The organism is Citrobacter sp. wls615, from assembly GCF_005281355.1.
GTDB classification, from domain to species: Bacteria; Pseudomonadota; Gammaproteobacteria; order Enterobacterales; family Enterobacteriaceae; genus Citrobacter; species Citrobacter werkmanii.
This window is the reverse complement of sequence record NZ_SZXM01000067.1, coordinates 1-57,264: the sequence shown is the minus strand read 5'-3', so window position 1 is coordinate 57,264 and position 57,264 is coordinate 1. Positions and strand designations below refer to the sequence as shown.

Annotated in this window: 56 protein-coding genes, 1 tRNA gene and 1 pseudogene; 37 read left to right on the top strand and 21 right to left on the bottom strand. The window is 51.9% G+C overall.

What is annotated here, in order from left to right:
* The first annotated feature begins 113 nt into the window (after positions 1–113).
* The 4 genes from FDX04_RS18770 to FDX04_RS18755 all read left to right on the top strand — a co-directional run bounded on the left by FDX04_RS18770 (position 114) and on the right by FDX04_RS18755 (position 3,154).
* Complete coding sequence (locus FDX04_RS18770; RefSeq protein WP_137361459.1) at positions 114–1,775, top strand: putative transporter; 1,662 nt, start codon at positions 114–116, stop codon at positions 1,773–1,775.
* Positions 1,776–1,927: 152 nt separating this feature from the next.
* Positions 1,928–2,275, top strand: coding sequence for a YidH family protein (locus tag FDX04_RS18765; RefSeq protein WP_061380863.1), 348 nt, complete (start codon positions 1,928–1,930; stop codon positions 2,273–2,275).
* Positions 2,265–2,627: a DUF202 domain-containing protein gene (locus FDX04_RS18760; protein WP_061380864.1), complete on the top strand. Its 363-nt coding sequence runs from the start codon at positions 2,265–2,267 to the stop codon at positions 2,625–2,627. Before FDX04_RS18765 ends, FDX04_RS18760 begins: the two co-directional genes overlap by 11 nt.
* Positions 2,628–2,641: 14 nt before the next feature.
* Positions 2,642–3,154: a radical SAM protein gene (locus FDX04_RS18755; RefSeq protein WP_137361458.1), complete on the top strand. Its 513-nt coding sequence runs from the start codon at positions 2,642–2,644 to the stop codon at positions 3,152–3,154.
* 11 nt (positions 3,155–3,165) lie between these two features.
* On the opposite strand, the gene dsdA is transcribed toward FDX04_RS18755, so the two are convergent.
* Together dsdA and dsdX are read right to left on the bottom strand one after the other, a co-directional pair.
* Positions 3,166–4,488 carry a D-serine ammonia-lyase gene (gene dsdA / locus FDX04_RS18750; RefSeq protein WP_137361457.1) on the bottom strand — a complete coding sequence of 441 codons (1,323 nt, stop codon included), beginning with the start codon at positions 4,486–4,488 and terminating at the stop codon, positions 3,166–3,168.
* A 17-nt stretch (positions 4,489–4,505) separates the two neighbouring features.
* Complete coding sequence (dsdX, locus tag FDX04_RS18745) at positions 4,506–5,843, bottom strand: D-serine transporter DsdX (protein WP_137371333.1); 1,338 nt, start codon at positions 5,841–5,843, stop codon at positions 4,506–4,508.
* Between the two features lie 229 nt (positions 5,844–6,072).
* Between dsdX and dsdC the strand changes: the two genes are divergently transcribed.
* Together dsdC and FDX04_RS18735 are read left to right on the top strand one after the other, a co-directional pair.
* The gene (dsdC, locus tag FDX04_RS18740) at positions 6,073–6,999 is read left to right on the top strand and encodes a DNA-binding transcriptional regulator DsdC (protein ID WP_069323826.1); all 927 of its coding nucleotides are present in this window, start codon (positions 6,073–6,075) and stop codon (positions 6,997–6,999) included.
* Between the two features lie 78 nt (positions 7,000–7,077).
* Complete coding sequence (locus FDX04_RS18735; RefSeq protein ID WP_137371332.1) at positions 7,078–8,160, top strand: cellulase family glycosylhydrolase; 1,083 nt, start codon at positions 7,078–7,080, stop codon at positions 8,158–8,160.
* On the opposite strand, the gene emrD is transcribed toward FDX04_RS18735, so the two are convergent.
* From emrD to tisB, 3 genes are all read right to left on the bottom strand, one after another.
* Positions 8,087–9,271, bottom strand: coding sequence for a multidrug efflux MFS transporter EmrD (gene emrD / locus FDX04_RS18730; RefSeq protein WP_137371331.1), 1,185 nt, complete (start codon positions 9,269–9,271; stop codon positions 8,087–8,089). The genes FDX04_RS18735 and emrD overlap by 74 nt on opposite strands.
* 193 nt (positions 9,272–9,464) lie before the next feature.
* Positions 9,465–10,298: a DMT family transporter gene (locus tag FDX04_RS18725; protein WP_137371330.1), complete on the bottom strand. Its 834-nt coding sequence runs from the start codon at positions 10,296–10,298 to the stop codon at positions 9,465–9,467.
* Between the two features lie 123 nt (positions 10,299–10,421).
* Positions 10,422–10,511 (bottom strand): type I toxin-antitoxin system toxin TisB, encoded by a 90-nt coding sequence (gene tisB, locus FDX04_RS18720; protein WP_003023909.1) that lies wholly within the window; start codon positions 10,509–10,511, stop codon positions 10,422–10,424.
* Between the two features lie 522 nt (positions 10,512–11,033).
* Between tisB and ivbL the strand changes: the two genes are divergently transcribed.
* The 3 genes from ivbL (at position 11,034) to ilvN (ending at position 13,222) form a co-directional block, all read left to right on the top strand.
* Positions 11,034–11,132: an ilvB operon leader peptide IvbL gene (gene ivbL / locus FDX04_RS18710; RefSeq protein WP_003827118.1), complete on the top strand. Its 99-nt coding sequence runs from the start codon at positions 11,034–11,036 to the stop codon at positions 11,130–11,132.
* 107 nt (positions 11,133–11,239) lie between these two features.
* Positions 11,240–12,928, top strand: a complete 1,689-nt coding sequence (gene ilvB, locus FDX04_RS18705; protein WP_137371328.1) for an acetolactate synthase large subunit — start codon at positions 11,240–11,242, stop codon at positions 12,926–12,928.
* Positions 12,929–12,931: 3 nt separating this feature from the next.
* Positions 12,932–13,222, top strand: coding sequence for an acetolactate synthase small subunit (gene ilvN / locus FDX04_RS18700; protein WP_003023914.1), 291 nt, complete (start codon positions 12,932–12,934; stop codon positions 13,220–13,222).
* Between the two features lies 1 nt (position 13,223).
* On the opposite strand, the gene FDX04_RS18695 is transcribed toward ilvN, so the two are convergent.
* Complete coding sequence (locus tag FDX04_RS18695) at positions 13,224–14,009, bottom strand: DeoR family transcriptional regulator (RefSeq protein ID WP_137371327.1); 786 nt, start codon at positions 14,007–14,009, stop codon at positions 13,224–13,226.
* A gap of 324 nt (positions 14,010–14,333) precedes the next feature.
* On the opposite strand from FDX04_RS18695, the gene rbsK reads away from it, so the two are divergent.
* The 8 genes from rbsK (at position 14,334) to FDX04_RS18655 (ending at position 23,290) form a co-directional block, all read left to right on the top strand.
* The gene (rbsK, locus tag FDX04_RS18690) at positions 14,334–15,254 is read left to right on the top strand and encodes a ribokinase (RefSeq protein WP_042311479.1); all 921 of its coding nucleotides are present in this window, start codon (positions 14,334–14,336) and stop codon (positions 15,252–15,254) included.
* Between the two features lie 27 nt (positions 15,255–15,281).
* Entirely contained in the window at positions 15,282–16,598 is a 1,317-nt protein-coding gene (fucP, locus tag FDX04_RS18685; protein ID WP_137371326.1) for an L-fucose:H+ symporter permease, read from the top strand.
* Between the two features lie 11 nt (positions 16,599–16,609).
* The gene (locus FDX04_RS18680) at positions 16,610–17,623 is read left to right on the top strand and encodes an aldose 1-epimerase family protein (protein ID WP_137361452.1); all 1,014 of its coding nucleotides are present in this window, start codon (positions 16,610–16,612) and stop codon (positions 17,621–17,623) included.
* A 100-nt stretch (positions 17,624–17,723) separates the two neighbouring features.
* Entirely contained in the window at positions 17,724–18,317 is a 594-nt protein-coding gene (gene uhpA, locus FDX04_RS18675) for a transcriptional regulator UhpA (protein WP_038635664.1), read from the top strand.
* Entirely contained in the window at positions 18,314–19,816 is a 1,503-nt protein-coding gene (gene uhpB, locus FDX04_RS18670; protein ID WP_137361451.1) for a signal transduction histidine-protein kinase/phosphatase UhpB, read from the top strand. Before uhpA ends, uhpB begins: the two co-directional genes overlap by 4 nt.
* Positions 19,817–19,825: 9 nt before the next feature.
* Positions 19,826–21,154 (top strand): MFS transporter, encoded by a 1,329-nt coding sequence (locus FDX04_RS18665; protein WP_137361450.1) that lies wholly within the window; start codon positions 19,826–19,828, stop codon positions 21,152–21,154.
* Between the two features lie 142 nt (positions 21,155–21,296).
* Complete coding sequence (gene uhpT, locus FDX04_RS18660) at positions 21,297–22,688, top strand: hexose-6-phosphate:phosphate antiporter (protein WP_038635654.1); 1,392 nt, start codon at positions 21,297–21,299, stop codon at positions 22,686–22,688.
* Between the two features lie 149 nt (positions 22,689–22,837).
* Entirely contained in the window at positions 22,838–23,290 is a 453-nt protein-coding gene (locus FDX04_RS18655; protein ID WP_137361447.1) for a DUF1198 family protein, read from the top strand.
* A 24-nt stretch (positions 23,291–23,314) separates the two neighbouring features.
* Here the strand turns inward: FDX04_RS18655 and FDX04_RS18650 are convergent, their stop codons facing one another.
* Positions 23,315–23,638 (bottom strand): DNA-binding transcriptional regulator, encoded by a 324-nt coding sequence (locus FDX04_RS18650; protein WP_087857246.1) that lies wholly within the window; start codon positions 23,636–23,638, stop codon positions 23,315–23,317.
* Complete coding sequence (locus FDX04_RS18645) at positions 23,622–23,984, bottom strand: type II toxin-antitoxin system RelE/ParE family toxin (protein WP_137361446.1); 363 nt, start codon at positions 23,982–23,984, stop codon at positions 23,622–23,624. The genes FDX04_RS18650 and FDX04_RS18645 overlap by 17 nt, the downstream gene beginning before the upstream one ends.
* Positions 23,985–24,195: 211 nt before the next feature.
* Between FDX04_RS18645 and nepI the strand changes: the two genes are divergently transcribed.
* Positions 24,196–25,380: a purine ribonucleoside efflux pump NepI gene (gene nepI, locus FDX04_RS18640; protein ID WP_137371325.1), complete on the top strand. Its 1,185-nt coding sequence runs from the start codon at positions 24,196–24,198 to the stop codon at positions 25,378–25,380.
* A gap of 56 nt (positions 25,381–25,436) precedes the next feature.
* Here the strand turns inward: nepI and FDX04_RS18635 are convergent, their stop codons facing one another.
* Both FDX04_RS18635 and FDX04_RS18630 read right to left on the bottom strand, forming a co-directional pair.
* The gene (locus tag FDX04_RS18635; protein WP_079225791.1) at positions 25,437–26,819 is read right to left on the bottom strand and encodes a glycoside hydrolase family 1 protein; all 1,383 of its coding nucleotides are present in this window, start codon (positions 26,817–26,819) and stop codon (positions 25,437–25,439) included.
* Positions 26,820–26,912: 93 nt separating this feature from the next.
* On the bottom strand, positions 26,913–27,206 hold the full coding sequence (locus FDX04_RS18630; RefSeq protein ID WP_023183846.1) for a YicS family protein: 294 nt from the start codon (positions 27,204–27,206) through the stop codon (positions 26,913–26,915).
* A gap of 129 nt (positions 27,207–27,335) precedes the next feature.
* On the opposite strand from FDX04_RS18630, the gene FDX04_RS18625 reads away from it, so the two are divergent.
* The 4 genes and pseudogenes from FDX04_RS18625 (at position 27,336) to nlpA (ending at position 30,140) form a co-directional block, all read left to right on the top strand.
* Complete coding sequence (locus tag FDX04_RS18625) at positions 27,336–27,752, top strand: GNAT family N-acetyltransferase (protein WP_061380876.1); 417 nt, start codon at positions 27,336–27,338, stop codon at positions 27,750–27,752.
* Between the two features lie 16 nt (positions 27,753–27,768).
* Positions 27,769–28,095: pseudogene (locus FDX04_RS18620) on the top strand (transcriptional regulator); the annotation flags it as partial.
* Positions 28,096–28,282: 187 nt separating this feature from the next.
* Positions 28,283–29,197, top strand: a complete 915-nt coding sequence (locus FDX04_RS18615; RefSeq protein WP_137361444.1) for an Rpn family recombination-promoting nuclease/putative transposase — start codon at positions 28,283–28,285, stop codon at positions 29,195–29,197.
* A gap of 124 nt (positions 29,198–29,321) precedes the next feature.
* Positions 29,322–30,140: a lipoprotein NlpA gene (nlpA, locus tag FDX04_RS18610; RefSeq protein ID WP_137371324.1), complete on the top strand. Its 819-nt coding sequence runs from the start codon at positions 29,322–29,324 to the stop codon at positions 30,138–30,140.
* Positions 30,141–30,166: 26 nt separating this feature from the next.
* On the opposite strand, the gene FDX04_RS18605 is transcribed toward nlpA, so the two are convergent.
* Both FDX04_RS18605 and FDX04_RS18600 read right to left on the bottom strand, forming a co-directional pair.
* Positions 30,167–31,069: a carboxylate/amino acid/amine transporter gene (locus FDX04_RS18605; protein WP_038635581.1), complete on the bottom strand. Its 903-nt coding sequence runs from the start codon at positions 31,067–31,069 to the stop codon at positions 30,167–30,169.
* Positions 31,070–31,094: 25 nt separating this feature from the next.
* Positions 31,095–32,039, bottom strand: a complete 945-nt coding sequence (locus FDX04_RS18600) for a LysR substrate-binding domain-containing protein (protein ID WP_137361442.1) — start codon at positions 32,037–32,039, stop codon at positions 31,095–31,097.
* Between the two features lie 147 nt (positions 32,040–32,186).
* Between FDX04_RS18600 and FDX04_RS18595 the strand changes: the two genes are divergently transcribed.
* Positions 32,187–32,963, top strand: coding sequence for an SDR family NAD(P)-dependent oxidoreductase (locus tag FDX04_RS18595; protein ID WP_137361441.1), 777 nt, complete (start codon positions 32,187–32,189; stop codon positions 32,961–32,963).
* Between the two features lie 70 nt (positions 32,964–33,033).
* Here FDX04_RS18595 and FDX04_RS18590 read toward each other — a convergent pair whose 3' ends face one another.
* The 3 genes from FDX04_RS18590 to FDX04_RS18580 all read right to left on the bottom strand — a co-directional run bounded on the left by FDX04_RS18590 (position 33,034) and on the right by FDX04_RS18580 (position 35,530).
* Entirely contained in the window at positions 33,034–33,714 is a 681-nt protein-coding gene (locus FDX04_RS18590) for a hydrolase (RefSeq protein ID WP_042311522.1), read from the bottom strand.
* 501 nt (positions 33,715–34,215) lie between these two features.
* Complete coding sequence (locus FDX04_RS18585; RefSeq protein ID WP_042311525.1) at positions 34,216–34,521, bottom strand: putative quinol monooxygenase; 306 nt, start codon at positions 34,519–34,521, stop codon at positions 34,216–34,218.
* Position 34,522: 1 nt separating this feature from the next.
* A complete protein-coding gene (locus FDX04_RS18580; protein ID WP_137361439.1) occupies positions 34,523–35,530 on the bottom strand; it encodes a zinc-binding alcohol dehydrogenase family protein in 1,008 nt (335 codons plus the stop codon).
* 104 nt (positions 35,531–35,634) lie between these two features.
* On the opposite strand from FDX04_RS18580, the gene FDX04_RS18575 reads away from it, so the two are divergent.
* Complete coding sequence (locus FDX04_RS18575; protein WP_137361438.1) at positions 35,635–36,537, top strand: LysR family transcriptional regulator; 903 nt, start codon at positions 35,635–35,637, stop codon at positions 36,535–36,537.
* A gap of 36 nt (positions 36,538–36,573) precedes the next feature.
* Here FDX04_RS18575 and FDX04_RS18570 read toward each other — a convergent pair whose 3' ends face one another.
* The 3 genes from FDX04_RS18570 to FDX04_RS18560 all read right to left on the bottom strand — a co-directional run bounded on the left by FDX04_RS18570 (position 36,574) and on the right by FDX04_RS18560 (position 39,646).
* Positions 36,574–38,070: a C69 family dipeptidase gene (locus tag FDX04_RS18570; protein WP_137371323.1), complete on the bottom strand. Its 1,497-nt coding sequence runs from the start codon at positions 38,068–38,070 to the stop codon at positions 36,574–36,576.
* A gap of 341 nt (positions 38,071–38,411) precedes the next feature.
* Positions 38,412–38,876 carry a hypothetical protein gene (locus FDX04_RS18565; protein WP_137361436.1) on the bottom strand — a complete coding sequence of 155 codons (465 nt, stop codon included), beginning with the start codon at positions 38,874–38,876 and terminating at the stop codon, positions 38,412–38,414.
* Positions 38,873–39,646, bottom strand: a complete 774-nt coding sequence (locus FDX04_RS18560; RefSeq protein WP_079226201.1) for a transcriptional regulator — start codon at positions 39,644–39,646, stop codon at positions 38,873–38,875. The genes FDX04_RS18565 and FDX04_RS18560 overlap by 4 nt, the downstream gene beginning before the upstream one ends.
* A 577-nt stretch (positions 39,647–40,223) precedes the next feature.
* On the opposite strand from FDX04_RS18560, the gene FDX04_RS18555 reads away from it, so the two are divergent.
* Positions 40,224–40,841, top strand: a complete 618-nt coding sequence (locus FDX04_RS18555) for a helix-turn-helix transcriptional regulator (RefSeq protein WP_137361435.1) — start codon at positions 40,224–40,226, stop codon at positions 40,839–40,841.
* A 74-nt stretch (positions 40,842–40,915) separates the two neighbouring features.
* On the top strand, positions 40,916–43,720 hold the full coding sequence (misL, locus tag FDX04_RS18550) for an intestinal colonization autotransporter adhesin MisL (protein ID WP_137371322.1): 2,805 nt from the start codon (positions 40,916–40,918) through the stop codon (positions 43,718–43,720).
* Between the two features lie 159 nt (positions 43,721–43,879).
* Here the strand turns inward: misL and FDX04_RS18545 are convergent, their stop codons facing one another.
* Complete coding sequence (locus tag FDX04_RS18545; protein WP_249935545.1) at positions 43,880–44,245, bottom strand: hypothetical protein; 366 nt, start codon at positions 44,243–44,245, stop codon at positions 43,880–43,882.
* 653 nt (positions 44,246–44,898) lie between these two features.
* On the bottom strand, positions 44,899–45,189 hold the full coding sequence (locus tag FDX04_RS18535) for a SymE family type I addiction module toxin (protein WP_137371321.1): 291 nt from the start codon (positions 45,187–45,189) through the stop codon (positions 44,899–44,901).
* 126 nt (positions 45,190–45,315) lie between these two features.
* Between FDX04_RS18535 and FDX04_RS18530 the strand changes: the two genes are divergently transcribed.
* Entirely contained in the window at positions 45,316–45,507 is a 192-nt protein-coding gene (locus FDX04_RS18530; protein ID WP_086538653.1) for a toxin-antitoxin system HicB family antitoxin, read from the top strand.
* 35 nt (positions 45,508–45,542) lie between these two features.
* Entirely contained in the window at positions 45,543–46,751 is a 1,209-nt protein-coding gene (locus tag FDX04_RS18525) for a DUF3644 domain-containing protein (RefSeq protein ID WP_137371320.1), read from the top strand.
* 6 nt (positions 46,752–46,757) lie between these two features.
* Here the strand turns inward: FDX04_RS18525 and FDX04_RS18520 are convergent.
* Positions 46,758–46,852, bottom strand: a tRNA-Sec gene (locus tag FDX04_RS18520).
* A 290-nt stretch (positions 46,853–47,142) separates the two neighbouring features.
* Between FDX04_RS18520 and FDX04_RS18515 the strand changes: the two genes are divergently transcribed.
* The 9 genes from FDX04_RS18515 to FDX04_RS18475 all read left to right on the top strand — a co-directional run bounded on the left by FDX04_RS18515 (position 47,143) and on the right by FDX04_RS18475 (position 57,215).
* Positions 47,143–48,525 carry a glycoside-pentoside-hexuronide family transporter gene (locus FDX04_RS18515; RefSeq protein WP_137371319.1) on the top strand — a complete coding sequence of 461 codons (1,383 nt, stop codon included), beginning with the start codon at positions 47,143–47,145 and terminating at the stop codon, positions 48,523–48,525.
* A gap of 10 nt (positions 48,526–48,535) precedes the next feature.
* Positions 48,536–50,854 (top strand): alpha-xylosidase, encoded by a 2,319-nt coding sequence (gene yicI / locus FDX04_RS18510; RefSeq protein ID WP_137371318.1) that lies wholly within the window; start codon positions 48,536–48,538, stop codon positions 50,852–50,854.
* A gap of 321 nt (positions 50,855–51,175) precedes the next feature.
* Positions 51,176–52,729 (top strand): transcription antiterminator, encoded by a 1,554-nt coding sequence (locus FDX04_RS18505; RefSeq protein ID WP_137371317.1) that lies wholly within the window; start codon positions 51,176–51,178, stop codon positions 52,727–52,729.
* A 26-nt stretch (positions 52,730–52,755) separates the two neighbouring features.
* Positions 52,756–53,226, top strand: a complete 471-nt coding sequence (locus tag FDX04_RS18500; protein WP_003024008.1) for a PTS sugar transporter subunit IIA — start codon at positions 52,756–52,758, stop codon at positions 53,224–53,226.
* 19 nt (positions 53,227–53,245) lie between these two features.
* A complete protein-coding gene (locus FDX04_RS18495) occupies positions 53,246–53,566 on the top strand; it encodes a PTS fructose transporter subunit IIB (RefSeq protein WP_042311542.1) in 321 nt (106 codons plus the stop codon).
* 26 nt (positions 53,567–53,592) lie between these two features.
* Positions 53,593–54,684 carry a PTS fructose transporter subunit IIC gene (locus tag FDX04_RS18490; RefSeq protein WP_042311543.1) on the top strand — a complete coding sequence of 364 codons (1,092 nt, stop codon included), beginning with the start codon at positions 53,593–53,595 and terminating at the stop codon, positions 54,682–54,684.
* Between the two features lie 11 nt (positions 54,685–54,695).
* Entirely contained in the window at positions 54,696–55,547 is an 852-nt protein-coding gene (locus FDX04_RS18485; protein ID WP_042311544.1) for a class II fructose-bisphosphate aldolase, read from the top strand.
* Positions 55,548–55,627: 80 nt separating this feature from the next.
* Complete coding sequence (locus FDX04_RS18480; RefSeq protein ID WP_042311545.1) at positions 55,628–56,488, top strand: ketose-bisphosphate aldolase; 861 nt, start codon at positions 55,628–55,630, stop codon at positions 56,486–56,488.
* 49 nt (positions 56,489–56,537) lie between these two features.
* Positions 56,538–57,215: a D-lyxose/D-mannose family sugar isomerase gene (locus FDX04_RS18475; RefSeq protein ID WP_137361366.1), complete on the top strand. Its 678-nt coding sequence runs from the start codon at positions 56,538–56,540 to the stop codon at positions 57,213–57,215.
* The last annotated feature ends 49 nt before the right edge of the window (positions 57,216–57,264 follow it).

The window sequence follows — 57,264 nt, the reverse complement described above, 5'->3', positions numbered from 1 at the left end:
TAAGCGCTTATAGGCGCTCTGTAGCATGATAATGTGCGCCACTCTGCATTCATGCCTGAACGGTTCAGTCATAATCCTCGTTAAATGAAATGTTATTCACAGGGAACAGGATAATGAGTGATATAGCATTGACGGTCAGCGTTCTGGCGTTGGTGGCGGTTGTCGGATTATGGATCGGCAACATAAAAATACGTGGCGTTGGTTTTGGCATCGGAGGGGTGCTGTTCGGCGGTATTATCGTCGGACATTTTGTCGATCAGGCAGGGATGACCCTGAGCGGCGACATGCTGCATTTTATTCAGGAATTTGGCCTGATTCTTTTCGTTTACACCATCGGTATTCAGGTGGGGCCGGGCTTTTTTGCGTCACTGCGCGTTTCCGGGCTGCGGCTGAATCTGTTTGCCGTACTGATTGTCATCATGGGGGGGCTGGTCACCGCGATCCTGCATAAGATTTTTGCCATTCCCCTTCCGGTGGTGCTGGGGATCTTCTCCGGCGCGGTCACCAATACGCCGGCGCTGGGGGCGGGGCAGCAAATTCTGCGCGATCTGGGGACGCCAGCAGATATTGTAGACCAGATGGGGATGAGCTATGCCATGGCTTATCCTTTTGGTATCTGCGGTATTTTGCTCACGATGTGGCTGATGCGCCTTATTTTCCGCGTTAACGTCGATGCTGAAGCTCAGCAGCATGAATCCACGTTGACCAACGGACACGCGCTGATTCAGACGATGAACATCCGCGTGGAAAACCCGAACCTCAACAATATGGCGATTCAGGATGTCCCAATTCTGAACAGCGATAAAATCATCTGCTCGCGTCTGAAGCGTGAAGAGACATTGATGGTGCCATCGCCAGGGACGATTATCCAGATGGGCGACCTGCTACACCTGGTCGGTCAGCCAGGTGACCTGCACAACGCGCAGGTGGTGATTGGGCAGGAGGTGGACACATCGCTGTCGACGCGAGGTACTGATTTACGCGTTGAACGCGTGGTGGTGACTAATGAACAGGTGCTGGGTAAACGTATCCGCGACCTGCATTTTAAAGAACGTTATGACGTGGTTATCTCCCGTCTGAACCGTGCGGGCGTTGAGCTGGTGGCCAGCAGCGATGCCAGCCTGCAATTCGGGGATATCCTCAATCTGGTGGGGCGTCCCGCGTCCATTGATGCCGTTGCCAATGTTGTCGGCAACGCGCAGCAAAAACTGCAACAGGTGCAGATGCTGCCGGTATTTATCGGTATTGGACTGGGTGTCCTATTGGGTTCCATCCCGCTTTTCATCCCGGGTTTCCCGGTAGCGTTAAAATTGGGTTTGGCCGGTGGACCACTGATCATGGCCTTAATTCTTGGGCGTATCGGCAGCATTGGTAAGCTGTACTGGTTTATGCCTCCCAGCGCTAACCTGGCGTTGCGAGAATTGGGTATTGTGCTGTTTCTGGCGGTAGTTGGTCTGAAGTCAGGCGGTGATTTTGTCGATACCCTGACGCAGGGCGATGGCCTGAGCTGGGTGGGCTACGGTATTTTTATTACCGCCATTCCGCTGATTACCGTGGGACTGCTGGCGCGTATCTTCGCCAAAATGAACTATCTGACGCTGTGCGGTATGCTGGCGGGTTCGATGACCGATCCCCCCGCGCTGGCGTTTGCTAACAACCTGCATGCCACCAGCGGAGCGGCGGCGCTCTCCTATGCTACAGTTTACCCGCTGGTGATGTTCCTGAGGATTATCACCCCACAGCTGCTGGCGGTGCTCTTCTGGGGGCTGGGTTAAAGAACGCGTGTCCGGCCTGCATCTTCTGTAGGTCGGATACGATGCAAGTCGCTATTCGCCACATCTCTCTTTTCCATTGTCTCATTACATTACGTTCCCTCTCCTGAACTGTTCCGGTATAACAACCAGACAACAACATTGAAGGAGCCGTCATGAAGATTTCCCGCCTTGGGGAAGCGCCGGATTACCGCTTCTCGCTGGCAAATGAACGCACATTTCTGGCATGGATCCGTACCGCGTTAGGGTTTCTGGCCGCTGGCGTTGGTTTGGATCAACTGGCTCCGGATTTCGCCACGCCGGTTATTCGCGAAGTATTGGCCCTGTTGCTGTGTCTGTTTGCCGGCGGTCTGGCTATTTATGGTTATTTGCGCTGGTTGCGTAATGAAAAGGCGATGCGCCTGAAAGAGGATTTGCCTTACACCCACAGTCTGCTCATTATCAGTGCAATGCTGACGATTGTAGCGGTGATAGTTATGGCGCTGGTGCTGTATGCCGGATAGCCGTAAATCGCGACGTATCGCCGATCCGGGGCTACAACCGGAGCGCACATCGTTGGCCTGGTTTCGTACGTTGTTGGGTTATGGCGCGTTAATGGCGTTGGCGATTAAGCACAACTGGCATCAGGCTGGAGCGCTGTTCTGGATATCGATCGTCATACTGACGTTGGTGGCGATTATTCTCTGGCGTTACACCCGCAGTCGTAATCTCATGGATGTGAATGATAGTGATTTTTCTGAATCTCGCGCGGTGCGTGACAAATTTATGATCTCCCTCGCGGTGTTATCCCTCGCAATACTGTTTGCTGTAACGCATGTTCGCCAACTTATCGTATTTATCGAGAATTTTGCATGACAGGATGTGAGAACATGGATGTTAGTGATGACGTTTTAGAAATGGTGATTGACCACCAGAAAAGTTTACAACCGGTTGAATTGTACCGTGGTTTGCAACAAGGAAAAGTTCGCCTCGTACAGTTTACGCCTTTGATTAAGCGCGATGGTTCAGGTTACCTGACTGAAGATTCAGTGACACCGGAGGAGTGGGGACGATTTTTAATTGCGATATTTGATATTTGGGTACGTGAAGATATTAATCAAATATCTATTCAGCTTTTCGATAATACGCTACGCCAGTGGTGTGGTCGGACGGCACTGTTTGAATGCCAGACGATGACACTGCAGAATACGCGCTGTCAGGCATGCTCTTTGTTTCAGTACTACCATGGCGATTGTCCTGCGTATCGCGAGGAGAATGGAAAGGGCGTGCTGTGTACAGGATATCAGGCTTTCTTCAACCACACCGCCCCGCATATGCGCGTGATGCGCGATCTGCTTAAGCAGCATCGCTCACCGATGGAATTGATGGCGATGCTGCGTTAAGCTCAGCGGCGTTAGCGCCCTTTGGCCAGATACTGCGCCATTTCGGCTTCTGGTACCATGCCGCCGCCGGTCGCCCACACCAGATGCGTGGCGTTGTTGAGCTGGTCCGCGTTGAAGCCGTGCATCTGTTGATAGTCAACTGAGCCGCAAACGTGCTGCGGACCGGCCATTCCTGCCAGCGCCGAAGGCTCAAGGCGAATCCCTTCCTCCTGCGCCAGCCAGCCCAGCATGTCGTACATCGTCTGATCGTCCAGGGTGTACAGACCGTCGAGCAGACGTTCCATCGCCCGGCCAACAAATCCGGACGCGCGCCCCACCGCCAGCCCATCCGCTGCCGTCAGGTTGTCGATGCCAATATCCTGCACGGAAATGGTATCGTGCAGCCCGGTATAAATCCCCAGCAGCATGCACGGTGAATGGGTTGGCTCGGCGAAGAAGCAGTGCACGTTATCGCCAAATGCCAGCTTCAGACCAAACGCTACCCCGCCAGGGCCGCCGCCGACGCCGCACGGCAGGTAGACAAACAGCGGATGATCGGCATCCACCACGCGACCCTGCTGCGCGAACTGCGCCTTCAGACGCTGACCAGCCACCGCGTAACCTAAAAACAGCGTGCGGGAGTTTTCATCATCGATAAAGAAGCAGTTCGGATCGGACTCTGCCGCTTTGCGGCCCTGTTCAACCGCCACCCCGTAATCTTCTTCATATTCGACGACCGTCACGCCGTGGCTGCGCAGTTTGGCTTTTTTCCACGCACGGGCGTCGGCGGACATATGCACTGTTACCTTAAAGCCGATACGGGCGCTCATGATGCCGATAGACATCCCGAGGTTGCCGGTGGAGCCTACCGCGATGCTGTACTGGCTGAAAAACTTTTTAAATTCAGGTGAAAGCAGAATGCTGTAATCATCTTCTGTCGTCAGCAGACCGGCTTCCAGCGCCAGTTTTTCCGCGTGGGTCAGGACTTCATAAATGCCGCCACGCGCTTTAATTGAGCCGGAAATCGGCAGGTGGCTGTCTTTCTTCAGCAGGATTTCGCCGCGGATAGGCTGCCCGTACTCTTTTACCAGCCGTTTTTGCATCGCCGGGATTGCGGCCAGCTCGGATTCGATAATGCCGCCAGTAGCTGCGGTTTCCGGGAATGCCTGCGCCAGATATGGCGCGAAGCGCGTCAGCCGGGCATGGGCATCCTGAACATCGTGTTCGGTCAGGCCAACATAGGGTAAACCTTCCGCAAGAGAGGTGGTGCCAGGGTTAAACCAGGCCGTCTCTTTGAGAGCCACCAGATCTTCCACTAAAGGATACTGGGCGATAAGTGTTTGAATGTTTTCCATAGTCAGTCTCTTCGCGCTTAGATAATAAAGGAAAGCAGGAATGTGCAAGCCAGTGCAATAACGGACGCGATAAATGTCGCGGTCGTATAGTATTTAAACGTCTCATTCAGGGTAGCGCCGCAGTATTGCTTGACCAGCCATAAGAGGGAATCTGTGACGATCGTGCAGCCAATGGCGCCGGAACCAATCGCAATGGCGATGATCTCCGGGCTAACGTCAGGGTAGAGCGGCAGCATCGGCGCTACGATTGCCGTGGCGCCCATCATCGCGACCGTGGCGGAACCCACTGCAGCATGCAGAATTAATGCCACCAGCCACGCCAGCAGAATCGGGTGCATATGCATGTTTGAAAGGATTAGCGCGAGGGTATCCGCCAGCCCGCTGCTCTTGAGGATAGCGTTGAATGCGCCGCCTGCGCCGATAATCAGCAGAATGTTGGCAATCGAACCAAACCCGTTTTCAGTGTGGGTCAGCAGCGTGCCCATGCCGATGTGCTGACGCAGACCGAGAATGTAGTAGGCCACGAAGACGGCAATAAACATCGCGGTGATCGGGTTACCAATAAACTCCAGCAGCGTATACAGCGTGCTGCCTTTCGCCATGTTCAACTCAGCAACGGTTTTGACCAGCATCAGGCCAATCGGCAACAGGACGGTAAACAGCGTTGCGCCCAGCGACGGCAGCGTACTTTCGTCGCGCACTTTCAGGTCGGAAAATTCAGCCGGCACCGGTTTAAACGGCAGACGGTTACCGAGGAATTTCAGGTACAGCGGCCCGCCGACAAGCGAGGCCATTAAGCCCACCAGTAAACCGTAAACAATTACGCTGCCAATATCTGCGCCCAGCTTATTCGCCACGAACAGGGCGGCCGGATGCGGCGGCACCACACAGTGCACCGCCATCAGCGCCGTACACAGTGGGATTGCCAGCTTCAGCAGTGAAGTATTGGTCTTTTTGGCAATCGAAAAAGCCAGCGGAATCAACAGTACCACGCCGACTTCAACAAACAGCGTGATCCCGCAAATCAGCCCGACCAGCACCATAATGACATCAGCGGAAAGCCAGCGGCAGCGCTGTAGCGTCAGGCCAATGCGTTCGGCTGCGCCGGACACTTCCATCATTTTGCCCAGAATGGTCCCAAGGCCGATAACCGCGGCGAGGAAGCCCAGCGTACCGCCGATGCCACTCTCAATGGCATTGACCATATCCAACGGCCCCATGCCCATCATCGTACCCACGAAGAAGCTGGCTAACAGTAGCGCCAGAAACGGGTGGAATTTGAACTTCACGATGGTCAAAACGATTAACACGATGCTTATCAGCAGCGTGCTCACAACCCAGATTTGAGAGTGCATAACTCACCTTGCCCTGTGATTAATATAGGGTTATTGGACAAAAATAAGGCATGGTCTGACAAACGATATAAATCCCCCTTCACATGAGCCAGATTGCATCAAATGAGTGATTTATGTCTAATTGCGCTTTGTTTATGCGATATGGTTCACTCTGATTCACCTTTGAGCTGATTTTTGCAGCGAACTTTTTTACACTTCAGCGCATGAATCAGAAGGAAAGGAGGTGAGAATGGATCCCCTACGCGAAGTCAGAAACCGGCTGCTCAACGGCTGGCAGTTGTCAAAGCTGTATACTTTTGAAGTGGCGGCCCGGCATCAGTCGTTTGCGCTGGCGGCAGACGAGCTGTCATTGAGCCCCAGCGCCGTCAGCCATCGCATAAATCAGTTGGAAGATGAACTGGGTATTCAGCTGTTTGTCCGTTCTCACCGCAAAGTGGAACTGACCCACGAGGGTAAACGGGTGTTCTGGGCACTGAAATCGTCGCTGGACACACTCAACCAGGAAATCCTTGATATCAAAAATCAGGAGCTGTCGGGAACGCTCACCGTGTACTCACGGCCCTCCATCGCCCAGTGCTGGCTGGTTCCGGCGCTCGGCGACTTCACCCGTCGCTATCCGTCGATTTCGCTGACCATGCTGACCGGGAATGACAACGTCAACCTGCAGCGTGCCGGAATCGATCTGGCGATCTATTTTGACGATGCGCCCTCCGCCCAGCTCACACACCATTTTCTGATGGATGAAGAGATCCTGCCGGTATGCAGCCCGGACTATGCCTCTCGTTATGGTCTCACTGGCTCGCTGGTGAATCTGCCGCACTGTACGTTGCTGCACGACAGGCAGGCGTGGAGTAACGACTCCGGGACCGATGAATGGCACAGCTGGGCGCAGCATTTTGCGGTAAATTTGCCAACATCGTCGGGCATTGGTTTCGATCGTTCTGATTTAGCGGTGATTGCGGCAATGAATCACATCGGCGTAGCGATGGGCCGTAAAAGGCTGGTGCAAAAACGCCTCGATAGCGGAGAGCTGGTCGCGCCTTTTGGCGATATGGCGCTGAAATGCCATCAGCATTACTACATCACCACGCTGCCCGGCAGGCAGTGGCCGAAAATCGAGGCATTTATTGGCTGGCTACAGGAGCAGGTTAAATAAGCGGGCCATGCATATTTTTTACGCTTTCTCTCTACACGGAAAGTGAAAAAGCATGCTAAATACGTGATATCACTCCTGATGATTTGCGTAAGGACGAGCGTGTTAAAGTCGATTGTTTCCCTGTTGCTCTTCGCCAGCGCCACCGTGTGTGCAGCAGCACCAGCGCTGACGGCGGCGTCGTATGCGCAGCAGCTTGGGGTCGGGATGGACGTAGATTGGGCGCGAACCGAGCGTGGCATCCGTGAGTTCGATCCGCTGGTGGTGCGGGATTTCAGGGCGAAAGGCATTTCTCATGTGCGTATCCGCGTGGCGGGAGAACCGACAGAAGCCAGACTAATTCATCTGCGCAAGCTGGTCGAAGCCTGCGAGCAGTATGGCGTAATCCCGATTATTGCTTACCAGGCGGATGAATATAAACAAGACCCCAGCGCCGGTAATGAAAAAGAGGTGGTTAACTGGTGGGTGGCGGTGGCGCATTACTTTGGTCAACGTTCGCCGCTACTGGGTTTTGACCTGATTTATGAACCTGCGGATAAGCTCAACCATAATCAGGCATCGCTCAACCGGGTGTATGACAAAACGATTCGCACCATCCACACTATTGACCCGCAACGGATGATCTTCATCGCGCCGCGACTGCGTGCCGCGCCGGAAGAGCTGCCGAACCTGAAGTTGCCGCCGCAAAGCCAGAATACCGTGCTGGCCGAATGGCACATCTTCCCGTGGGGGCCGCTGAAAAATAACGGCAAATACCCATGGACGTCAGGGACTGCAGCGGAAAAGACGGCTATTCGCGCCCGTATCAATACCGCCATTCGCTGGCAGCAGAAAACCGGTCACGTGAGTTGGGTAGGCGGCTGGTCGCCGGGAGAAACCATTAAAAATGGGCCATCTGCTGCGCAAATGGCCTTCGCCCGTTTTATGGCGTGTGAGCTGAAGAAAGCGAAGATTCCCTATGCTATCAATGCGGATACGCAGTTCTATGATGGCGAGGAGGGAGCCTGGCGTCCGGCACTTGAGCCGTTGCTGACGACGATGATTGCGCCTGAATGTGACAAGCCCGGCGATAAACCGGGCCATCATGCGCTTAAACCGCCTGCCCCTGATGCGACACGCGTGACGCCAGCGGAAGCCAGCACACAAAAATCAGCAGCCCCATAAGGGTCATCAACAGGCCCAGACTGGCTTGTCCGGTCTGCGGCAGCATCGCAGAGAACCATGCCAGCACGCCGGAACCAATGTTTTGTAATCCTCCGACCAGCGCGCCGGCAGTGCCCGCCAGGAACGGGAAAGGCTCCATTGCGCCGCTGGTTGCCAGCGGAAACAACATCCCGGCGCCGAAGAAAAACAGCGCGGCGGGAACCAGCAGCGTCCAGACGTTCATCACGTCGAACAGGCCAGGGAGCCACATCATCAAACCGGCGACCAGACAGCAGATAACCGACTGCCACATCAGCGTTGAGAAACGCTTGTTCGGGCGACCGGCGAACCAGGCGCCGAAAAATGCCGCCGGAATAGGCAGAATAAACAGGATACTGACCACCATGCTGCTTAAACCCAGCCTTGCGCCCAATAATACCCCGGAGCAGGCTTCGAAGACTGCAACGCCCGCCAGGCCGCCGATCAGCATGAGCACGTAACAGGTGAAAGAGCTGTTGCCAAACAGTGTTTTGTAACTGGCGATCAGCCGTGGACGCGGCGCGCCTGCCGGGCGCGTTTCCGGCATCCAGCGCGCCATGCTAAACGTGACGCCCGCGCACAGGACCAGCAGAAAAATATAACAAGCGCGCCAGTTCCACACGGTTTCCAGCATACCGCCAATCAGCGGTGCCAGCAGCGGACTGACCAGGATCCCCATATTCAGCAAACTGTTGGCGTGACGAAGCTGCGTACCTTCATACAGGTCTCGCGGCAAGGTTCGCGCCATCACACCGCCGACACCCGTTCCCATCCCCTGGATTGCACTGGCGATAATCAGTACCGTCAGGCTATGGGTGGTAATGGCAACCAACGTGGCCAGCATAAAAATAGACATCCCGGCGAGGATCACCGGACGGCGGCCAACGCGATCGGAAAGTGGGCCGTAAAACAGTTGTGACAGGCCGTAGGTCAGCAGATAGGCGGCCATCACGCTCTGCACCGCCCCTTCGCGAACGTTCAGTTCACGCGCCATATCAGCAATCGCGGGGATATAAATGGTTTGCGCCATCTGTCCAACCGCCACCAGTAATACCAACATCAACAACAAATTGACGCTTCTATGCCTTTTCATTTCGCTGATAACTTTTCAAAAAGTGAAAAAATAAGAATAAGGTGCTGCACTTTCCCGTAAATGCGCGTGGAATCTACCACAACAGAAAAAGAAGGCCAGATAGTAGGCTGGAATGTTTAAGCGAGGAACGGCAGGAAATGTAAACAAAAAACGGCAACAAATGTTGCCGGATTGCATCAGGTAGACAAAGAGATCACGACAAGCGTAGCAAAACCGCGCCTATGGCAATACCTGCGGCCGCGACAAGACGCACTCCGGCAACCTTTTCTTTCAGCAACAGCCAGGCGAGCAGCGCGCCAAACAGGATGGAAGTTTCACGCAGCGCAGCGACCACCGCCAACGGTGCCTGGGTCATGGCCCACAGCGCCAGTCCGTAAGAACCCATCGTGCCAATCCCGCCAAGAATCCCTTTCTTCCACTGCTGTACCAGATAGCGTGACGCTTCCCGGCGTCTGGCGATCATTGCCCAGGTGAGCAGGCAAGAACCGTTCAGAAAGAAGGTCCACAGCGTATAACCCAGCGCGGTTTCTGATAAGCGTACCCCGGTGCCGTCGACCAGCGTGTAACCGGCAATAAAGCAGGCGTTAATGAGTGCCAGTACGATCCCGCGTTGCGAGCTGCTGCGCCCGTTAAATGCCATGCCGAGAATAGCCAGGCAGATGGTGGCAATCCCCACCCAGGCAAGCGTAGAGAGACTATCGCCAAGGAACAGGACGCTGATAATCGCAACCAGCAATGGTGCGGTGCCGCGCATCAAAGGGTAGGTCAGACTCATATCCGAAACCTGATAGGTTTTGGCGACAAGAACCGTGTACACCACTTGTAAGGCCGTAGAGACAGCCAAAAACGGCAGGCTGGCGGCAGAAGGTTGAGGCGCAAAGGGTAAGCAGATTAAAGCCATAATCGCAGCTGAGCCGCTGACGCCGATCGCCGAGTACAGTTTATCGTTTCCAGCCTTAACAATGGCATTCCAGCTGGCATGCAGCAGCGCGGCGAACAGCAAAATGCAGAAAACAGAAAGCGTCATGGCGGAATTCTTCCCTGAGAATGTCATAAAAACGTAACATATTGACGCGTGACAAGCACCTGGGAAAAGGTGAAAGGGGAGCGGAGTGTGACCCGCTCCCCTTAGGTGCGACTTGAATCTGAATTACTTAACGTATTTCAGAACGGCATCAAGTAGTTGCAGTGCTGCAACAATGAGTTTGAGGATAAGAATAGCGATATCCACGAGGCTCATACGCTCTCCTTTTGGTACAAGGAGCACGGTGCTGGCGTACCTCGCCGCTGCCTGTTGCCAGCACCTTTGTTGACATAACACAGTGTGCTCGCACGGGGGTGAAGGCGCTGACGGCACCACCCGTTTCAGCCAGGACTTTGATGCGCCGGTTTACGATGCGGCCCCCGCATAACACATTGTGTACGGGAATATTATAGATAAACACTGTATAAATTAACAGTATTTTGTGGACGTAACGTCAACATTAGCCCATACTCAATATCATCAAAATTCGTGCCGAAATTGCGTGTTCTTCGCGGAGCGCGTATACTTTTCTCGTTGACATAACACAGTGTGTTCGGCGGCTACCAACCGCACAACGCTGAAAAGAACCTCGCTCCGGCGGGGTTTTTTGTTTTTCAACATCGTATAGCGAAATGTGATCGTTGACGCATTTTTGTGCAGATGAAAATTTTTCCATTGTCACGCTGAAAAACCTGTGTTTGTATAAATCCAGTTAATCAACAAACAGACAGGTCCCTAATGAACCCTTCCATGCTGACTGCGACCCTACTAAAAACTGCGCCATCTCGCGCAGCGGTCGTCGTGCGTGTGGTGGTGGTCGTCGGCAATGCGCCGTAGGGTCCGGATCAACACACGATTCCAAAACCCCGCCGGCGCAAACCGGGCGGGGTTTTTCGTTTAAGAGACCTGCCCGGAGCAACGGCCCAGAATAAAAGGACTGGAGCATGGCAAGTTCGGGCATAACATCCAAGCGTACGCGTTTTACGGGCGCAGAATTCATTGTTCATTTCCTGGAACGTCAGGGAATCCAGGTAGTCACCGGTATCCCTGGCGGATCGATTCTTCCCGTCTATGACGCGTTAAGCCAAAGCACGAAAATCCGTCATATCCTGGCGCGCCACGAGCAGGGTGCGGGGTTTATCGCGCAAGGCATGGCACGAACCGATGGTAAACCCGCCGTGTGTATGGCTTGTAGCGGGCCGGGCGCCACCAACCTGGTTACCGCGATTGCCGATGCTCGTCTGGATTCCATCCCGCTGGTGTGTATCACCGGGCAGGTTCCGGCCTCGATGATCGGTACCGATGCCTTCCAGGAAGTCGATACCTACGGTATTTCTATCCCCATCACCAAACACAACTATCTGGTCCGCCATATCAATGAATTACCTCAGGTCATGAGCGATGCATTCCGCATTGCGCAGTCCGGACGTCCAGGCCCGGTGTGGATAGACATTCCTAAGGATATTCAAACCGCCGTATTTGAAATTGAAGAGATGCCGGAACCCGCGCAGAAAATGGCGGCGCCGGCGTTCAGTCAGGACAGCATTCGCGATGCCGCAGCCATGATTAACGCCGCACAGCGTCCGGTACTGTACCTCGGCGGCGGCGTGATTAACGCGCCCGCACGCGTGCGTGAACTAGCCGAAAAAGCCATGCTGCCTACCACCATGACCTTGATGGCGCTGGGCATGCTGCCAAAGACGCATCCGCTGTCGTTAGGCATGCTGGGTATGCACGGCGCGCGCAGCACCAACTTTATTCTGCAAGAAGCTGATTTACTGATTGTTCTGGGCGCACGTTTTGATGACCGGGCGATTGGTAAAACCGAACAGTTCTGCCCGAACGCCAAAATCATCCACGTGGATATCGACCGTGCGGAGCTGGGTAAAATCAAACAGCCGCATGTAGCGATTCAGGCGGATGTCGATGAGGTTCTGGCGCAACTGATCCCATTGGTTGAGGCCCAGCCGCGAGAGGCATGGCATCAGATGGTGGCCGATTTACAACGTGAGTTTCCTTGCGCCATTCCGCAGGAAAGCGACCCGCTCAGTCACTATGGGCTGATCAATGCGGTGGCGGCATGCGTGGATGACAACGCCATTATCACCACCGATGTCGGGCAGCATCAGATGTGGGCGGCGCAGGCCTACCCGCTGAACCGTCCGCGTCAGTGGCTGACCTCTGGCGGTCTTGGTACCATGGGATTTGGTCTGCCGGCGGCCATTGGCGCGGCGCTGGCGAACCCGGATAAAAAAGTGCTGTGCTTCTCCGGCGACGGTAGCCTGATGATGAATATTCAGGAAATGGCGACAGCCAGCGAAAATCAGCTGGATATTAAAATCATCCTGATGAATAACGAAGCGTTGGGTCTGGTATATCAGCAGCAGAGCCTGTTCTATAAGCAGGGTGTTTTTGCTGCGACCTATCCGGGGATGATTAACTTTATGCAGATCGCAGCTGGTTTTGGTCTGGAAACTTGTGATTTGAATAACGAAGCAGACCCACAGGCAGCGTTGCAGGAAATGATTAATCGGCCTGGACCTGCGCTGATCCACGTGCGTATCGACGCCGAAGAAAAAGTGTACCCGATGGTGCCGCCGGGTGCGGCAAACACTGAAATGGTGGGGGAATAAGCCATGCAACAGCAGACTCATGACAACGTAATCCTGGAACTCACCGTACGCAACCATCCGGGCGTAATGACCCACGTCTGCGGGCTGTTTGCCCGCCGCGCGTTCAACGTGGAAGGCATTCTCTGTCTACCGATTCAGGACAGCGATAAGAGCCGCATCTGGCTACTGGTCAACGACGATCAGCGTCTGGAGCAGATGATAAGCCAGATCGACAAACTGGAAGATGTGGTGAAAGTCGCCCGCAACCAATCCGACCCGTCGATGTTTAACAAAATCACCGTCTTCTTTGAGTGAGTTAGTTGCCGTCTGAATCCGGGGTGATCACTTTGACAGAGCCGTTCCGGCAGTGGGTTGCATAATCTGCCGGTAACGGACGGTCGCTTATCAGTACGTCAAAGGTGGAGAGTGGACCAATGCTGGCGGGGGCGACCTCATCGAACAGGGCGTGGCGCGTCAGCAGAATTTTGCGTAATCCGCGTTCCATCGCTTTGCGTTTTGTGGCCAGATCGTCCGGATTGAACCAGCTAACGCCGAAATGCTCATGGACTCCGCTGGCGGAGATAAAGACTTTTCGTGGGTTGAGTGCATCCAGCGGGGAGGGATTACTGGTGTCGTAAAAGGCGTCACTTTTCGCCCGGTAGGTCCCCCCGCAAAGAATCGCTGTGGCGTTGGGCTTTTCATTTAGCGCTACGAACACCCGGTGCGAGTAGCAAATCCCGGTAAAGGAAATATCGTCCGGGATCATGCTGACCACCAACGGCATTTCCGCACCATTATCAAAAAAGACCAGATCATTTTCACTTACCAGTCCCGCAGCCAGAATGGCAACCGGTAAATCGTCGCGGTGATGCTGTTTTTGCACGGGGAGTGGCGCGTTAACGATGGCAGCAGGTTTGTTCACCATCACAATGTAACCACCGAGCAGCGTGAGTGGTAACGGCTCGTCATCCTGACTGAGATCCCGACGAATAGTCATCACGGAAACTTCCAGCATTCGTGCCGCCTCTTTCAGATGGATTCGGTCGGTCTTCTTCAACAATTCCATCAGACGTCGAATACGTTCTTTTTGCTTAGTTTCCATGTGCTTCTCCACGAATCATGTTTCTATGTTCTTTCAGTAACATTTTTGTGTTTCTGAGAACATGGCATTGCCGCATTACTATACGTCTGACTATTCGGAAATAAAAGCGTGTTTTTTCACGTTTTATTGATTATATACAGTTAACTTTCAGTCAATTGTAAGCAACTTCATCATTTGTAGTGTGATGGGGCTGCAACATTTAGCGTAATAAATAAACAATAAAATGATCTTCCAATCGCGATCCTAGTCACAAATGATACTAAAGTAACATGATAATGTTATTTTAATATCATTGTTGTGTGATTGTTTCTGAGAGGTAGTAAAATGGATATCGCGGTTATTGGCTCCAACATGGTGGATCTCATCACCTACATCAACCAGATGCCCAAAGAAGGGGAAACGCTGGAAGCGCCGGCGTTCAAAATTGGCTGTGGGGGCAAAGGCGCAAATCAGGCCGTTGCGGCCGCTAAGCTCAATTCCAAAGTGCTGATGCTGACAAAAGTCGGTGATGATATTTTTGCGGATAACACTATTCGCAATCTCGAATCCTGGGGAATTAATACCACCTATGTCGAAAAGGTACCCTGCACCAGCAGCGGTGTCGCACCGATCTTTGTTAATGCCAACTCCAGCAACAGCATCCTGATTATTAAAGGAGCGAACAAATTTCTCTCCCCGGAAGATATCGATCGTGCGGCGGAAGATCTGAAAAAATGTCAGCTTATTGTCCTGCAACTGGAAGTGCAGCTGGAAACCGTTTATCACGCGATTGAATTTGGCAAAAAACACGGTATTGAAGTGTTACTAAATCCCGCCCCTGCATTACGGGAATTAGATATGTCTTATGCCTGTAAATGTGATTTTTTCGTGCCGAACGAAACCGAGCTGGAAATATTAACCGGTATGTCAGTAGATACCTATGACCATATTCGCGCAGCGGCACGTTCTCTGGTTGATAAAGGTCTGAACAATATTATTGTCACCATGGGTGAGAAAGGTGCGCTGTGGATGACGCGTGACCAGGAAGTCCATGTTCCGGCGTTTAAAGTGAACGCTATCGATACCAGTGGCGCAGGCGACGCTTTCATCGGTTGTTTTGCTCACTATTACGTTCAAAGCGGTGATGTGGAAGCCGCCATGAAAAAAGCCGCTCTCTTCGCTGCTTTCAGCGTTACCGGGAAAGGCACTCAATCATCTTATCCAAGCATCGAACAATTTAATGAGTTTCTTACCTTAAACGAATAATACTCCTGCACTGTAAAAGGTAGCACTATGAACGATAAAAACATCATTCAGATGCCTGACGGCTATTTGAATAAGACCCCTCTGTTCCAGTTTATTTTGTTATCCTGTTTATTCCCGTTATGGGGATGCGCAGCCGCATTAAATGATATTCTGATTACGCAATTCAAAAGCGTATTTTCACTCAGCAACTTTGCCTCGGCATTAGTTCAGAGTGCCTTTTATGGCGGTTATTTTTTAATTGCAATTCCGGCATCTCTGGTGATTAAAAAGACCAGTTATAAAGTCGCCATTTTAATGGGGCTGACCCTTTATATCGTTGGGTGTACGCTCTTTTTCCCGGCATCGCACATGGCCACCTACACCATGTTCCTTGCGGCGATTTTCGCGATTGCGATTGGTCTGAGCTTCCTGGAAACAGCGGCCAACACCTACAGCTCAATGATCGGCCCAAAAGCGTATGCCACTTTACGCCTGAACATCAGTCAAACTTTTTATCCTATTGGCGCGGCGGCTGGTATTCTGCTGGGTAAATATCTGGTCTTCTCTGAAGGCGAAAGCCTGGAAAAACAGATGGCCGGGATGAACGCCGAGCAGATCCATAACTTTAAAGTGTTGATGCTGGAAAATACTCTTGAGCCATATAAGTACATGATTATGGTGCTGGTTGTGGTGATGGTGTTATTCCTGCTGACCCGCTTCCCGACCTGTAAAGTTGCGCAAACCACGAGTCGTAAACGCCCGTCCGCGATGGATACACTGCGTTATCTGGCCAGCAATGCCCGTTTCCGTCGTGGAATTGTGGCGCAATTTCTTTATGTGGGGATGCAGGTCGCGGTGTGGTCATTTACCATCCGTCTGGCACTGGAATTAGGTGATATCAACGAGCGCGACGCCTCAACCTTCATGGTCTATAGCTTCGCCTGCTTCTTTATCGGCAAGTTTATCGCCAACATTTTGATGACGCGCTTCAATCCGGAAAAAGTGCTGATTCTCTATTCCATCATTGGTGCCCTGTTCCTCGTCTATGTTGCACTGGCGCCAAGCTTCAGCGCTGTGTATGTCGCAGTGCTGGTGAGTGTCCTGTTTGGACCCTGCTGGGCGACAATCTATGCTGGTACGCTTGATACCGTGGATAACGAACATACCGAAATGGCAGGTGCCGTCATTGTTATGGCGATTGTCGGCGCGGCGGTGGTTCCGGCGATTCAGGGCTATGTGGCTGATATGTTCCATTCATTACAACTTTCGTTCCTGGTTTCCATGCTCTGTTTCGTGTACGTCGGCATCTACTTCTGGCGTGAAAGTAAAGTGCGCAACAACCTGGCTGAAGCGACAGTTTCCTGAGGAGAGCGATCATGACAACACGTATAACGCTGTGGCGAGAACTCTTTGCAGAGCATCCGCGAATCTTACTGAAGAATAGCGATTTCACGGTTACCGCATTTCGTTACGCCAGCGGAGTGGAAGGGCTGAAGGTAGAAAACAGTCGTGGACATCTGGTTATTCTGCCCTGGATGGGGCAGATGATCTGGGATGCTCAGTTTGATGGCCATGACCTGACCATGCGTAACATGTTCAGTCAGCCGAAACCGGCGGCGGAAGTGGTGGCGACCTACGGTTGTTTTGCCTTCCACTCAGGTCTGTTGGCTAATGGCTGCCCATCACCAGAAGATTCACATCCTTTGCACGGTGAAATGGCTTGTGCCGCGATGGATGAAGCCTGGCTGGAGCTGGAGGGTGATAATTTGCGCGTGGGTGGACGCTATGAGTATGTGATGGGGTTCGGCCATCATTATCAGGCGCATCCTGCGGTGGTAATGCACAAAGCGAGCGCGCTGTTTGATATTCAGATGGCGGTTACCAACCTCGCTTCAGTGGCAATGCCGTTGCAGTACATGTGCCATATGAACTATGCCTACGTACCGGAAGCCTCCTTCAGCCAGAATATTCCGGATGAGGCCATGAAGCTGCGTGAGTCGATACCCGCGCATGTTAAGCCGACTGAGCAATGGCTGGCGTTTAATCAGCGGATTGTGCAGGGCGAGGCTTCTCTGGCGCGGCTCAATGAACCGCATTTTTACGATCCGGAAATTGTCTTCTTTGCTGACCAACTGGACAGGTACACAGATAAGCCGGAATTTAGCATGATCGCACCTGATGGCACCACGTTCGTTACACGCTTCTCCAGCGCGGAGCTGAATTATGTGACGCGATGGATCCTGTATAACGGCGATCAACAGGTTGCGGCATTCGCCTTGCCTGCAACCTGTCGACCCGAAGGATTCCTGGCGGCACAACGCAATGGCACCTTGATTGAAATAGAACCGCAGCACACCCGGATATTTACCGTCACGACAGGCATAGCCTGATCGCTCAAGGCTTGAACACCAAAGCGCTTATCGTTAAGGTAAGCGCTTTTGCCGGATGGCGCTACGCTTATCAGGCATGCCTTAGCGCCAGGACAAACCCATGATCACCATCGCCCTTATCGACGACCACACTATCGTCCGCTCCGGCTTTGCCCAACTGCTGGGGCTGGAAGCTGATTTGCAGGTTGTGGCGGAATTTGGCTCCGGGCGCGAGGCGCTGGCCGGTTTACCGGGGCGCGGCGTGCAGGTGTGTATTTGCGATATCTCTATGCCCGATATCTCGGGCCTGGAGCTACTCAGCCAACTGCCAAAAGGGATGGCGATTATCATGCTCTCCGTCCACGACAGCCCGGCACTGGTCGAGCAGGCGCTCAACGCAGGCGCGCGTGGCTTTCTTTCAAAACGCTGCAGCCCGGATGAACTGATTGCCGCCGTGCATACCGTGGCGACCGGCGGTTGCTATTTGACGCCGGACATCGCCGTCAAGCTGGCGGCCGGGCGTCAGGATCCGTTGACAAAACGCGAGCGTCAGGTGGCGGAGAAGCTGGCACAGGGGATGGCGGTGAAAGAGATTGCTGCCGAGCTGGGGTTGTCGCCGAAAACGGTGCACGTTCATCGCGCCAACCTGATGGAAAAGCTGAACGTCAGCAACGATGTTGAGCTGGCGCGCCGGATGTTTGACGGCTGGCAATGAACGCACTTTTCTCCCGGTTAATTACCGTTGTTGCCTGTTTCTTTATCTTTTCCGCCGCGTGGTTTTGCCTGTGGAGCATCAGCCTGCACCTGGTTGAGCGCCCGGAACTGGCGGTACTGCTGTTTCCGTTCGGCCTGCGTCTGGGATTAATGCTGCAATGCCCGCGCAGCTACTGGCCGGTGCTGCTGGGCGCGGAGTGGCTGCTGATGTACTGGCTGGCGCAGGAGGTGGCGCTGGCCCATTTGCCACTTTTGATGATCGGAAGTGCCCTCACGCTACTCCCGGTGATGCTGATTTCGCGATACCGCCATCAACGCGACTGGCGCACGTTGCTGTTGCAGGGCGCAGCGCTGACGGCGGCGGCGCTGCTGCAATCGCTGCCGTGGCTGGGGCAGGGCGAGGAAGCGTGGAATGCGCTGCTACTGACCCTGACCGGCGGATTAACGCTGGCGCCGATCTGCCTGGTGTTTTGGCACTATCTGACCAGCACCACCTGGCTGCCGCTCGGCCCGGCGCTGGTGTCGCAGCCGGTGAACTGGCGCGGGCGACACCTGGTATGGTATCTGCTGTTATTCACCGTCAGCCTGTGGCTACAGCTCGGTTTGCCCGCTGAGCTGTCGCGCTTTACGCCGTTTTGTCTCGCTTTACCGATTATTGCGCTCGCCTGGCACTACGGCTGGCAAGGCGCGCTGATTGCGACGTTGATGAACGCCATCGCGCTGATTGCCAGCCAGACCTGGCACGATCACCCGGTCGATTTACTGCTCTCGCTGCTGGCGCAAAGCCTGACCGGCCTGCTGCTTGGCGCGGGTATTCAGCGCCTGCGTGAGCTTAACCAGTCGCTGCAAAACGAGCTGGCGCGCAATCATCGGCTGGCGGAACGTCTGCTTGAAACCGAAGAGAGCGTGCGCCGCGACGTCGCGCGCGAGCTGCACGACGATATCGGCCAGACCATCACCGCCATTCGCACTCAGGCGGGTATCGTACAGCGCCTGGCTCCAGAGAACCCGGGCGTTAAGCAAAGCGGGGCGCACATTGAACAGCTTTCGCTGGGCGTGTATGACGCCGTACGCCGTCTGCTGGGGCGTTTACGTCCGCGCCAGTTGGACGATCTCACCCTGGAGCAAGCCATTCGTTCGCTGATGCGTGAAATGGAGCTGGAAAGCCGCGGTATCGTCAGCCACCTTGACTGGCGAATTGATGAGTCATTGCTGAGCGAAAGCCAGCGCGTGACGCTGTTTCGCGTCTGTCAGGAAGGGCTGAACAACATTGTGAAGCACGCCAATGCCAGCGCGGTGACACTCCAGGGCTGGCAGCAGGATGAGCGGCTGATGCTGGTCATTGAGGACGACGGCAGCGGCTTGCCGCCGGGGTCGAACCCACAAGGTTTTGGTCTCACCGGGATGCGCGAGCGGGTGACGGCGCTCGGTGGTTCACTCACGATATCCTGCATGCACGGCACGCGCGTCAGCGTGTCGCTGCCCCAGCGCTACGCCTAAGGAACGGCCATGTTTCAGTTTTTAAAAGCTCCGGCCAGCGCGCCGCTTATCACCGACAAGCAGGAAGTGGACGCCCGCTACCGTTACTGGCGGCGGCATATTTTGCTGACTATCTGGCTCGGCTACGCGCTGTTTTATTTCACGCGCAAAAGCTTTAACGCCGCGGTGCCGGAAATTATCACCAGCGGTGTGCTGACCCGCAGCGATATTGGCCTGCTGGCGACGCTGTTTTACATCACCTACGGGCTGTCGAAATTTGTCTCCGGTATTGTTAGCGATCGCTCCAACGCCCGCTATTTTATGGGCATTGGGCTAATCGCCACCGGCGTGGTTAACATCCTGTTCGGCTTCTCAACTTCGGTCTGGGCCTTTGCCGTACTGTGGGCGCTGAACGCCTTCTTCCAGGGCTGGGGCGCGCCGGTGTGCGCCCGCCTGCTCACCGCGTGGTATTCGCGCAACGAGCGCGGCGGCTGGTGGGCAATCTGGAATACCGCGCACAACGTCGGCGGCGCGCTGATTCCGATCGTCATGGCGGCGGCGGCGCTGCATTACGGCTGGCGCGCCGGGATGATGATTGCCGGTACGCTGGCGATCGTGGTGGGCGTTTTTCTTTGCTGGCGGCTGCGCGACAGGCCGCAGGCGATTGGTCTGCCGCCGATTGGCGACTGGCGGCACGATGAATTGGAAATTGCCCAACAGCAGGAGGGCGCGGGGTTAACTCGTAAAGAGATCCTCACCAAATATGTGTTGCTTAATCCATATATTTGGCTGTTGTCGCTGTGCTATGTGCTGGTGTACGTGGTGCGCGCGGCGATCAACGACTGGGGCAATCTGTATATGTCGGAGACACTCGGCGTCGATTTGGTCACTGCCAATACCGCCGTGACCATGTTCGAGCTGGGCGGCTTCATCGGCGCGTTGGTCGCGGGTTGGGGCTCGGACAAGCTGTTTAACGGCAACCGCGGGCCGATGAACCTGATTTTCGCCGCCGGGATTTTGCTCTCCGTGGGCTCGCTATGGCTGATGCCGTTTGCCAGCTACGTGATGCAGGCGGCGTGCTTCTTCACCACCGGCTTCTTCGTCTTTGGCCCGCAGATGCTGATCGGCATGGCGGCGGCAGAGTGCTCGCACAAGGAGGCGGCGGGCGCAGCGACCGGCTTTGTCGGCCTGTTTGCTTATCTGGGGGCCTCGCTCTCGGGTTGGCCGCTGGCGAAGGTGATGGAAGTGTGGCACTGGAGCGGATTCTTTGTGGTGATCGCCATTGCGGCCGGCATCTCAGCACTGCTGTTGCTGCCGTTCTTAAACGCCCAGGCGCCGCGCGACCTCAGCGAAGCGTGATGCACCTCACCTTTTTGCCCCGAGTGGCGTAAAACTAAGAAATTTTCCCGGTTTCACCTGGACGCTGTCTCAGGCGTGTCCCCTGGCTGATTTTTACAATGCCTGCCATTCGCAGGTAAAAAAATCAGCTCGGGAGTGTCAAATGCTGGCCTTTCTCAACCAGGTGCGCAAGCCGACCCTGGATCTGCCGCTCGATGTGCGGCGCAAAATGTGGTTCAAACCGTTCATGCAGTCCTATCTGGTGGTTTTTATCGGCTACCTGACCATGTACTTGATCCGCAAAAACTTCAACATCGCGCAGAACGACATGATCTCCACCTACGGGCTGAGCATGACGCAGCTGGGGATGATTGGCCTGGGATTCTCCATCACCTACGGTGTGGGTAAAACCGTGGTTTCCTACTACGCGGACGGCAAAAATACCAAGCAGTTCCTGCCGTTTATGCTGATCCTTTCCGCCATCTGTATGCTCGGCTTCAGCGCCAGCATGGGCGCGGGGTCAACCAGCCTGTTCCTGATGATCGCCTTCTACGCGCTGAGCGGTTTCTTCCAGAGCACCGGCGGCTCGTGCAGCTATTCCACCATCACCAAGTGGACGCCGCGCCGTAAGCGCGGTTCCTACCTCGGCATGTGGAATATCTCCCACAACCTCGGCGGCGCGGGGGCGGCGGGCGTAGCGCTGTTCGGCGCGAATTACCTGTTCGACGGCCACGTCATCGGTATGTTTATCTTCCCGTCGATTATTGCCCTGATTGTCGGTTTTATCGGCCTGCGCTACGGCAGCGACTCCCCGGAATCTTATGGCCTCGGTAAAGCCGAAGAGCTGTTCGGCGAGGAGATCAGCGAAGAGGACAAAGAGACCGAAGAAAATGAGATGACCAAATGGCAGATCTTTGTTGAGTACGTGCTGAAAAACAAAGTGATCTGGCTGCTATGTTTCTCTAACATCTTCCTGTACGTGGTGCGTATCGGTATCGACCAGTGGTCCACCGTCTACGCCTTCCAGGAGCTGAAGCTCTCCAAAGAAGTGGCGATTCAGGGTTTTACCCTGTTTGAAGTGGGCGCGCTGGTCGGCACGCTGCTGTGGGGCTGGCTCTCTGATCTGGCGAACGGTCGTCGCGCGCTGGTGGCTTGCGTGGCGCTGGCACTCATCATCGCCACGCTGGGTGTTTACCAGCATGCCAGCAACCAGTACGTCTATCTGGCGTCGCTGTTTGCCCTCGGCTTCCTGGTGTTCGGTCCGCAGCTGTTAATCGGCGTGGCCGCCGTCGGATTTGTACCGAAAAAAGCGATCGGCGCGGCCGATGGCATTAAAGGCACCTTCGCCTACCTGATTGGCGACAGCTTCGCCAAGCTGGGTCTCGGGATGATCGCCGACGGCACACCGATTTTCGGCCTCACCGGCTGGGCAGGCACCTTTGCCGCGCTGGATACCGCCGCCATTGGCTGTATCTGCCTGATGGCCATCGTGGCCGTGTTTGAAGAACGTAAAATTCGCCGCGAGAAAAAGATTCAACAATTGAAAGTTGCTTGAGTTAAGTGTGCATTGGTAACCTTTGCCCGCCATAATGGCGGGCTTTTTTATTCCTCGTAACCCGTCCTGAACGGCGTTAACACGTTCAGTCATCGACAGAGGTGAATTTGCCGCTATGATGGGCGTCCTGTCTGGTAATGGATGTTCGCATGATTTGGATAATGCTGGCCACGTTGGTGGTTGTTTTTGTAGTGGGTTTTCGGGTGCTGACGTCTGGATCACGACGGGCCATTCGCCGTCTGAGCGAGCGACTGAATATTGATGTGGTACCGGTAGAATCGATGATTGATCAGATGGGAAAAGTACAGGGTGAGGCGTTTTTACAGTACCTGCACCGCCCTGAGGAATCGCATCTGCAAAATGCCGCCCAGGTATTGTTAATCTGGCAAATCGTCATTGTCGACGGTAGTGAGCAGAACCTGCTGCAGTGGCACCGCCTGCTACAAAAATCTCGCCTGGCCGCCCCGATCACCGACGCGCAGGTGCGCCTGGCGCTCGGGTTTCTACGTGAAATGGATCCGGATATGCAGGAGCTTAACGCGTTCCAGATGCGCTATAACGCCTTTTTCCAACCTGAAGATGGCGTGCACTGGCTGCACTGATAGTGATGCCTGCGCTTATCAGGCCTACGCCAGAACTTGTAATCCGTGCTTTTGAACGACGCTGAGCAGCTTAAGAGACATTCCACTCGGCCGCTTGGCACCGCTCTCCCATTTTTGCACTGTCGACACGCTGGTATTGAGGTAATGTGCAAAAACCGGTTGGCTCACGTTAAATTTTTCGCGGAGCGCTTTGATTTCTCGAGGCTGAAGATCGATGACGCGGCTCAAACACGCTTTGTCGAAATTACGCATGGTTTCCTGCGGGATCGCCTCGACGCTAAACAAGCCGGTTGCCGCACTATGGATAGCTTCAAAGGCCGGGCTTTTGAAATCATTTTTTTCGGTCATTGCAATAGACCTCTACTAGTTCTTTATTTTTCAATAAAATAATAATTTTTTCATCTGTAAGTTTGGCGAAATGCTTCGCCAATTCTCGAAATCCTATCAATTCGCTGTGACTAACATTTGCCATATCCTGTTTGGCATAGAGAAACGTGTAGAACCAATGGTCACCTCCTTTCGCCAGAATGATCGCTCGATCGCGATTCTGGTTCAGGCGTTTCTTATAAACTCCGCCGCCGAGATCCTCCACTTTTCCCTGCAAAGCAGCTGCAATGGCTTTGCACAATTCATTATCTTTTATCGTGTGGGATTTGGCTTCCCTGGCGAACCATTTAGTCTTGAAAACACGCATCGGAGACATCCTGTAACCGTAAGTATAGCACTTAGTGTTATATTATGAGATTCAAGATCCTGTTAAAGCGTTAGTGGAATGGAAATTTTGCTTATGCGAGCTGACTCGAAGGTCGTAATGCAAATAACAAGGTTGTCAAAACGTTAAATACGTCACACTTTTAATGTTACAATGCGTAACTTTTCTACAATAACCCCACGCAGGTAACAAAATGAGTGACGCTGTTGAACAAAAGTCCCGCGCTGAGGTAAATACCCGGCCAAACTGGTCGGCGGTATTCGCCGTGGCGTTTTGTGTTGCCTGCCTGATAACCGTTGAGTTTCTGCCTGTTAGTCTGCTTACGCCGATGGCGCAGGAGCTGGGCATTTCGGAAGGCGTTGCCGGACAATCAGTGACCGTGACGGCGTTTGTCGCCATGTTTGCCAGCCTGTTTGTGACGCAAATTATCCAGGCGACCGATCGTCGCTACGTGGTGGTCCTGTTTTCGATTCTGCTGACGCTTTCCTGCCTGCTGGTTTCATTTGCTAACTCTTTTACGCTACTGCTGATCGGTCGTGCCTGTCTGGGACTGGCGCTCGGCGGGTTCTGGGCGATGTCAGCGTCGCTGACTATGCGTCTGGTTCCCGCGCGTACGGTGCCGAAAGCGCTGTCGGTGATCTTTGGCGCGGTGTCCATCGCGCTGGTGATTGCCGCGCCGTTGGGAAGCTTTTTGGGCGGCATCATCGGCTGGCGCAACGTGTTTAACGCGGCGGCGGTAATGGGGGTGTTGTGTACCATCTGGGTGGTGAGAGCGCTGCCTTCGCTGCCGGGTGAACCTTCGCATCAGAAGCAAAACATGTTCAGCCTGCTGCAGCGCCCCGGAGTAATGGCCGGGATGATTGCCATCTTCATGTCCTTTGCCGGGCAGTTCGCCTTCTTTACCTATATTCGCCCTGTCTATATGAATCTGGCGGGCTTTGATGTTGATGGCCTGACGCTGGTGCTGTTGAGTTTTGGTATCGCCAGCTTTGTCGGGACGTCGTTCTCTTCGGTGATTCTGAAGCGCTCGGTCAAACTGGCCCTGGCCGGTGCGCCGCTGGTGCTGGCGCTCAGCGCGCTGGTCCTGATTTTGTGGGGTAGCGATAAAGTGGTTGCCGCGGGCATTGCAATAATCTGGGGGCTGGCGTTTGCGTTGGTACCGGTCGGTTGGTCGACGTGGATCACCCGCTCACTTGCCGATCAGGCAGAAAAAGCCGGATCCGTCCAGGTAGCCGTGATCCAGCTTGCCAATACCTGCGGGGCTGCGGTGGGAGGCTACGCGCTTGATAACCTCGGACTGCTGTCGCCCCTGATGCTCTCGGGCAGCCTGATGCTGCTGACAGCGCTTCTGGTTACGATGAAGGTCAGGATTCAGTGAAAACAGTTGCCGGATGGTGCATCGTTTTCAGTCAACACTGTCATCCGGCAACTTAATCAATCAAAACCATTATTTTCGGCGGTATGGGCAAACCATTCGCCGCTCTTTTTCACCGTGCGTTTTTGCGTTTCTAAATCCAGCTGGACAAAACCGTAGCGGTTTTTATAGCCGTTGAGCCATGACCAGTTATCAATAAAGGTCCACATATGGTAGCCAAGACAATGACAGCCTTCGCTAATGCCTTTATGTAGCCATTTCAGATGCTCAGCAACAAATTCGATACGGTAGCTGTCGTTAACTTGTCCTTCCTGAATAAAGCGCTGTTCGTTTTCAACACCCATACCGTTTTCTGAAATAAAGCAGCGTGGGTTACCGTAATTATCGCGAAGATTGGTAATAATATCGTAAATACCCGGCTCATAAATTTCCCAGCCGCGGTAAGGGTTCATTTTACGTCCCGGCATTTCGTAGTAATCAAACAGCCACTCCGGCATAAACGGCGCATTCGGATTGACTGCCGTATCGCGACATTTCACACGACGCGGCTGGTAATAGTTAATCCCCAGCAGGTCGATTTTGCCGTCGGCGATCAACTGCGCATCGCCTGGCTGGCAGGCCGGAAGCTGATCGTACTCTTTCAGCAATGCCACCAGATCCGCCGGATATTCCCCTTTCAGTACCGGGTCGAGGAAGCTGCGATTAAACAGCAGGTCCGCATGGTGCGCGGCTTTGACATCTGCCGGATGCTGCGAGCGCGGATACGAAGGCGTCAGGTTTAATACCACGCCAATTTCACCGTCATGGTTTGCATCACGATACGCCCGCACCGCCGTCGCATGCGCCAGCACGGTATGGTACGCCACGGTGGCCGCACGTTTGAAATCCACCACGTTAGGGTAATGGAAGTCATACAAATAACCACCTTCTACCGGAACAATCGGCTCGTTGAAGGTGAACCAGTGCTTAACACGGTTGCCGAACAATTTGAAACACGTCTGTGCGTAGCGGCCAAACGCCTCGACCACTTCACGGTTTTCCCAGCCGCCTTTTTCCTGCATCACCATCGGCATGTCGAAGTGGAACAGGGTGATAAATGGCTTTATGCCTTGCGCCAGCAGCTCGTCGATGACGTTATTATAGAAATCGACGGCCTCAGGATTAACCTCACCGGTGCCGTCCGGGATCAGGCGTGACCAGCTCAGAGATGTACGGAAGCTGTTGTGTTTCAGCTGTTTGAGCAGTGCGATGTCCTGTTTCCAGTGCTGATAAAAGCCTGAGGTGTTCGCCGGGCCAACCCCCTGATGGAAACGACCTGGCTGACGGTCGAACCACACATCCCACGTGGTCTGGCTTTTACCGCCGTTCAGGCTATCTCCTTCGGTTTGTAGCGCCGAGCAGGCACTGCCCCACCAGAAGTTTTCAGGAAAACGGTATCGCATATTGTTGCTCCATTGCTATTTATCTGTTCTGGCAACAATACGTGTTTTTACGATACAGAAACCGGTTACAGTGCTCATTTTACAACATAATGGCTATAAATCAGGGCATTCCACTTTGCCAAGCGCTTCCCAGTAGTTGTTCTGATTGTTTCTTTGTATTGCCAGAATGGCTTCGCGAATGTGCTGTTGATTGCGCGTATCAGCCATAATTGTTTTTTCCCACACCTCATCTGACGGCGACCCTTGCGGGGTGCAAATCTTACGTAAGTCATTCAGCACGGTATTTTTTTCGTGTACAGCCTGCAGACCGCCATACGCTGAGTCGGCTTGCGCCAGAGCGGGTAGCGTTAAAAGGACGGCAATAATCGGAAAAATGGCTCGTTTCATGATAATAATCCTTGTTGTCTATGCGCATCATCTCAAGAGTAAGTGTAGACGGCATACGACTCACTCATCAGCCTGTGTTAATACCTAAAACTAAATCAGCCAGACGTTGTAGTTTTTCAGGAGGATAGGATGCAAATACAGATTACCGATACGATTACCGAAGACGATCAAAACGCGCTGCTGAGCGGATTGCGTGCGTACAATCGCCAGTTTCTCAGAACCACCAATTTTGGCGACCTGGCAGTGTACTGGCGCGATGAGCACAATGAAATTCTGGGCGGGTTGATCGGCAAAATTAAAGGGGAATGGCTGTGCATTGAGTTTTTATGGATGCATGATTCGCTGCGTAAAGGCGGTTACGGCACAAAATTGATGCAGGCGGCGGAACAAACCGCGCGTGAGAGAGGGTGTCTGCATGCGCTGGTGGATACGATGAGTTTCCAGGCGCTGCCGTTTTATCAGAAAAACGGCTATCAGCTGCAAATGACCCTCGATAACTTCCCGGAAACCGGTGCCGCGCGCCATTATTTGTCGAAAACGTTTTGATGACCGGAAGGTCTGGATGCCGCGAGGACTGAATCTTGCCCAACTGGCGCAGGAAACGGTGTTCACAGCGGAGGCCATCGGCTTTAATCTTGGGCTGGCGCGTAACTCGGTCAGTAAAGATCTAAATCAGCTCTGGAATGACGGTCTGGCGATTAAAAGTCGCGGACGTCCGGTATTCTTTCTGCATCGTCAGGCAATCGAAACGCTGTTGGGACGCCAACTGGATGAGTCCGAACGAGAAGTGCAAACCGTTGCCGATCTGTTGCCTGTTCAGGAAGACCAGGCGACAGACGATCCCTTTTTCGGCCTGATTGGTTACGATCGCAGCCTGCGCGATGCGGTGTAAAGATGCCCGGTAAGCGTTAGGTTTCACCGGGCATTTTTGCGAACACCATTCCCGGAAAATGAATACATTGCAAAAGTATGTATTTATTCGCCAAAGCGCCTCGCAGATGAAGAGTTTCCCTGATGTTGGTTGCGCTGCTGGCGAGTAAGGTTCCGTCATCTTGTTCTTTTGGTGACGGATCGCCATGAAAAAACCTACAACTTCTACCCCGCATGATGCAGTTTTTAAAAAGTTCTTAAGCCATCCAGAAACGGCGAGGGATTTTCTTGATACCTATCTTCCAGCGTCATTACGTGAATTTTGCGATCTGAACACACTGAAGCTGGAATCCGGGAGTTTTATTGAAGAAGACCTGCGTGCCAGCTATTCCGATGTACTGTGGTCACTAAAAACAAGGACTGGAAAAGGCTATATCTATGCGTTGATTGAACACCAGAGTTCGCCGGATGCGCATATGGCGTTCCGGATGATGCGTTATGCTATTGCCGCAATGCAGAGCCATCTTGATGCCGGAAACAAAACGCTGCCGCTAGTGGTGCCGATACTTTTTTATCATGGCGTTGCTAGCCCGTACCCTTTTTCACTATGCTGGCTGGATGAGTTTGACGATTCAGAAACTGCGCGGCAGCTTTATGGCGCGGCTTTCCCGCTGGTAGACATCACGGTGGTATCTGATGACGAGATTATGCAGCATCGGCGCATGGCGCTACTGGAACTTGTCCAAAAGCATATACGTGAGCGCGATTTGATGGTGCTGGTCGATAAACTGGTTGCCCTGCTGATTAAGGGACACGCTAATGACAGTCAGGTAGAAACGCTATTTAATTACCTGGTACAGTCCGGCAGCGCACCGCGCTTTGAAGCGTTTATTCGTGAGGTTGCCAGGCGCGTTCCTCAACACAAGGAGAGATTAATGACGATTGCAGAATGCTTACGTGAGTCGGGGCGAAGAACAGGATTGCTGGAAGGCAAACTCGAAGGCAAAAAGGATGAAGCGTTGCGGATCGCCCATGCCATGCTTGAGAAGGGCATCGATCGTGAACTGGTGCTGATGATTACCGGGCTTTCCATCGATGAGCTCACGGCACACTCCGACTAATTATCCTTTTTTCCATTATGCTTTTTTCTTCTTGCTGATGCTTTTTCGTTTTTTAAACCGCAGCGGCCTTCCCGCTATAGTCATTTCATTACTCATCAGGCGGTTATTTCAAAAGGATAAAAACGTGAAACTGAAAATACCTCATTTTGCAGCCGGGACGGTGGTATTACTGGCGGGATTATTGCTGGCAGGGTGCGATCAGCCGAGCAATGACGCGAAACATATCAAAGTGGGCGTCATTAACGGCGCAGAGCAGGACGTGGCGGAGGTCGCGAAGAAAGTAGCCAAAGAGAAATACGGCCTGGACGTTGAGCTGGTGGGCTTCAGTGGCTCATTATTACCCAACGATGCCACTAATCATGGTGAACTGGATGCCAACGTCTTCCAGCATCGTCCGTTCCTCGAACAGGATAATAAAGCGCATAACTACAAGCTGGTGGCGGTGGGCAATACCTTTGTTTTCCCGATGGCCGGTTATTCGAAGAAAATCAAAACTATAGCGGAACTGAAAGACGGCGCAACGATTGCAATACCTAACGATCCGACCAACCTTGGGCGGGCGCTGTTGTTGCTGCAAAAAGAAAAGTTAATCACCCTGAGAGCGGGGACAGGTCTATTGCCTACGGCGCTGGATATTACTGATAATCCACGGCATCTGAATATCATGGAACTGGAAGGCGCACAGCTACCACGTGTACTGGACGATCAGAAAGTAGATGTGGCGATTATCAGTACCACTTATATCCAACAAACCGGACTTTCTCCGGTGCATGACAGCGTATTTATCGAAGATAAGAACTCACCGTATGTGAATATTCTGGTGGCGCGAGAAGACAACAAAGATGCCGAAAATGTGAAAGTATTCCTGCAATCTTATCAATCACCGGAAGTAGCAAAAGCGGCGGAAACCATCTTCAACGGCGGCGCGGTTCCGGGCTGGTAATTAACCCCTTGCCGCGCCGGTTGGGATTAAACCGCTCTGGCGCGGCGACGTGAGTCCATTGAGATCAGCACTACCGATGAGAGGATCAGCATCGTGCCCAGCCAGTCAGGCAGGGTGAACGTAATACCTAACAGCAGCAGAGACAGCAACGCGCTGCTCAGCGGTTCCGCGCAGCTCAAAATGCTCGCTTTCGGGCCGCCAATCATCTGCGCACCTTTCAGGTAAAGGCTAAACGTGAGTGACGTACCGATGACCACGAGATAGAAAAACGCCAGAATCAAACTACCATTGACGACAAAGTTGGTTCCCTGCCCGGCATAAAACGGCAGCAGGATCATCCCGCCAATTAACATACTCCAGCCAACAACCGGCAGCGTACCGTAGCGCGCGATAAGCGTTGAAGGGTAGGTGGTATAAAACGCGGCGGCAAATGCGGAGGCAATTCCCCAGAACAGCGCGGCAGGTGAAATAGACAGCGACGTCGGGTTACCGTGGGTGACCAACAGGAACGTGCCAATGAGCGAGGTCAGGATCGCGGTTAGCACCAAAATACCCGGTCGCGCTTTACGTACAACGGAAAACCACGCCACGATAATGGTCGGTGATAAAAATTGCAGTACCGTCGCGGTGGCGGCGTTAGATTTTTCGATGGTTAACAGAAAGGTCAACTGTACGGTAAGCGCGCCTACCACGGAGAAAATCAGCAGGCTAATCGCGTCTTTGCGGTTTTTGATAATGGAGAATACTTTGTCGCCGTGAACGAAAGAGAGCATCAGCAGAATAAGTCCGGCGAAAATCAGACGCGTCATGGTCAGGAACTGAGATGACATCTGACTTTGCTCCATGATGTACTGTGCACAAACGCCCGAACTTCCCCACAATACGGCGGCAATCAGGACGTTCATCATCCCTCTTCTGGTGGAACCCATCTTTCCCTCGGCATGTTGTTTTGTTTTATTTGTGTGCAGGCATCATAGCAGAGTTAGCCGCGATTTCTGCCAGCACATCCGCAATCAGCCAGTCATTAAAGACTTTCACCTCCGGACGCATTACCGCGTGTTGCGGCGTGACGATGTAGTATGACCACGTCAGTGGCCAACGGGTGTCGGGGTGAAGTTGCACCAGTTGTCCGTCGGTAAGTAACTGCTGAACCAGCGCCCGGCGAACGATAGCCACCCCCTGACCGCTGATTGCCGCCAGGATCACCGCAGAGGTGGAGTTGATGTGCAGTCCACTGTCGCGGACGGTCGGGGCATGGGTAGCGTTCAAGACATCATCCCAGGCAGGAAAATGAGCACCGGGGTGGGGAGTGTCGTCGTGAATCAGCTTTTGCGCGGCCAGCCATTCCCCGCAGGCGATTTTATCTACCGGTACCATTCTTGGGCTGCAGACCAGAACGGCTTCTTCATCCATTAACCAGGTTTTGTTGACGCCGGGCCAGTCACCTTGGCCGCAGCGTACGCCCAGATCGGCTTCGCCGTGGGCGACATCCATCAGCTTTTCCGTCACATTCAAACGTAATTCGATGTTTTCATGCGTTTGTGAGAAACGATTGAGACGACTCATCAACCAGTTCATGACCAGGACCTGCGACGCGGTAATAATTACCACTGAGCGTGCCCGACGGCCGCGCAGCTTGTTGAGTCCGGATTCCAGGTTATCCAGTCCCAGAGTGATGTCGCGTAATGCGTCCTGTGCTTCGCTGACCAGCGTGAGGCGTTCTTTGCCCGTGCGGGTGCGATGTAACAGTGGATGGCCTACCCAATCTTCCAGCGCACGCACCAGTTGCCCAACGGCTGCAGGCGTCACGCCCAGTTCCTGCGCCGCGCCGGTGAAGCTGCCATGACGGGCGGTGGCTTCAAAAGCGTGTAACCATTTTAGCCGATTGAGTGAACGCATCTGCTGTTTTCCATTCTTGTTAACTGTTTTCAGTATACGCCAACGAGATAGATTTTCTTTCTTGAGATGCTATTTCTTCTCAGTCGTCAACCTCTGAAACGAGTGGCATCTTTAGCGCATCAACGGATTCTTTAAACGAGGTTAACGATGAGCGCATTATTTGCCGGAAAGAAATTGTTAGTAGTGGGTGGGACCAGTGGGATGGGGTTCGAAACGGCGAAACTGATCCTTCAGGGCAGCGGTAGCGTGGTGCTGGTAGGCAACCGCGCCGACAAAGCAGAGCAAGCGCGTCAAACTCTGGCGACGTTGGGTGATGTCGCGGTGATTGTTGCGGATTTGATGTCGGAAGCCGGAACGCAGCAGGTGATGGCCAGGTTGAATGCTGATCATAAAGACATCAACCTGTTAGTGAATGCGGCTGGTGTGTTTTTCCCGAAACCTTTTACTGAACATGAAGTTGAAGATTATGAGCTATATATGAGCCTCAATCGGGCGACGTTTTTCATTACCCGCGAGGTGGTGCGCAATATGTTGGCAGACAATATTAACGGCGCCATCGTGAATATTGGTTCAATGTGGGCGCAACAAGCGGTGGGCGCGACGCCTTCATCGGCCTATTCGATGGCCAAAGCAGGTCTGCATGCGTTAACCAAAAATCTGGCTATTGAGCTGGGCGCGCATGGGATTCGCGTGAACGCTGTTTCGCCAGCGGTCGTGCATACACCCATCTATGAAGGATTTATCCCGAAAGAAGATTTACAAGGTGTGATGAGCAGCTTTGACAGTTTCCACCCAATCGGTCGGGTTGGTATGCCGCTTGACGTTGCCGAAACCGTCGCGTTCCTGCTGTCAGACAAGGCAGGTTGGGTGACTGGCGCTGTCTGGGATGTCGATGGGGGAGTTATGGCCGGGCGTAATGCCTGACAGGGGCTGATGCTGCGCATGACAAAACGCCTGCTTATACGAAACAGGCGTTTGTGCACGATCGGAAAAATTAAGTGCGCTGAGAGTCCAGCAGCTCGTTATTTTTCACAACATCCTGGGCTTTGGTATAGCTTTCAATCAGTAACTGATAAGCCGGGAAGATTTTGGTATAGACTTCAGCCCATTCTGCTGCGTCTTCCCGATTCCAGGTTTTCTGCAGTTCGGACGCAACCGCGGCAGTATCCATCGGCACGACGCCAGCCTGTACGACGCGGGCCATGGTGATCTCCTGCGCCATTTTGCTGTAAGTACCGGAAGCATCGATGACGGCAAAGACTTTATAGCCTTCTGCTACCGCGCTGATGGCCGGGAATGCCATGCATACACTGGTGATGGTACCAGCAATAATCAGCGTCTTACGGCCTGTCGCTTTTACCGCCGCAACAAACTCTTTGTTATCCCAGGCGTTAATTTCACCTTTGCGTGCGACATAATGTGCGTGAGGTGCGTTCTCATGAATTTCCGGAATAAGCGGACCGTTTGGCCCCTGCGGCACAGAGGCGGTGGTAATCACCGGCATTTTGCATAAGGTGGCGATTTTTGCCAGAGCCGTAGCTCTTGCACGCAGTTCAGTCATTGGCATATCGCCAACGGTCTGGAACAGGCCGCTTTGATGATCGATAAGCAACATAACTGCGTCATTGACATCAATCACTGGGCGTTGGCCATTAAAATTAGCGGGTGTAGACATGATCCATTCCTTGTTGTTGCTTTTTGCAGGTTATCTAACCTGCAGTAAAGTCTATAATCGCCTGGGCGATATCCATTTTTGCTCTACAGCTAATTAACCATTATTGACATCATCATGGTTAATTTCAGGGGGAGGCTAAAGCTATCTTTATCAGAACAGCCTTAGTGAACTAATTTCCTCCGACCCTATGAAAATAACAATGCCTGTTATTATGAAATTATATTTCTGCATTCATATTATTTTATGGTGTGTGTTGGAAGTAAGAGGGGTAGATATCGGTGGGTATTTCTGACTGATTTGTTTTTATACGGTTATTATTATTGTGAAATAAAATGAATATTAACGATATATCTTCAATGTCAATTTTGTGACTAATGCCACGGTTTTCTTGAGAGTAATGATCATGTCTATTTTATTTACTAAGTCATTATTGAATTAAGTAAATTCTCAGATTGATATTTATTGTGCTCCTCCGAACAGCAGAGGAGCACGGTATTAATATTACGGCTCAATCGGCGTCAGATAATCCAGTCGTAGCGGCTCGGCCAGTAGATCGTTCATTTGCAATACAAACGACTGGAAATGCGGCAGGGCGATATGTTCGTCCAGGCCAGCCTGACCGCGCCAGGATTCACGCACATAAAATACATCTGGCGTGTCGCGTAACTGGAACAGCGCATACTCAATATTGCCCTCCTCCCGGCGCGTGGGCAGTAAGAGAGCCTGTAGCGCCTGTTTCAGGGCATCTATTTTCCCTGGTTTGGCTTTCAGTACTGCAATAATTGAAATCACTTCTGCATCAGACATGTTAAAACCCCTCCAACACAATCTTGCCGACCGAGCGACCCGTTTCAATTTGCGCGTGAGCTTTTTGCAGATTCGCCGCCGTGATCGCGCCAAAATGTTCACCCAGCGTGGTATGGATAGTGTGGTCGTCGATCAACTGGGCCACGCGGGTCAATAGCTGATGCTGGGCAATGATGTCGTGGGTGGTAAACATCGAACGGGTAAACATAAACTCCCAGTGCAGCGAAATGCTTTTGGCCTTCAGCGGACGCGCATCAAGGGTTTGCGGATCGTCAATCAGCGCCAGTTTCCCCTGTGGAGCGAGGGCAGCAATAATTTGCGAGTAGTGCTGTTCGGTATTGTTCAGGCTGGCAACGTGCGTCACCTCTTTAATACCTATCCGTGCCAGCTCTTCCGTCAACGGCTTGCTGTGGTCAATCACATGATGAGCGCCCGCTTCACGTACCCATTTCTGGCTTTCCGCACGTGATGCGGTACCAATGACGGTCATTTTGGTCAGCTTACTGGCCAGTTGCGTCAGAATAGAACCCACGCCGCCAGCCGCGCCGACAATCAGTAACACATCGCCTTCGTTGCCGTTTTCCTCAATGCCCAGGCGGTCGAACAGCATTTCCCAGGCGGTGATGGCGGTCAGCGGTAGCGCTGCCGCAGAGGCGTTATCCAGCGATCGCGGCTTCAGCGCGGTGATTCGTTCATCAACCAGCTGAAATTGACTGTTACTGCCATCTCGGCCCAGCGCTCCGGCGTACCAGACTTCATCGCCAGGTGCGAACAGGGTGACGGCTTCGCCCACGGACTGCACCACACCAACGGCGTCCCAGCCCAGTACGCGCGGCACATCGGCGTTAAAACCTTCGCGGACCTTGGTATCAACGGGGTTGACGGAAATGGCTTTCACTTCAACCAGCAGATCATGTCCGCTGGCGACCGGCATAGGCAGATCAATCTCTTGTAAAAATTCAATGTTATTGCCGTCGGTCGCGGCACGGGTAATGGCGATGGCTTTCATATTCTCTCCGGTCACAGGAATCAGTTGAATAATTCGATGGTAAACCGGCAGCAGAACGGGAAAAATAGCCCTACAGCGACAGGACTTATACTCGGGGAGTGAAAATGTTCCGGCTTGAAGATCTCACGTTGTTTGTCCGCGCCGCGGCGCTGAATAGTTTTAGCGATGCGGCACGCGAAGCCGGCGTTCAGCCTGCTCAGGTCAGTTCTGCTATCAAGCGTCTGGAGTCTACGTTGACTATCCGCCTGTTCGCTCGCTCCACGCGCAGCCTGCGCCTGACGCCGGAAGGCGAGATTTGGTTGCCCTATGCCCGCCAGATGCTGGACGTGATGCATGCCGGGCTGCAAAAAATTCAGACCCCGGAAGATGAAGTTTCTGGCACGCTGCAAATCGCGGTTCCTTCCGATCTTGGGCGGAATTTGCTGCTGCCGGTCTTTCAATCTTTTCGACGCCGCTATCCTGCGCTGCGTTTGCGGATCTTTTTCTCCGATCAGGTGACGGATGTTTTTAAAGATCCTGTCGACGTCGCATTTCGTTATGGCAATACCGAAGATGCGTCATACATTGCGCTGCCCGTTGCGCCGGGTAACCGACGCGTGCTGGTGGCATCCCCGGATTGGGTTTTACAAAACGGAGCGCCGAAAACCCCGGAAGATTTAGCGCAGCTGAACGCCATGACCTTTGTCTTACGTGGACGCCTGCACGACCGCTGGGCCTTTACACGCGGCGGCGAGGTCAGCAGCGTGCAGGTTAACGGCACGATTATGAGCGATGATGCCGAAGTGATCCGGCGGCTGGCGATTGCGGGTGAGGGGATTGCCTACAAGTCGTGGCTGGATGTTAGCGAGGATGTACGCGAAGGGCGATTGCAGCTGCTGATGACGGATTATCAGGGGGAGAAAGTCCCGCTGAATATGATTTGCCCGCATCGTAAGCAGCTTTCTACGGCAGTACGCTTGCTGCATGACGCCGTGAAGGCGCGATGTGAGATGCTGGCGCAGAGCTAAGATACGCTTTGCGCCAGTACATTACTGTGGTGTGACTTAGTCTTTTTTCGCTGCGTTAGCAAAGAAAATATCAGACTGAATGTCTTTGGTGCGGATGGTAAACAGCTGATTAGTGAGATCTTCCGTTAACTTCTCTGCATCAGCCATGATGCGCAGGTTGAAGTCATTCAGCATTTTATCTGCGGCAGGTTTATTGCTTTTCGCCATCTTCAGATATTCTGCTTCGACCTCTTTTTGCTCCTTCGCTACTTTATCTTCCCACGCTTTGTAGGCCTTTTTGACGATTGGCGCGAGCTTCGGATAATCGGTCATCGTCAGCGTCTGCAATTTACGATATTTCCAGTAGATGGATTGATCGTCAGCCTTATCTGTACCCATTGTATAGTTGGCCGGATATGCTTTCAGGCCGCTGTAGTACGGAACAAAGGCGGTGAGATCGGCCATACCCAGACCAATGTAGGTTGTTTCACCGATCTCTTTTGGCAGCCACGGACGCACCTGCATAACGTGTGCTTCATAGGTACGGAAGACGCTGACCGGACGCCACGGCTCTTTACCGTTCAGGCCGTTGGTGTACGGGTCATGGCTGGTGCCTTCATAGTGGCTACGCAGCACGGCTTTCACATCGTCCAGCGTCATTTTCTTCTCTGGCTTCATGAAGACCGGGAATTCACGTCCTTTGGCCATATCCTGATTTACGGAAGGATTGAACTCTTTCTGGATGGTCCAGACGCGAGGATCGTTGTACGTACGGTCACGCTCGTCATCACGGGTATAAGCTTTAGAGAAGTTGAATTTGCCGTCTTTCGCCGGGTCGTACAGGCCTTTTTCCGTTGCGAATTGAATCAGATTTTTTGACGCCATCATGTCCGGGTTTTTAGGATCGTAATCCTGTAGGCGGCCCTGATTACCGGTGGCGAAATATTGGTTATTGGGCAGGCGCTGCGCCATCCACTGGTGGCCGCTGCCGGTTTCCAGGTACCAAATTTCGTTATCGTCGACGACGGCAACGCCAAATCCTTCACCAGCACCGACGGTTTCAACAATATGTCCCAGCAGCGCAACGGCCTCACGTGCGGTTTTGCTCTGCGACAGCAGAACATCCGGGATATCGTCTTCAGTGATCCCTTTATCCTCAACGTACGGGTCGGCGGCCAACGCTTTTGGTGAAGCAAAAATAGACTCTGTCCCACTCACGCCGACGCCCAGTTCGTTAAATCCGGTTGCGCCATGCAGTTGAGTTTTCCAGTTTGGGACGGTGGTATAACGCAGAGAGTTTTTCGGCAGTGGCCAGGTAAAATCATTCGCGCCATTATGTGCTTTGGTGCTGTATACCCCGGTCTGATTCTGTTTTGCCGAATGAATGACAAAATGCTGTGCTTTCAGGGCATCGCTGTCTGCGCTACGGGCGACCAACATGGAGCCGTCCGCTGATGCTTCATTGCCGACCAGCAGGGTCGTACAAGCAAAACCTGATGAAACAACCGCCAAATTTATTGAAAGTGCAATCAGGCACTTTTTAAAAGTAAACATTACGTATCCCTCATATGTACGCCAAAAATACACCGGAAACATACCGTTTCCTGAAATGCGATAACGCCTGAACGCTCAGACATTACTCGCGAGAGAGATAAACGTCCCTGCCCACGTCTTCTCCAAATATTCATTCGTAGATTGAAGTCTTCTGGACAAAATAACATGTCCATTTCGCTTAATTATTACGCAACGAATATCCTGATATTCAGGATGTTTCCTGATTCGCGGTGAAGAATAGAATGGCTTATTAGTGGATTCAGTGACCTGTGTCGCGTAAGTTAATGATGACAAATGTGAATCCTGTGGCAGCACCGTGCTTTTTGTTTCCGGATATGACGTTACCTTTTGCGGCAATACAGCGAGGGAACATTGGAACTGGCGAAAATCCATGCGCCCTTATACTCCTCCATGACCAGGCTCAGGCTGCGTCCGGTCTGCCGATAAAACCCGGGCAACGTATTGTTGATATCCACTTCATCGGCCGTGTCGGCGAAGGTTTTGACAACTTGCATGGCCTGTAATACCCGTGCATCACGCTGTTGGGTGTAGCTGAAATAGATGTTCCTGCTGATGTCTGAGATATTACGCCCATACAGCTTACCGGTAATTGTCGATAATCCTTCCTGGTTGTACATCCGAAATGAAACCGTTCCAGCAAAGCGGTTGCTGCCAATATTCCATTCAACGTTTCCCACGCAACTTAGCGGCTTTTCGGCATAACGTGAATACCATAGCCAACTACCTGAACCGAGTAGGGTAACCAGGCCAATAGTGAGCAAGATTATGTGGCGTGTTTTTTTCATTGCCCGCGCATCCAGTAATAATGGGTAGTACAAAATGCGTGGGCATCTATCCGCGCATCTTTATCGCATACAAATGCTACCATCCTCTCTGCTTTGAGGTAGCCGGATAGAAACACGTGCTTGTTGTTTTCACAGAGTAAAGGATGAAGCTGCATCAGATTGAAATAGCCATGCTGGTCATACTCATTTGGAGAGTAATAAATTTTGCAGTTTTGCCGCGAAGGGATCTGCATGGAAACAGAGACAAACTTACTAAATGGCATAACCGGGCGAGTCTGATACCACACCAGCCAGATAACCAGAGTGGCGATAACAACACTAACGCTAAATAAAATGTTCCACCAGGAGATCTGCGTCGTTTGTTGTGGTGCGGTAAGAATTACCTTTGCAGGCGCGCGCTCCTCAATAACCGGTGACTGGGAAACGTCACTCTGAGGATCCGGTATCACTTCGACCTGAGCGTTTTCATTCAATCTTAGCCCACGGCGGGAAATAGTTTTCACCGTATCGCGCGGTAGTCCCACTTCCGCCAGCGCATTACGTAACGTCAGAATTGCCTGGTAGAACGTGTTGGTGGTGGTGACATTATTTCTCTCTCCCCAACCCACTATCATCAACGTGTTCTGGGAAACAATGTCACTTGCGTGAGTAATTAAATAGAGAAAACAGAGCGAAGCAGGGAGCTGGAGTTGTATTGTGCGCCCGGTCTGACGATTGACCAGACTTTTGCTATCAGGATTAAATTCGACCAACTGATTGATAAGATACAATTGCCCAGCCCTCAGTAACCAAAACGTATCACAGCGTGTCCTTGCACACCCCTTAAATTTTACATCCAAATCGATAAGACGCCTCACTCTTTGTACATGATCGAAGATAAGAATTTCACTTAGGGGATAAAAACCCTTCAAATACAACAAGTTATTAACCTAATTTCTTAGGTTGGAATTAGCTAATGTTAAATAATGAGAATTCATTACAGTTTTATCTGGGTTATCATTATATTTATCCACAGAGCGACAAGGGTGATTAAGTTATCTGAATTGTGTAATTAACATGTAACCTTTACATCGGTTATTTTTTAGCAAATAGTGCTTTTTTAAGATTTATCCTAGGATTTTAATTTATGCATAAAATTCCTAATGCCCAGATTGTTATTCTGAGATAAAACATAAAAAAACTTAGCGGTATGGCATTGCTTACCGTATGTACATATTAGCGCATCAAGAGTTTATTACATTTTTTTAGGGTTGCTGTTATTAACTGACAAGGAATGTCATGCGTGTCGGATTGACACATTTATTTACCGATGAAATATTTATGGAAAAATAACAGGAGTCATTTTTTATGAACAGATCCCCATCACAGAGTATTCGTTGCATAAGCTGTGAATTATCCTGTCAATTATTTCCGGATACTGCGGTACGCGCCAGGTACTGTCACCGTGCCGCTTTTGCGATCTGGCCGGAGGGAAATGGCTTTCTGCAAAGAGGCGTTATTGAAAAACTTCTGCTTAATAATCAAAACCATTTGTCGCGCGGGTTTATTTTTGTGGATTTCTCCTTTCCAAACCTGCGCCTGTTCGCCGACCCGCAATGGGTTGACCGTCTGGCTTATAGCGGCATGCATATTGTTTTGATAGCGGACCGGAACCTGGCGCCGTTAGCCAATTACTGGTTGTCGAAAAGCAATAAAATACAAGGCATTATCTATTCTGATGATGATGATGACGTACAGCATCAGAAAATGAGACGATTATTTACTGGTCATCTCGCTAACAGTAAACGTGGGCGCACACTCAACTACACAGAAATGATATTACTGAAGCGATTTGTCTCAGGAAAAAGTATTCAGCAAATTACCCAAATAGATAATATTGATATTAAGAAAATATATGTCTATAAGCTCCGGCTTGAAGATAAGTTGGGCCATAGTATTCATCAAATACTATCGAATATTTTATAAAGCATTTCTGATTTTTATTATTTCACATCCTTGCGATGTGGTGGACGCTCTACGCCTGATAGCAGGAGGCTACTATGCCAAATCCAAAATCTTACTCTCGTATTGCCATCGCGGTTTCAGCCGCATTAACGTCTATGGTATTTTCAGCCCATGCAGCCTGGGTTGATGTTGATAGTCTTCCTTCCAGCGGTCTGGTTAGCAGTCTGCCCCCGGAATTGCAGGCAATAATCCCTGCGCAGGCCAATGCCAATTTCGCTAAAACCAGTGCCATGCCAAATTATGTTTATCAGTGGAGTGCGGGCACCATTCCCGTTTATGGTAATGGAATAACGTTAAATGGGCCAGGCGCAGAAGCCTTTGAACATTCCCTTACCGTTATTCAAAATAATAAAACAGGGAGTCCTGGCGTTATTTTCGGTGACGACCTGACGATCCGCACCCAGTCGAAAAATGCCGCCAATAATGGTAAAGATGTTGATGGTATTCGCACGCATGGGGCCAATACGCCGGATAACCCGGTCTTTATCATCACCGGAGATCGCACCAGTATTTATGTGGATGGTCAGGATGGTGATGGTATTAACGCCGGTTATAACGCGATAGGCCAGGGCTGGATAGGCTCGGCTAATATCTACGTCGGTGACGATCTGTACATCAAAACGACGGGTAACCAGGGACGTGGTATCACCGCCAATGCCATGCGAGATGCGACGCTTGCCAAAAATACGATTGTTGTTGGTGATCGTGCGCACATTGTCACGACCGGCGACGGCTCTGAAGGCATTCGCTCCGGGCAGAGCGGTTCCTCGATCCTGCTTGGCAATGACGCCACCATTGAGACATCGGGTACCTCTTCCACGGGCATTTATGCCGCCTCATCTTCCAAAACGGAACTGGGCAATAACGCCACTATTACGGTTAACGGCGCGAGTGCGCATGCGGTCTATTCCACCAACGCGACCGTGAACCTGGGCGATAACGCGACGATTAGCGTGAACAGTTCTGGAAAAGCGGCTTCATACAGCAAAGCGCCACGCGGCCTGTTTGCGATTTCACGCGGGTCGATAAACCTGGCGGGTGGCACCGCCATTACTATGGTGGGCGACCACAGTACTGAAAGCTATGCCATCAGCACCGAAACGGGCGGCACCGTAGACGGATCCGCCGGTGGACGCTTCCTTATCGACGGCGATCTTCATGCTGCCGGAGGGACAAACGCGACCAGCAGCCTGCCCCAGCAAAACAGTACGATTACGCTCAACATGACCGACAACTCGCTATGGAGCGGGGCGTCTTATATCACCAGCGCGACCGCCGGGACGGGGGTAATCTCTCTGCAAATGAGCGATGCGACCTGGAATATGACCAACAGCTCAACGCTGACCGACCTGACGCTGAACAGTGGGGCAGTGGTTAACTTTGGCCATGTTGGCGGCGAACCGTGGCAGACGCTTACCATTAATGAAGATTTTACCGGGAATGGCGGCAAACTGGTTTTCAATACCGTCCTGAATGACGATGCTTCCGAAACCAATAAATTGACAGTGCTCGGTAACACGACGGGTAATGCCTTTGTGGCGGTGAACAACATTGGCGGTACCGGGGCGCAGACCGTTGAAGGCATTGAGATTATCGAAGTTGCTGGCAACTCTGACGGTACGTTTGAGAAAGCGAGCCGTATTGTCGCCGGGGCGTACGACTATAACGTTGTGCAGAAGGGCAGCAACTGGTATCTGACCAGCTTTATTCCTGCTCCGCCCGATCCGGTGGACCCTGTTGACCCTGATCCCGTAGACCCGGACCCGGTTGATCCGATTATCCCTGATCCGGTCGACCCGGACCCGATCGATCCTGTGGACCCGGTTATTCCTGGACCGGAAGAGCCTCATGTTCCGCCGGTCACGGAGCAACAGTATCGTCCGGAAGCCGGCAGTTATCTGGCGAACAACTATGCCGCTAACACACTGTTCATGACCCGACTGCACGATCGTCTGGGTGAAACCCAGTACGTTGACATGCTGACCGGTGAGAAAAAAGTTACCAGCCTGTGGATGCGTAACGTTGGCGCGCATACTCGCTTCAAAGACGGTAGTGGGCAGTTGAAAACCCAAAGTAACAGCTACGTCTTACAGTTAGGCGGCGATCTGGCGCAGTGGAGTAGCGACGGCCTCGACCGCTGGCATATTGGCGCGATGGCAGGTTATGCCAACAGCCAGAACCGTACACAGTCCAGCCTGACCGGCTACCATTCTCGTGGGCAGATTACCGGTTATAGCGTGGGGCTGTACGGCACATGGTATGCCAATGACGCAGACAAGACCGGCACCTATGTGGATACCTGGGCGCTGTACAACTGGTTTGATAACAAAGTGATGGGCCAGGAGCAGGCGGCAGAGAAATATAAATCCAGCGGTATCACCGCCTCGGTCGAAGCCGGTTACAGCTTTAAACTGGGCGAAAGCGAGCGCAACAGCTACTGGCTGCAACCGAAAGCGCAGGTGGTGTGGATGGACGTGCAGGCCGACAGCCATCGCGAAGCGAACGGCACCCGCGTGAAGGATGACACCGATGGCAACCTGATGACTCGTCTGGGCGTGAAAGCCTTTATCAACGGCCATAACGCCATCGATGACGGTAAATCTCGCGAGTTCCAGCCGTTTGTCGAAGCTAACTGGATCCACAACACGCAGACAACCAGCGTGAAGATGGACGATGTGAGCAACGATATGCGTGGCACCAAAAACATCGGCGAGCTGAAAGTGGGTGTTGAAGGTCAAATCACTCCGCGCCTCAACGTGTGGAGCAATGTGGCCCAACAGGTTGGCGACAAAGGCTACAGTGATACCCGCGGTATGCTCGGCGTAAAATATAATTTCTAATGTAAGTGAGTAATGGAAAAGCCGCTGATTCACCGATCGGCGGCTTTATTTCTTTGGAATCGTAGGCCGGATAAGCGTTAGCGCCATCCGGCACCAAAAGCTGGAAATTATGCTAGCTATTACTTTTTTTACTACAAGAAAGTTCTTTGCCTAACGCAATCATAGCCAGGGTTGAAGGTGTGTATTTTGTTCTTCCTTAGGATGAGTTTGGAGATAATTCCCGACAATATCGGCCTCCTGCCCAATGGTTATACTCTCACCGCAGATGATATTCTCTTGAGATAATGTGCCTGCCACTCCTGCGACAAAAGACATATACATCACAGCAATCTGTTCATCCTGAACATTCAAATAATCAAAACCTTTTTCATATAATTGATAGCCGTGATAAAGCGAGTTGCCGTCGATATTTAACGTCGATTTTGCAAGTGCTGGTGTTGAAAGACAGAACAACACGACAGGAATGGAAATTTTATTGATCATACGAGCACCAACCACCCTTATGATGTGAACCTGTACCACCATGCGGATGTTCGCCTTTCGGACATGCAAAAGCGGCGGATGAGGTGGTGATTGTGACGAAAGCGATAACCATTGCCATGCATAATTTTTTCATATGTAACCCAATAAATAATTTATTAGAAACGAGGCCGTCCCTTCCTGATGAAAGAAAAAATGCCTGTGTGTTTTTAGCGGGATTATAATATGGTATTTATTGTGCTGTCATGTTTATCGTTTGGCATAGGCCATCAGGATAGTATTATCATTATGCTTTTTCGTGTAGGGATTGAACAATCCCTGATGCGTTGCCGATTCATGGATAATAAACTAAAATTCCAAATATCATAATTATTGTTCTTCCCCATGAGTTTATAACGCATTTTTATTTATTCGGAGCCATTAATTCATCAAAAAAAATTATCTCCATTAACAATATTGTTAGAATGAATGTCACATTTTGCACATTGAATCTTGGCTTTCAGTAACTGAATTTTTATTTCTTCGACTTTTTCATCGTCGTCAGTCGAAAAGATTGTGTCTGGTTTTTCGTGGTGATTCATTTGTTTGGGTTCCCGTTACACTTTGGCTTCATTTTCCAAGAGAGTAGGCCGGATAAGCGTCAGCGCCATCCGGCATCAGGTTAACATGTAAGCGCCACTTACATGTTAACTCGCAATTCACTGGAGAGTCGCCAGCGTGCTCTCGATTCTGTTCAGCTTCTGACTGGCCTCTTTCAGCTCATTCTGCAACCGTTGCTCCTGTTCGCCATAGACCATCAGGATGATACAACCGTTCATCACTTTTACGGTAACCTGTTGCCCGGTATCAAATCCCGCCGCGCGTAGCCACTTGCCGGAGAGAATGATTTTGGGCGTGGATTTGTCGAAAACATTCGGGCGATATCCCACAATTAGCGAACGCTCGGTTCCGGATTGGTCGGTGTCTGGGGTAGAATGCGAATCAGCCATAATCAACTCCTTGATAGTTGGTGAGGTTAGACGCTCCGGCTGTGTTCCCGCACATCGGGGCGTTGCTAGTGTAGAAGGCTTTTAGGTGGCCTCCTATATGGTTAAGATAGTTGGATAGGTGGCCCTATGTCAATCATATCGCGCGAAAAAAAACCAAAAGGCGGCGGTCAATCACCGCAGTTTAAAATGCGTATTGATCCGGCATTGAAGGAGCAGTTGGATGCTGTGGCGGCAGAAGAAGGGGTAAGTCTCGCCAGTTGGTTAAAGGAACTGGCGAGAGAGGCTTTGCGGAGGAAAGGTATTAAACCCAATGGGTAATTTCATAGGCATTATTATTTGAGAGGGAATTTGAAATGGCTAGAACAGCTAACCAATTGAAATTATTGGATGTGCTAAGAAGATTTGAAAAGTCTAAAAAATTATTCACGATTACTGAGTTAGCTACTGAAACTGGTTATACTGAAAACAGTATAAGAAAATATATAAATGAGAAGTTGAACGGAATATATGTAAATAGTTCGAATGGCAAGCTATGGAAGTGTGAAGGAATACAGAAGATATCAAATGACGATTTTATTTGTTTAATGTCACAATCTTTAAAAGCAAAAAATCTTACACCAGAAATAAAAATTTATAAATCTCTCCTAAAAAGAAGTTTGGATGCATTTGTTTTGTCATTGGAGGTATATAATAGGCCAACACTAGATAATAGAGTGGAAGCATTTTGTATACTATCAGTCAATGCTTGGGAACTATTGTTAAAAGCAGAATTGCTTAAGTATTCAGGCATGGATGCAGTTTTTAAGAAAAATGGATATTCTGTAAGTATAACTGATGCAATTAATAAAAGGTTGCAGCAAAATGATCCTGTTAAGAAAAATCTAGATACCTTAATTGAACTTAGAGATGGGGCTATACATTTATTATTACCTGAGTTACAACCGGAGCTTTCTCGTCTTTTTCAGGCTAATGTTTTAAATTATCAACAGCGTTATTTGAAAGAAACAGGTATGTCACCATTAGCTGGACAGAGCGTTGGAATGTTAAGCTTAGTTGTAGATGGCCCTAAAAGTGATATATCCACTATAAAAGAAAACTATGGTGAGATGACTGCAAATGTTGCACGTGAGTTTCTGACAAGATTTCATAAAGCTTCTAAAGAACAAAACTCGAATGAATTTAGTATATCAATTGACTATAAGCTTACACTTACTAAATGTGAGAAAGATAGTGATTTATCATTGGGTTTAGGAAACCAAGGTAGTAATGCAATAATTATTCGAGAAACTAGAGATCCTGATATAACTCATCCTTATTATCAAGGTTCAGCAATTGAAAAAATAAATAGACAACAGAAGAATGTTGTACTCACGAAATTTTCTTTCACCGCAATAACTAAGAAGCATAATATACAGAAAGCAAAACGATCTGATATGCATTATACCATTGATAATAGACATCGTTATTCTGAGAAATTCATACAATGGGTTATTAAAAACTTAGAACAACCTGGGTGGATAGAAGAGTCAACAGCCCATTACAAAAAAATCATCAAAAAATAAGAATTTTGGCGGAAGATCACAGGAGTCGAACCTGCCCGGGAACGCTGGCGTCCCCAACTGGATTTGAAGTCCAGCCACCTCACCGGAGATGACGATCTTCCGCGCCTCGATTGCTACATGGAGGCGGGGCGCATTATAGCTACTTCCTCGGGTTTCCACACCCCCTCACTCACTTTTTTAACTTCCGTTTCTCCTTACCATGACCCCTTTCAAATAAATATCTACAAAATCCATCACTTACAATTAGACATATTTTTAGACGCTACTCCGATCACAGAAAACAAGAATCGTAATTTGATAACGAGATATCGGAATACCCGCGCTTAAAGGGATGGTTTACAAGAACTGTAACCGGTACCAGTGCGTGTGAAAGTGCAAACAAGGATGCGTAATGAAAAGTGAGATTCTGTCTGTTAAGGAGAAGATTGGTTACGGCATGGGCGATGCCGCCAGCCACATCATCTTCGATAACGTCATGTTATATATGATGTTCTTTTATACCGATATCTTTGGTATCCCGGCCGGATTTGTCGGCACGATGTTCTTACTGGCCCGCGCGCTGGATGCCATCTCAGACCCCTGCATGGGGCTGCTTGCTGACCGTACCCGTTCACGTTGGGGGAAGTTTCGTCCGTGGGTGCTGTTTGGCGCGCTGCCGTTTGGTCTGGTTTGTGTGCTTGCCTACAGCACGCCGGACTTCAGCCTGCACGGCAAAATGATTTATGCCGTCATCACCTACACGCTGCTAACCCTTCTTTATACCGTGGTCAATATCCCTTATTGCGCGTTGGGCGGCGTGATCACCAATGACCCGACGCAGCGCATCTCCCTGCAATCGTGGCGCTTTGTGCTGGCAACGGCTGGCGGCATGCTCTCCACCGTCCTGATGATGCCGCTGGTAAAGCTGATTGGCGGCGAAAACAAGGCCCTGGGCTTCCAGGGAGGAATCGCAGTGCTCTCGGTTGTGGCGTTCCTGATGCTCGCATTCTGCTTCTTCACCACCAAAGAACGTGTTGAAGCGCCGCCAACCAACAATTCAATGCGTGAAGACCTGCGCGACATCTGGCAAAACGACCAGTGGCGCATCGTCGGCCTGCTGACCATTCTCAACATTATGGCGGTCTGCGTTCGCGGCGGTGCGATGATGTATTACGTCACCTGGATTTTGGGCACACCGGAAGTATTTGTCGCCTTCCTCACCACCTATTGTGTCGGCAACCTGATTGGCTCTGCGCTGGCAAAACCACTGACCGACTGGAAATGTAAAGTTAGCGTCTTCTGGTGGACGAACGCCCTGCTGGCCGTCATCAGCGTGGCGATGTTCTTCGTGCCGATGCACGCCAACATCACCATGTTCGTCTTTATCTTCGTGATTGGCGTCCTGCATCAGCTCGTAACGCCAATCCAGTGGGTAATGATGTCAGACACCGTTGATTACGGCGAGTGGTGTAACGGCAAACGTCTGACGGGCATCAGCTTTGCGGGAACGTTGTTCGTGCTCAAGCTGGGTCTGGCGCTTGGCGGGGCGCTGATCGGCTGGATGCTGGCAGGCGGTGGCTACGATGCCGCGGCGAAAACGCAAAACAGCGCCACCATCACCATCATCATTGCATTGTTCACCCTTATTCCGGCTATTTGCTACCTGCTGAGTGCCGTGATTGCCAAACGCTTCTACACCCTGAAAACACCGTATCTGACTGAAATTATGCGTCAGCTGGCGCAGGGTGCGCACCGTAATCAGCAAGATTTTACGACGAAAGAATTACAGAACTAAGGAACCGATTATGAAAATTAGCGACGGAAACTGGCTGATTCAGCCTGGTCTGAATGTGATTAACCCTGTCCAGGTGTTCGAGGTTGAACAGCAAGGTAATGAGATGCTGGTCTACGTTGCGCCGCGTGACGTACGTGAACGGACCTGGCAACTCGATACCCCGTTGTTCACGCTGCGCCTTTTCTCGCCACAGGAAGGCGTGGTGGGTGTCCGGATGGAGCACTTCCAGGGTGCGCTGGATACCGGTCCGCATTACCCGCTGAACGTGCAGCAGGACGTAAACGTTGAGATGCAGAACACCGCTGAGTTCGCTGAGCTGAAGAGCGGTAATTTGAGCGTTCGCGTCACCAAAGGCGAGTTCTGGTCGCTGGATTTCCTGCGTAACGGTGAACGCATTACCGGCAGCCAGTTGAAAAACAACGGCTATGTACAGGACGCCAACAGCGGACGCAATTACATGTTCGAGCGCCTGGATCTGGGCGTCGGTGAAACGGTGTACGGGCTGGGCGAGCGCTTTACCGCGTTGGTGCGTAATGGGCAGACGGTAGAGACCTGGAACCGCGATGGCGGCACCAGTACCGAGCAATCTTACAAGAACATCCCGTTTTATATCACCAACCGTGGCTACGGCGTGCTGGTGAACCATCCGCAGTGCGTGTCGTTTGAAATCGGTTCTGAGAAAGTGTCGAAAGTGCAGTTCAGCGTCGAAAGCGAGTATCTGGAATATTTCGTCATCGACGGCCCGACGCCGAAAGCGGTGCTGGATCGCTATACCCGCTTTACCGGTCGTCCGGCGCTGCCGCCAGCCTGGTCATTCGGCCTGTGGCTCACCACCTCGTTCACTACCAACTACGACGAAGCGACGGTAAACAGCTTTATCGACGGCATGGCGGAGCGCAACCTGCCGCTGCACGTTTTCCACTTCGACTGCTTCTGGATGAAGGCTTTCCAGTGGTGTGACTTCGAGTGGGACCCGGTGACCTTCCCGGACCCGAAAGGCATGATTCAGCGCCTGAAAGCGAAAGGGCTGAAAGTCTGCGTATGGATCAATCCGTACATCGGTCAGAAATCACCTGTTTTCAACGAGCTGAAAGAGAAAGGTTATCTGCTCAAGCGCCCGGACGGTTCCCTGTGGCAGTGGGATAAATGGCAGCCGGGGCTGGCAATTTATGACTTCACCAACCCGCAAGCCTGCGAATGGTATGCCAACAAGCTGAAAGGTCTGGTGGAGATGGGCGTGGACTGCTTCAAAACTGATTTCGGCGAACGCATTCCAACGGATGTGCAGTGGTTTGATGGCTCAGACCCGCAGAAAATGCACAACCACTACGCCTATATTTACAATGAGCTGGTGTGGAACGTGCTGAAAGAGACCGTCGGTGAAGAAGAGGCGGTGCTGTTCGCCCGTTCCGCCTCCGTGGGTGCGCAACAGTTCCCGGTGCACTGGGGTGGCGACTGCTACGCCAACTATGAATCGATGGCCGAAAGCCTGCGCGGCGGCCTGTCCATTGGTCTCTCCGGCTTTGGCTTCTGGAGTCACGACATCGGCGGCTTCGAAAACACCGCTCCGGCGGACGTCTACAAGCGCTGGTGTGCATTCGGGCTGCTCTCCAGCCATAGCCGCCTGCACGGCAGCAAATCCTACCGCGTGCCATGGGCGTACGATGAAGAGTCCTGCGATGTGGTGCGTTATTTCACCGAAATGAAGTGCCGCCTGATGCCGTATTTGTATCGTCAGGCCGCGCTGGCGAACGAACACGGCACGCCGATGCTGCGCGCCATGATGCTGGAGTTCCCGGACGATCCTGCATGCGACTATCTCGACCGCCAGTATATGCTGGGTGACTCGGTAATGGTGGCGCCAGTGTTTTCCGAAGTCGGTGATGTGCAGTTCTACCTGCCGGAAGGGCGTTGGACGCATCTGTGGCACAACGACGAAATTCAGGGCAGCCGTTGGCATAAACAGCAGCACGATTTCCTGAGCCTGCCGGTGTACGTGCGCGACAATACCTTATTGGCGCTGGGCAGTAATAACCAGAAGCCGGACTACGCGTGGCATGAAGAGACCGCATTCCAGTTGTTCCATCTGCAAGAAGGTAGGGAAGCGGTCTGTGAAGTACCATCGATGGACGGCTCGGTTATCTTCACGCTGAAAGCGATACGCACGGGTAACAGCATTACCGTACAAGGTCGCGGTGAAGCGCATAACTGGACGTTGTGCCTGCGTAATATCCCGCAAGTTAGCAGCGTGAAGGGCGGTTCACATGCCAGCAACGAGTGGGGCGTAGTGGTGACCCCTGAAGGTGACGGGCTGACGATTACCCTGTAAATGTAGCCGACGTGGTGCCGGATGCATTTTATCCGGCCCACGATGCGAGCAGCGTTCCAGATCTGAAAATCAAAAATATTCTGACTTAAAAATTTGCCTACCCATATTTGCGAGCGCTATCACTCTAATTCCCGTAAAAAATGTGATCTGCGCCGTAAATATCTCACTATTTCCCCGTTTTGTCTTATTTCTGTCCGGAATACAGGACACGATTTAGTATTGTTGGCGCATCGTAGTCCTCTTATATTTATCATCACGGATTACACGTGGAGCATCAATGCTTCTTTAGATATTTAATCTGGTGTGTGATAAGGGTAAATAATGCAAATGATTACCTCGCGACAAAACAGATTATTAAAATTCCTCCTGTCCCGGAAGGAATATGTCACGCTACTGAAAATTGCCGAATATTTAGCTGTTTCAGAGAAAACAGTCCAGCGCGATCTGCGATTGCTGGAACCATGGTTAGCGGAATGGAAAATAGCCATCGATAAGCGTACTGGCGCAGGCGTAATATTAAGCGCCGATAATATTACTGATCTGTTGTATCTGGATCAGTTATTAGGGAGCGAGGGTGATGATACTGACGGCATGATGAATAATTCGCGGCGCGTCAAAATAGCATCGCAATTGTTAAGCGAAACACCGCATGAAACGTCGATCAGTAAATTGTCTGAACGTTACTTCATCAGTAGCGCATCGATTGTTAACGATCTGAAAGTGATTGAATCCTGGATAGCGCCATTGGGGTTATCGCTGATCCGTAGCCAAAGCGGCACGCACATTGAAGGCAGCGAGAGCGGCGTGCGCCAGGCGATGGCATCGCTGATTAACGGTGTGATTAACCATAATGAACCCGGCAGCATGGTGTATTCGCGTCTTGATCCCGGCAGCTATAAAGCGTTGGTGCATTACTTCGGCGAGGAAGACGTTTTATTTGTCCAGACGCTGCTGCAGGAAATGGAGAACGACCTGTGTTGGTCATTGGGGGAGCCTTATTACGTCAATATCTTCACCCATATTTTGATCATGATGTACCGCATCACGCGTGGAAATGCGCTGCCGAGAAAAGATGAAAATATCACCTCATGCGACGAGAATATTTTTTCAATTGCCAGTCGTATGATTCAGCATATCGAAAAACGCATCGCTCACCCGCTGCCGGAAGACGAAGTCTGGTTTATCTATCAATACATTATCTCGTCCGGCGTGGTGATTGAAGAACATAATGATGTGAGCGTAATTGGTCATATGCACTCCAGCGACGAAGCGCGCTTAATTACTCATCGACTGATTGCCATCTTCGCCGAGATGGTCGACAGCGATCTCAGCCAGGATACTGCGCTGTATGACGGATTGCTGATCCATATTAAGCCGCTGATTAACCGCCTGAACTACCAGATCCGCATTCGTAATCCGCTGCTGGAGGATATTAAAGGCGAGTTGCAGGACGTCTGGCGTCTGACCCAATGTGCAGTGAATAGGGTATTTAGCGGTTGGGGAGAGCGGGCCGTTTCGGAAGATGAAGTGGGATACTTAACCGTCCATTTTCAGGCCGCAATGGAGCGCCAGATAGCGCGTAAGCGGGTGTTGTTAGTCTGCTCAACCGGGATTGGCACCTCGCATTTACTTAAAAGCCGCATTCTGCGCGCCTTTCCGGACTGGACGATTGTCGGCGTGGTGTCAGCTGGCAGTTTGCCCTCCGTACTGACGGACGATATTGAGCTGGTGGTATCGACCATTAATTTACCCGCCATTGCTATGCCGGTCGTGTATGTCACCGCCTTTTTCAATGATGCGGATATTAAGCGGGTAACGGAAACGGTTATTACGGAAAAATTACATCGGGCGACGTCGCTGGTCGTTGAAAATTAATGTCTGAACTCCATGAGGTATGATTGATGGACATCACGAAAATTCTCAATACAAATCGCGTTATTTTGGATATGAAGGCTACGAACAAAACGGAGGCTATTGAGGAACTTACTGATATTCTGCAAAAGGATGGGGCAATTAGCTGTCGGGAAACATTTATCCAGGATGTCTGGCAGCGCGAGTCCGAAGGCTCGACCGGATTCGAAAATCATATTGCGATCCCCCACGGGAAATCCTCGGCGGTAGTTAATACCACCCTGGCAATTGGTCGTACCCGCCAGGATATTCCCTGGGAAACCCTGGACGGCAGCAATGTGCGCTGCATCATTCTGTTTGCCGTACGTCTTGAAGATCAAAACACGACCCATATTCGTCTGCTCTCGCAGGTTGCCGGTGCGCTAGCGGATGATGACATTATTGAACAACTCTTAGTTGAAAGTAGTCCACAAAAAATTATTGAGCTGTTTAGTCAATATGCTGAATCCAATGTCTGCTAAATAAAATGTGGAGCATGTTATGAATATTGTTTGTGTTGCCGCCTGTACGGCTGGTATTGCGCACACCTATATTGCCCGCGAAAAATTAATTAAAGGCGCTAAAGCGCTTGGGCATAATATAAAAGTTGAAACCCAGGGCACCATCGGAACGGAAAACGAACTGCTGGCAGATGATATTTCTGCCGCGGATGTCGTGATTCTTGCTGTCGATGTCAAAATAAAAGGGGAGGAACGATTCTCAAATAAACGTATTGTGCGAGTAAAAACCGAAATCGTCATAAAATCGCCCATTCAGTTTCTTGAAAAGGTCGAAAAATCATTAGTTAATACTAACCAGTAGCGATCCTCATTCTGGAGGGATTTCACATGAGTGAAAATAAAATTCCGCTATCTCAGGAAATAAAAAAACATTTATTAACGGGGATTTCGTGGATGATCCCGTTAATTGTAGCCGCCGGGATCTGTATTGCTCTCGGGCAAATACTTGGTGGCACTAACGTAGGCGAAAAAACAGGAACTATACCCTGGATGCTCAACCAGATTGGCGGCTGGGGGATGGGGTTAATCGTGCCGCTGATAAGCGCGGCGATTGCGTACTCCATTGCCGATCGCCCCGGATTCGCGCCGGGTCTGATTGTCGGCTTTGTCTGCGGCGAAATTCATACCGGTTTTATTGGTGGGATGCTGGGCGGCTTTCTGGTTGGCTATACCGTCCTGCTGCTTAAACGCTATATCCGTTTACCGCAGTCGATGCAGGGTCTGATGCCCATCATGGTGCTGCCCGTATTGAGCACCGTCATCGGCGGGTTGCTGATGATGACGCTGATTGGCAAGCCGATAGCCTGGCTGCAGGACGCGCTAATTCATCTGCTGGAGTCCATGCAAGGCGGGTCACGCTTCCTGATGGGCGCCATTCTCGGCGCAATGGCGACGTTCGACTTCGGGGGGCCGGTGAATAAAACCATGTCGCTGTTCGCTGACGGCATGTTGGTCAGCGGCGTGTATGGCCCCGAAGCGGTGAAGTTTGTCGGTTCGATAATCCCTCCGTTCGGTATTACGCTCTCCTTCCTGCTCACGCGCCACAAGTATACCCGTGCGGAACGTGAGGCGCTGAAAGCGGCATTCCCGATGGGGATCTGCATGATAACCGAAGGCGTTATTCCGATTGCTGCGCGTGATCTGCTGCGCGTAGTGGGCTCCTGTGTGGTGGCCTCGGCGATAGCGGGTGGCCTGATTATGGTATGGGGTGTCGAAAGCCCGGTACCGCACGGCGGCATGTTTGTGGTTCCACTCTTTACGCATCCACTGCTGTTTTGCCTGGCGCTGGGGATCGGGACGGTGATTTGCGGCGTTATGCTCTCGCTGTGGAAGAAACCGGTAACCGAGCGTGACGAAGAGTTTGATGAGCTCAGCGATCAAAAGCTGAAAGACGAAGAGATCACCTTCACCCTGGAATAACCGGAGGCCGTATGTTTGCCGATATGAAAAGCATGGTGACGAAAGCCTGGCGCGGGCAGTATGCGCTGCTGGCTATCAACTGTATGAACCTGGAAAGCGCCCGTGCGGCGGTGCGGGTAGCAGAGAAACACCGTGCGCCCATCATTCTGAATCTGTATCAGGGGCACCTGGACCATTTTCCGGCACCGATAGCGGCGGCGGTGGTTAAAACGCTGGCAGAGGAAGCTTCGGTACCGATCGCGCTGGCGTTAGATCATGGAAAGGATCCTGTACGCATCCGCCAGGCTTTTCGCGCCGGATTCAGTGGGTTAATGATCGACGCCTCCGCCTTTGCCCTGGAAGAAAACATTCGCCAGACCCGGGCGGTGGTCGAGCTCGCAGCCAGCGTTTCTCTGTGCGTGGAAGGCGAGTTGGGCCACCTGGCTGACGCCCCGCGTTATGACCATGCCGCTAACGCTGATTTGATGACTCAGGCCGCTGACGTGGAGCCATTTATCCAACAGACCGGGATTGATTTACTGGCGGTGTCGGTCGGTACGGCGCACGGTATGTACGCGCCGGGCGTAACGCCAGCCATTGATTTCCAACGGCTGGAGGAAATCGCCCGTTTATCAACGGTGCCGCTGGCGCTGCATGGCGGTAGCGGGACGCCGTTTGACCAGCTACAGCGCTGCCCGACGTTCGGCGTTGCCAAGATTAACGTTGGCGCGGCGGTTTTCGAAGCCGGAAAGGCCGCGCTATTGCATACCCTATGTCGCGACACATCCTGCGAACTTGTTGATGCCCTGGCTCTGATGGAGCAGGCCTGCGAGGAAGCCATTATTCCGTATCTACAGGCCAGCGGCGCTATCGGCAAAGCCTGATTCATTTTCTGTAACGCCTTTTATGCCTCTGCGATGACGCACTGGCAGGGCTTTCTACACCCTGAAACTGGAGAATTAACATGTTAGTTTCGATGAAAGAATTACTGCAACCGACCCGTCAGCACGGTTTTGCCGTCGGCGCATTCAACGTGGCGGATAGCTGCTTTGTACGTGCAGTGGTAGAAGAAGCGGAAGCGACCAACACCCCGGCGATTATCTCCATTCACCCCAGCGAACATGATTTCCTCGGCGATGCGTTCTTTAGCTATGTGCGAGATATCACCCTGCGTAGCCCGGTCCCCTTTACTTTGCATCTGGATCACGGCGCTTCGGTAGAGCATGTCCTGCGGGCGATTCAGTGTGGTTTTACCTCGGTGATGATTGATGGCTCGCTGCTGCCGTATGAAGAAAACGTGGCGTTAACCCGTGAAGTGGTCAAGCTGGCGCATGCGGTGGGCGTTTCGGTTGAAGGCGAGCTGGGAACGATTGGCCAGACCGGAACGTCCGTGGAAGGCGGTGTGTCGAAGGTTACTTACACCGATCCCGCCCAGGCGCAGGATTTTATCGCCCGTACCGGGGCCGATACGCTGGCAGTGGCGATTGGTACCGCGCACGGGATCTACCCGAAAGGGATGCAGCCAGAGCTGCAAATGAACATCCTGCGCGATATCGCCGGGCGGGTGGACATTCCACTGGTGCTGCATGGCGGTTCAGCGAACCCGGATGCGGAAATCGCTGAATCCGTCACGCTCGGCGTGGGCAAAATCAACATTTCCAGCGATATGAAATACGCCTACTTCCAGAAAGTCCGAGAAATCCTGGCAAAAGAGACCTGGTGGGACCCGAACGTCATCTACCCGGAAGCCATCAGCGCTGCGCGGGACGTGATTCGCCACAAAATGAAACTGTTTGGCTCAACTGGCAAAGCGTCACTTTACTAACGGCATGCAGGCGGGGAGACCCGCCTCTTTCGCAACAAGGAAAAGTGCAATGAAGCGTTCACACATTAATTATGTCATCGATAAAGCACATGCCATCGCCGAGACTTTTCGGGTCTGTCTGCCAGATTTTGCGTATTTTACGGTCGACGCCTGGCGGCAACAGGACGCCACTTTGTGGCGTGAAGTGCGCGATCTCCAGCTGGGTTGGGACATTACTGACTTTGGACGCGGAGATTTTGCGCAAACGGGGCTGACATTACTGACGTTGCGCAATGGTTTGATGGGTTCAGCGGGTTACCCCAAACCGTATGCCGAAAAGATGCTGCAAATTCAGCAGGATCAACAAACACCGTGGCATTTTCATCGCCATAAGATGGAAGATATCGTTAACCGCGGCGGCGGCGATTTGTGTATGCAGCTGGCATGGTCCACGCCCGATGACGAATATGATACCCGGCGCATTGTTGAGATTAGCGTCGATGGCCAGCGGCGTACCGTTACATCCGGTGATACGTTGGTGCTAAAACCGGGGCAGGGCGTGTGTCTGCCGCCGCGGTTGTATCATCGTTTCTGGGCTGAGAAAGCTTTTGTGCTGGGCTGGGAAATCTCGATGGTCAATGACGACCAGCATGACAATCACTTCCTTGAACCGGGCGGTCGTTTCCCGACGATAGAAGAAGACGAGCCGGTGAAATGGTTATTATGCAGTGAATATATGCGTTTATGAGCGGTAGGCCCGGTAAGCGAAGGGTATGAACCGGAAACATGGGTAACAC

Bases quoted from the DNA above. Each gene is read 5' to 3' on its own strand.
- FDX04_RS18770 (WP_137361459.1), top strand. From the start codon at position 114: ATGAGTGATATAGCATTGACGGTCAGCGTTCTGGCGTTGGTGGCGGTT.
- FDX04_RS18765 (WP_061380863.1), top strand. From the start codon at position 1,928: ATGAAGATTTCCCGCCTTGGGGAAGCGCCGGATTACCGCTTCTCGCTG.
- FDX04_RS18760 (WP_061380864.1), top strand. From the start codon at position 2,265: ATGCCGGATAGCCGTAAATCGCGACGTATCGCCGATCCGGGGCTACAA.
- FDX04_RS18755 (WP_137361458.1), top strand. From the start codon at position 2,642: ATGGATGTTAGTGATGACGTTTTAGAAATGGTGATTGACCACCAGAAA.
- dsdA (WP_137361457.1), bottom strand. From the start codon at position 4,488: ATGGAAAACATTCAAACACTTATCGCCCAGTATCCTTTAGTGGAAGAT.
- dsdX (WP_137371333.1), bottom strand. From the start codon at position 5,843: ATGCACTCTCAAATCTGGGTTGTGAGCACGCTGCTGATAAGCATCGTG.
- dsdC (WP_069323826.1), top strand. From the start codon at position 6,073: ATGGATCCCCTACGCGAAGTCAGAAACCGGCTGCTCAACGGCTGGCAG.
- FDX04_RS18735 (WP_137371332.1), top strand. From the start codon at position 7,078: ATGATTTGCGTAAGGACGAGCGTGTTAAAGTCGATTGTTTCCCTGTTG.
- emrD (WP_137371331.1), bottom strand. From the start codon at position 9,271: ATGAAAAGGCATAGAAGCGTCAATTTGTTGTTGATGTTGGTATTACTG.
- FDX04_RS18725 (WP_137371330.1), bottom strand. From the start codon at position 10,298: ATGACGCTTTCTGTTTTCTGCATTTTGCTGTTCGCCGCGCTGCTGCAT.
- tisB (WP_003023909.1), bottom strand. From the start codon at position 10,511: ATGAGCCTCGTGGATATCGCTATTCTTATCCTCAAACTCATTGTTGCA.
- ivbL (WP_003827118.1), top strand. From the start codon at position 11,034: ATGAACCCTTCCATGCTGACTGCGACCCTACTAAAAACTGCGCCATCT.
- ilvB (WP_137371328.1), top strand. From the start codon at position 11,240: ATGGCAAGTTCGGGCATAACATCCAAGCGTACGCGTTTTACGGGCGCA.
- ilvN (WP_003023914.1), top strand. From the start codon at position 12,932: ATGCAACAGCAGACTCATGACAACGTAATCCTGGAACTCACCGTACGC.
- FDX04_RS18695 (WP_137371327.1), bottom strand. From the start codon at position 14,009: ATGGAAACTAAGCAAAAAGAACGTATTCGACGTCTGATGGAATTGTTG.
- rbsK (WP_042311479.1), top strand. From the start codon at position 14,334: ATGGATATCGCGGTTATTGGCTCCAACATGGTGGATCTCATCACCTAC.
- fucP (WP_137371326.1), top strand. From the start codon at position 15,282: ATGAACGATAAAAACATCATTCAGATGCCTGACGGCTATTTGAATAAG.
- FDX04_RS18680 (WP_137361452.1), top strand. From the start codon at position 16,610: ATGACAACACGTATAACGCTGTGGCGAGAACTCTTTGCAGAGCATCCG.
- uhpA (WP_038635664.1), top strand. From the start codon at position 17,724: ATGATCACCATCGCCCTTATCGACGACCACACTATCGTCCGCTCCGGC.
- uhpB (WP_137361451.1), top strand. From the start codon at position 18,314: ATGAACGCACTTTTCTCCCGGTTAATTACCGTTGTTGCCTGTTTCTTT.
- FDX04_RS18665 (WP_137361450.1), top strand. From the start codon at position 19,826: ATGTTTCAGTTTTTAAAAGCTCCGGCCAGCGCGCCGCTTATCACCGAC.
- uhpT (WP_038635654.1), top strand. From the start codon at position 21,297: ATGCTGGCCTTTCTCAACCAGGTGCGCAAGCCGACCCTGGATCTGCCG.
- FDX04_RS18655 (WP_137361447.1), top strand. From the start codon at position 22,838: ATGATTTGGATAATGCTGGCCACGTTGGTGGTTGTTTTTGTAGTGGGT.
- FDX04_RS18650 (WP_087857246.1), bottom strand. From the start codon at position 23,638: ATGACCGAAAAAAATGATTTCAAAAGCCCGGCCTTTGAAGCTATCCAT.
- FDX04_RS18645 (WP_137361446.1), bottom strand. From the start codon at position 23,984: ATGCGTGTTTTCAAGACTAAATGGTTCGCCAGGGAAGCCAAATCCCAC.
- nepI (WP_137371325.1), top strand. From the start codon at position 24,196: ATGAGTGACGCTGTTGAACAAAAGTCCCGCGCTGAGGTAAATACCCGG.
- FDX04_RS18635 (WP_079225791.1), bottom strand. From the start codon at position 26,819: ATGCGATACCGTTTTCCTGAAAACTTCTGGTGGGGCAGTGCCTGCTCG.
- FDX04_RS18630 (WP_023183846.1), bottom strand. From the start codon at position 27,206: ATGAAACGAGCCATTTTTCCGATTATTGCCGTCCTTTTAACGCTACCC.
- FDX04_RS18625 (WP_061380876.1), top strand. From the start codon at position 27,336: ATGCAAATACAGATTACCGATACGATTACCGAAGACGATCAAAACGCG.
- FDX04_RS18615 (WP_137361444.1), top strand. From the start codon at position 28,283: ATGAAAAAACCTACAACTTCTACCCCGCATGATGCAGTTTTTAAAAAG.
- FDX04_RS18605 (WP_038635581.1), bottom strand. From the start codon at position 31,069: ATGGGTTCCACCAGAAGAGGGATGATGAACGTCCTGATTGCCGCCGTA.
- FDX04_RS18600 (WP_137361442.1), bottom strand. From the start codon at position 32,039: ATGCGTTCACTCAATCGGCTAAAATGGTTACACGCTTTTGAAGCCACC.
- FDX04_RS18595 (WP_137361441.1), top strand. From the start codon at position 32,187: ATGAGCGCATTATTTGCCGGAAAGAAATTGTTAGTAGTGGGTGGGACC.
- FDX04_RS18590 (WP_042311522.1), bottom strand. From the start codon at position 33,714: ATGTCTACACCCGCTAATTTTAATGGCCAACGCCCAGTGATTGATGTC.
- FDX04_RS18585 (WP_042311525.1), bottom strand. From the start codon at position 34,521: ATGTCTGATGCAGAAGTGATTTCAATTATTGCAGTACTGAAAGCCAAA.
- FDX04_RS18580 (WP_137361439.1), bottom strand. From the start codon at position 35,530: ATGAAAGCCATCGCCATTACCCGTGCCGCGACCGACGGCAATAACATT.
- FDX04_RS18575 (WP_137361438.1), top strand. From the start codon at position 35,635: ATGTTCCGGCTTGAAGATCTCACGTTGTTTGTCCGCGCCGCGGCGCTG.
- FDX04_RS18570 (WP_137371323.1), bottom strand. From the start codon at position 38,070: ATGTTTACTTTTAAAAAGTGCCTGATTGCACTTTCAATAAATTTGGCG.
- FDX04_RS18565 (WP_137361436.1), bottom strand. From the start codon at position 38,876: ATGAAAAAAACACGCCACATAATCTTGCTCACTATTGGCCTGGTTACC.
- FDX04_RS18555 (WP_137361435.1), top strand. From the start codon at position 40,224: ATGAACAGATCCCCATCACAGAGTATTCGTTGCATAAGCTGTGAATTA.
- misL (WP_137371322.1), top strand. From the start codon at position 40,916: ATGCCAAATCCAAAATCTTACTCTCGTATTGCCATCGCGGTTTCAGCC.
- FDX04_RS18545 (WP_249935545.1), bottom strand. From the start codon at position 44,245: ATGGTGGTACAGGTTCACATCATAAGGGTGGTTGGTGCTCGTATGATC.
- FDX04_RS18535 (WP_137371321.1), bottom strand. From the start codon at position 45,189: ATGGCTGATTCGCATTCTACCCCAGACACCGACCAATCCGGAACCGAG.
- FDX04_RS18530 (WP_086538653.1), top strand. From the start codon at position 45,316: ATGTCAATCATATCGCGCGAAAAAAAACCAAAAGGCGGCGGTCAATCA.
- FDX04_RS18525 (WP_137371320.1), top strand. From the start codon at position 45,543: ATGGCTAGAACAGCTAACCAATTGAAATTATTGGATGTGCTAAGAAGA.
- FDX04_RS18515 (WP_137371319.1), top strand. From the start codon at position 47,143: ATGAAAAGTGAGATTCTGTCTGTTAAGGAGAAGATTGGTTACGGCATG.
- yicI (WP_137371318.1), top strand. From the start codon at position 48,536: ATGAAAATTAGCGACGGAAACTGGCTGATTCAGCCTGGTCTGAATGTG.
- FDX04_RS18505 (WP_137371317.1), top strand. From the start codon at position 51,176: ATGCAAATGATTACCTCGCGACAAAACAGATTATTAAAATTCCTCCTG.
- FDX04_RS18500 (WP_003024008.1), top strand. From the start codon at position 52,756: ATGGACATCACGAAAATTCTCAATACAAATCGCGTTATTTTGGATATG.
- FDX04_RS18495 (WP_042311542.1), top strand. From the start codon at position 53,246: ATGAATATTGTTTGTGTTGCCGCCTGTACGGCTGGTATTGCGCACACC.
- FDX04_RS18490 (WP_042311543.1), top strand. From the start codon at position 53,593: ATGAGTGAAAATAAAATTCCGCTATCTCAGGAAATAAAAAAACATTTA.
- FDX04_RS18485 (WP_042311544.1), top strand. From the start codon at position 54,696: ATGTTTGCCGATATGAAAAGCATGGTGACGAAAGCCTGGCGCGGGCAG.
- FDX04_RS18480 (WP_042311545.1), top strand. From the start codon at position 55,628: ATGTTAGTTTCGATGAAAGAATTACTGCAACCGACCCGTCAGCACGGT.
- FDX04_RS18475 (WP_137361366.1), top strand. From the start codon at position 56,538: ATGAAGCGTTCACACATTAATTATGTCATCGATAAAGCACATGCCATC.